Below are 40,783 nucleotides of genomic sequence, written 5' to 3'. Positions count from 1 at the left end.
TGGTGCAATAAATCCGGAAGTGGTGCAATAAATCCGGAAGTGGTGCAATAAATCAGAAAGAGGCTCAATAAATCAGAAAGAACAGTCAACTAATAAAAAGAGAATAAAATAGAAAAATAGTTAAAATAAAGTTTATAATAAAGATATCATCATTAGATTATAAATAATCAGTAAGGGTGAATGTGGTGTCCTATAAAATTATTAAGAGCAAGAAGATCTATGAAGAAGTAGCTGATCAATTGTTGAATATGATTACTACAGGTGTATTAAAGCCAGGTGATAAATTAGATTCTGTTCAAAAATTATCCGAAAAATTTGAAGTTGGGCGTTCAGCAGTAAGGGAGGCTCTCAGTGCATTAAGGGCAATGGGACTTGTAGAAATGAAACAAGGCGAGGGCACATTCATAAAATATTATGATCCTCACTCCTTTTCACAATCATTGACCAATCTACTACTTATGGAGAAAAAAGATTTAGAGGATTTATTGGATGTAAGAAAAATATTAGAATTAGGGGCGGTAGAATCAGCGGCTTTAAAACGAAATGAACAAGATTTAAATGCCATTAAGGCAGTTTTAAACAATATGAAAGTTTCAACCATGGAGAGTACAGATATTGGTGAGAAGGCGGATATCGATTTTCACATTGCCATCGCTAAAGCTGCTCATAATCCTTTATTGGAGAATCTTATGTTAAGTGTATCGGAAGCTATTTCAAAATCAATGAAAGAAACACGACGTATCTGGATTTTTTCTAAAACAACAACACTTGAAAAGCTATTTGAACAGCATCAAAATATTTATGAAGCTATAAAAAGAAAAGATGTAGAAAAATCAAAAACACTTATGGAGTATCATTTAAACAGCGTTCAAAAAACATTATTAACCTATATGCATGAATGATTAAGATTGATTAAATCTTAATCATTGAAATTTAAAAGCTTGATTTTTGAATTAAATGTGTTTTAATTGTGTATATTGGATGACTTTTTATAATCAGGTCATCAGATGACCTGATTATAAAAAGGTGTTATATATTGTGGTACAAAACAATCCAATTCCAATACTAGAGTTATAGAAAGGGTGATTAGATTGAAAGTTTCCTTATTCATTACATGTTTAGGAGAGCTTTTCTATGCAAAAGTCGGGAAAGATGTCACGGAGATTCTAGAAAGACTTGGTTGTGAAGTTGATTTTCCAAAAGGTCAAATTTGTTGCGGACAACCGGCTTTTAATAGTGGGTATCTAAACGATGCGAAAAAAGCAGCTAAACAAATGATCCACGCATTTGAAGATGCTGATTATATTGTCAGTCCTTCTGGTTCCTGTACGACCATGTTTCGTGAATACCCTAAAATGTTTGTTGATGAGCCAGGTTGGAAATTAAAAGCTGAAGCAATGGCCGATAAGACATATGAATTCACTCAATTTATTGTTCATGTTCTTGGTGTTGAAGATCTAGGGGCAGAATACGAAGCAAAAGCAACCGTTCATACATCTTGCCATATGTCACGTTTACTTGGCGAAAAAGAAGCCCCTTTTAGACTATTAAAACACGTTAAAGGTTTAGAAGTTATACCGCTTCCTAACAATTATGATTGTTGCGGTTTTGGTGGAACTTTTTCTGTTAAAATGTCACCAATATCAGAAGAAATGGTTGATGAAAAGGTCAGACACATTGAAGAAACTGAGGCAGAGTTGGTTATAGGCTCTGATTGTAGCTGTCTTATGAATATTGGTGGACGAATCAACCGAAAAGGAAAGAAAATTGAAGTGAAGCATATTGCAGAGATATTAAATCATCATGTTAAGGGAGGCTCTCATCATGCCAATGAAAATAGGGAATCAACCCTTCTTTGATCGTGTTGATGAAGGAATAAACAATGATTTTATGCAAAATGCGGTATCTTCTGCACAAGATGGCTTGCGTGGAAGAAAGTTAAATGCAACAATCTATGATAAATCATTGGTAGATTGGGAAATATGGCGTAGTGCAGGTGAAGAAATTAGACGTCACACATTAGAAAATCTGGATTACTATCTTAAGCAATTAAGTGATAATTGGGCGGCAAAAGGTGGTCACGTCTATTTTGCTGAAACTGTAGAAGACGCACAACATTATATCCAAAAAGTTGTCAAGCAAAAAAACGCAAAAAAAGTCGTTAAAGCTAAATCAATGGTAACAGAGGAAATAAGTCTAAATGAAGCACTTGAAGATATTGGATGTACAGTATTAGAAACGGATCTAGCTGAATACATTCTTCAAGTCGATGATCATGATAGTCCATCGCACATTGTGGTGCCATCATTACATAAAAATAGAGGCCAAATGCGAGATGCGCTAAGAAAAGTTGGTTATAAAAACTCAGATAAACCAGAAGAAATTGCAGCTTTCGCAAGAGAAACACTTAGGCAAGAATTTTTGGATGCTGAAGTCGGTATTACAGGCTGCAACTTTGCCATTGCGAATTCTGGGAGTGTCTCACTTGTTACCAACGAAGGAAATGCCAATATGGTTACCTCATTCCCTGAAACACAGATTACAGTCATGGGGATGGAAAGAATCGTACCTTCATGGGAAGAACTTGATATATTGGTTACGTTACTATGTAGAAGTTCTGTTGGGCAAAAGTTAACAACGTATGTAACAGGTATTACGCCAGGAGAAAATATAGAAGATATTGATAGCCCAAAAGATTTTCACCTCGTGATCGTTGATGCGGGTCGATCAAATGCCTTAGGCACTGAATTTCAAAGTGCTCTGCACTGTATTCGTTGTGCTGCGTGCGTGAATGTTTGTCCAGTTTATCGTCATATTGGTGGGCACGCTTACGGATCAATCTATCCGGGACCTATTGGTGCCGTTTTATCACCCATTCTTGGTGGATATGAAGAATACGGAAAATTACCTTATGCATCAAGCTTATGTGCGGCTTGCACCGAAGCTTGTCCAGTAAAAATTCCTTTACATGAGCTTTTGATCAAACACCGTCAGCATATCGTTAATGGTGAAGGCCATGCTCCATTAGGTGAAAAACTTGCTATGAAAGGTTTTGGAATCGGCGCAAGTTCGCCATCATTATTTAAAATGGCAACCAAATTAGCTCCTAAAGCAATGAAACCTTTGGTTAAGGACGGGAAAATAAGTAAGGGACCAGGACCAATGAAACCATGGACACACGGACGAGATTTCCCAGCTCCAAGTTCTGAAAACTTTAGAGAATGGTTCAAAAATCATAAAAAGGAAACAAAAAAGGGTGAAGAGTGATGCCGGGTACTGTTGAAAATCAAGATACATTTCTAAATAAAATAGCCACAAAATTAGGTAGAGAGCGAAATCAACATGTAAAAAAACCAGAATGGAATTTTCAACCTCAATGGGATGTTTATCAATCCCGTTCTCAAGATGAACTTTTAGATGTTCTCAAGAAGTCTTGTCAACCTCTACATACAAAAGTGTATGAGACTAATCTAAGCAAACTTCCAGATACATTGCAGAGTGTCATCCAAGATTATGATGGCGGCCCCATCATAGCGTGTAAAGATGATCGTTTTGATGAATATGGGCTATCAAAAGTATTAAATAAACTAAATGTATTTACATGGGATTTGACTGAGGGCCAATCAAACATTGAAAAAGCGCAGTCTGCAAATATTGGCCTTGTTTTTAGTGACATAACCCTAGCGGAATCTGGAACTGCTATGCTTATGAATGATGCAGAGAAAGCTCGATCAGTGAGTTTATTGCCGGTTACATCTATTGTGATTATACCCAAGAGTTCGATAGTTCCTCGTTTAAGTCAAGCCACTCGAAAAATTAACGAGTTTGTTAAAGAAGGGAAATTAATACCTAACTATATTAACTTCATTTCAGGTCCAAGTAACAGTGCCGATATCGAGATGAATCTAGTCGTTGGAGTTCACGGTCCAATTAAAGTTGCCTTTATTATTGTAAATGATAAATAATAATTTAAAATTTAGAGAGCTAAGTGTTTAATTAAGATAATAAACCAAAGGATAGTTAGTCCATAATAAGGACTGATTATCCTTTTTTATTCTTAATTATAAATCAAAATTCTCAATTAGCAAATGACGATTTTATGAATTTTTTATATTAATCCTTATTGTTTCTCAAGAAAATGATTAACCGTTTCTACAACAATATTGTTCATTTATAAAGTTATCATGAACGAAACTAGCCCCTTACTCGTATTTCGTAGGTTAATTTGGTTAAACTGAATTACTACAAAAAACAAACCAAATCAGTGCTACATTACGAAAGGAGCTAGTTATATTATGAAGGATAACACAAAATACGTTGGTTTAGACGTGTCAAAAGAAAAAATCGCTGTTGCTATTGCAGATGAAGGTAGAAATGAGCCAAGATATTTTGGAATGATCCCTAATAAACCAGAGGCATTAAAAAAATTAATAAAAAAGTTAGGGTCAATCGAACAACTGAAATTCTGTTATGAAGCAGGTCCTACTGGATATGGTATTTATCGAGTATTACTTAGTATAGGCGTGGAATGTGAAGTGATCGCTCCTTCCCTTATTCCTCAAAAACCTGGTGACCGTGTTAAGACAGATCGTCGTGATGCTATTCGTCTAGCTCAATTATATCGTGCAGGAGAACTAACTCCTATACATGTTCCAACTAAGGAAGATGAAGCACTACGAGACTTAGTCCGAGCTCGGGAAGATGCGAAAGAAGATGAGTTACGTGCGAAACATCGTTTAACTAAATTTTTACTACGATATGATATTCATCCACCAAAAGGTATAAACAAGTGGACTTATGCCTATCGAGAATGGCTAGACAGCCTTTCTTTTGAATCCTCAATGCAAAAGGTCGTATTTCAAGAATATCGTCAACACTTAGTAGAAATTGATCAACGTATTCAACGTTTAGAAAAAGAAATTGAGATTCACGCAGAAGAAGGGTATCATGCACCAATGATCCAAGCACTACGTGTTTTAAGAGGAGTAGCTACTATTACATCTACTGCATTAGTAGCTGAAATTGGATCATTTCAACGCTTTAAGACAGCCAAACAATTCATGTCATATTTAGGATTAGTGCCAAGTGAAAGTTCCAGTGGTGAAGTAAGAAAACAAGGGAAAATCACAAAGACTGGAAACCAACATGCACGTCGTTTATTAATAGAGTCTGCTTGGAGCTACCGTTACAAACCTGTTGTTAAAGGTAAATTAAAAAAGAGACAAGAAGGACAGTCTACGAGTATGACCGCCATTTCATGGAAAGCTCAACATCGTTTGCATAATAAATATTACCGTTTATTATCAAAAGGAAAGGCTGCACCGAAAGCGATAACTGCGGTCGCAAGAGAATTGGCAGGTTTTATCTGGGCTATTGCCAAAGAAGTAGAAACAAATAGGGAGCCTTTTTTAGAAATTGTAAAGTAAAGAGTAAAGTAGACAACCTCTCGAATAGTTTATAAGAATTAAAATGGTTAGAAGCAATGTGAAAGAATTTATATAGAACTTAATGAGTAAGCATAGGGCTCGGAGGCAAAGGTAAAAACCGGAAAGGAGAACCCACGGGTTTCACTTGTGACAATCCTAAATAGGATGGACTCACGTATAAAGTTCGTGGAAGCTCCCGAGACGGAAAGATAAAATGTGAAAACCCACGGATATCAGTATGATCACCGTCGTTGAGTAGTTTTGCCTTCGTGCCGTGTACTTAACCATTTAAGTTCAATGAATAGTCCTTTGAATGGAGTATAAAAAACTTGACACGGAGCCTCTGCGAGCATGATTCATACGTCAAGACGCCAGTTTTTAAAAAGAAATTGACGCCTACCTAAAAAAGGTTATCATGCCCGCCACTCCGTATAAAGTTTTTTGTGAAAATGCAAAAAATGTGCTCCTCTCTTTGGAGTGGCCAAAAATAGCACATTTTAATAAATTTTTGAGTAAGGCTTGAAAGTTTCGTTCATATCAGTGAAACTTCAATCAGTAGGGTTTATTTCATCCCCCACCTAGGAATGCTCGTTTACACTCATTACCTTGAGGTGGGATCTTTACTAGTCGTTAATGTGGGATAAATTGTTAAGTATTTACAATAGATCTTCATTTTGTTTATAAATAATCTAAATTCTAAAATTTCTCTTTACATGTTGTGTCGAATTATGTAGAATACTAACTATTCATGTTGTTTTATTATTGCTTATAGATTTTATATAAAAGATCAATTTTTCAAAAAAAGGCGCCTTGAAGAGGTTGTTCAAAAAGTCACCAAATGATAAGCTACGAATCTCGGCGTTGGCTTGTTTTTCCGGTCCTCATGTAGCAAAAACCTACATTCCGGTCCTCAAAACAGCGCCGCCTTGATCTTCTTACTTCTAATTTGTCACCTTTTTGAACACGCACTTGAAGAGATCTTGAAAAATTTATAAAGCTTTTATGTTTTGAGAATAATTGGGGAAAATAGGCATGTTAATGATTCTAATGCACCCTAAAAATTCATACTATTCATACAGCAGTGAGGAGTCATAAAGTGGAATTATTTAGAAAGAAATCTATACCTTATTTAATCAAACAAGGACAAGGAAAATCACAATTAAGTAAATCGTTAGGTGCTTTTGATTTAACGATGCTAGGGGTAGGCGCAGTTATAGGAACAGGAATATTTGTTTTAACAGGTATTGTAGCTGCGACAGATTCCGGACCAGGAATTATATTATCTTTCATATTATCGGGAATAGCCTGTGTGTTTGCGGCATTATGTTATGCAGAATTTGCCTCAATCGTACCTGTCTCTGGTAGTGCATATACTTACAGCTATGCAGCGTTTGGGGAAGTGATTGCATGGATCTTAGGTTGGGATTTAATTCTAGAATATGGACTTGCTTCTTCTGTAGTTGCTAGCGGTTGGTCAGGATACTTTCAAGGTTTACTAGCTGGGTTTGGAATACATATTCCAAAAGCCATAAGCAGTGCCTATAATCCGGGAGCTGGCACTTATGTAGATGTTTTAGCCATTGTTATCGTTGGAATTATTACACTTGTATTATTAGCAGGTGTGAAGCAATCGACCAAAATTAATAATATTATGGTATTGATTAAAATAGCCGTTGTTCTTTTATTTATCGTTGTCGGGGCTTTCTTTGTAAAACCAGATAACTGGACGCCATTTATGCCGTTTGGTTTTTCCGGAGTTTTAAACGGAGCGGCAACTGCCTTTTTAGCGTATATCGGTTTCGATGCTGTCTCTTCAGCAGCTGAAGAAGTGAAAAATCCACAAAAAAATATGCCAATTGGAATCATTTCGTCATTATTAGTTTGTACAGTTTTGTATGTAGCCGTTTCTGCTATTTTAACGGGCATGGTTCCTTACACAGATCTTAATGTAAAAAACCCTGTTGCTTTTGCTCTTCAAGTTGTTGATCAAAACTGGGTGGCTGGTTTTGTTTCTCTTGGTGCCATTGTTGGTATAACCACGGTACTATTTGTTATGATGTATGGCCAAACGCGATTATTTTTTGCCATTAGTCGAGATGGTTTATTGCCAAAAAGACTATCTAAAGTTCATCCAAAACGTAAAACACCTACATTAACCATTGTTTTAACTTTTATTATGGTTTCAGTATTTTCCGGCTTAGTGCCACTTAATCATTTAGCCGAATTAACGAATATCGGTACAATGTTTGCCTTTATCGTTGTCGCCATTGGCGTGGTTGTTTTAAGATATACACAGCCTAATTTAAAAAGAAACTTTAAAGTGCCGTTCGTTCCTATTATACCTTTACTTGCCGTTCTTTCTTGTGGGTATCTGATGCTCAATTTGAAATCGGTAACGTGGAAAGCGTTTGGCATTTGGTTCATCATTGGAATAGTCATTTATTTCATTTACTCAAGGAAACACAGTGAATTAAACAAAAATGCAAATCAACAGAATAGATAACCATTTTTAAAAAGAAGAGTCAAATACAAATCGTGTTTGGCTCTTCTTCAAGTTTTGATCATTTTACAAAAAAAGGCCGATTAAAACCTTGTCAACTCTTTAAAATTATAAACTAAAAAAGAGACTTAATTTAAAGCCTCAATTAGGTAATAGAAAAAGCCATCAGCTAATTTAAATGATATCTAAAGTGAAGGTTTATACTTTAGAACACATTTAAATTTTTTGGATGGCTTTTTACAATCATTATCTTATTTGCCCCTGTCCATTGACGAGATATTTAATGGTTGTAAGGACGGGAAGCCCCATTGGGCCACGGGCATGGAGTTTTTGCGTACTAATGCCAATTTCTGCACCAAACCCAAATTCTTCACCATCTGTAAAGCGTGTAGAGGCATTATGGTAAAGAGTGGATGCATCAACTTCTTGAAAGAAGCGATCAACATGTTCTTGAGTTTCAGAAACAATAGCCTCTGAATGCTTTGTCGAATAGCGATTAATGTGTTCGATTGCTTCATCTAAATGTTCAACAATTTTTATAGCGACAATATAGTCATTATACTCGGTTTCCCAGTCTTCTTCAGTTGCTACAGGAAAGTCAGGGTATAATCCAGCAACCGTTTGATCAAGTCTGCATTCTACGTTTGCATCAGTTAGTTTCTTAAGGAGACCCTCTCCAAATGAATCAAACCATGATCGATGAATAATAATCGTTTCGACTGAATTACATACAGATGGACGTTGTACTTTGGCATTTAAAGAGATTGAAACGGCCATGTCAAAAGACGCACTATTGTCAATATACAGGTGGCAATTACCGGCACCTGTTTCGATGACAGGTACACTTGCTTGATTCAAAACAGCTTGTATCAAGGATGCACTACCCCTGGGGATCAAAACATCCAAATATTTTTTTAGTTGAAAGAATTGAGTGGCTGTCTCTCTGCTTACATCCTCTAGTAATTGTACGGCAGTAGACGGAATGGCTGTTTTTTCTAAAGCATTTTGGATGATTTCAACGAGGCATTTGTTCGTATTTAAAGCTGATGAACTGCCCCTTAAATAAACGGCATTTCCGGTTTTTAAGCAAAGACCAGTTGCGTCAACCGTAACGTTTGGTCTTGCTTCATACACCATTCCAACGACACCGAGAGGGACCCGAACTTTTCTAATTTGCATATGATTAGGATGAGACCACTCATCGAGAACATCTCCGATTGGATCTGGTAAAGTCACGAGTTTTCGTAAAGCATTTGAAATATCGATGATGCGTTCTTCTGTTAATCTCAAACGATCAAGATAAGAATGATTTGAACCATTTTCTTCAGCAAGTTGAAGATCTTTAAGATTAGCGTTTATTATTTCTGGTATCGAATGTTGAAGAGACTCAGCAATTTGTAACAACGCAGCATTTTTTTCTTCAGTTGATAATTTTGTCATTTGACTAGCGGCACTCTTTACGAGTGCGGCTTTTTGTAATAAATCACTCATACACTTCACACCTCATCTTTTTAATCTGTCCATTTTTTATAAGAAACCCAATTGTCGCGATGAATGACTTCAGGATGCTGTTTAGGGATAAATTCTAATGAATCTTGATTTGAAAGCTGTTTCATGGCTTTTAACGTATCGGATGAATAGTTGACTTGACCTTTTCCAAGGACATGGTTATTTCGATCTAATAATTGAATCACTTCACCAGCAGAAAAATGTCCATTAATATGTTTAATTCCTGCGGGTAAAAGGCTTTTTCCCTGGTCAAGAAGGGCTGTTACGGCTCCATCGTCAATTTCGATATTACCAGACACTGGAGAGTGCAAGGCAATCCACTGTTCTGGTACTTTTAATGAGGGCTTTAGATTGACATCTCCAATATATGTGCCGTCCCCTTCACCATGAAGAATTTGAAGACATTTATTTTCTCCTTCTCCCGTCCCAATGAACGTACGTACGCCAAGTGAAAGGGCTGTTTGCGCAGCGAGTAACTTTGATTTCATCCCGCCGGTACCCACTTTTGAGCGGGAAGTACTTTTAGCAAACCCAAGTAATTCATCCGTAATATCTGGTAAAAAGTCATATCGTTTGGCATTAGGATTGTGATGGGGATTGTCGTTATACAAACCATTTATATCCGTTAATATGATGAGCAGATCTGCATGTACGAGTCCGCTAACAAGAGCAGAAAGCATATCATTGTCCCCGAAAGTTAATTCTTCGAGAGAAACCGAGTCGTTTTCATTAATAATAGGAATGACATTTCTTTTAAGTAATTCTGATAATGCAGAATAGGCATGCGTCATTTGTTCACGTTTTTGAAAATCTTGTCTCGTTAATAAAAGCTGAGCGCAAACAAGATCGTGTTTCATAAATTGGTTAGCATAGGCATTTAAGAGTCTAACTTGGCCAACTGCAGCTGCCGCCTGTTTACCAGCAATGGTGACAGGTCTTGAAGGATAACCAAGACCACTATAACCACTGGCTACAGCACCAGACGATACAATAATGACATCATGCCCGTCTTGTTTTAACCGGCTAATAGCATCCGTATGATCTTTTAATTTAAAATCGCTAACTTCACCTTGACTGTTCGTAAGAGAACTACTACCGATTTTAACGACGATTCTTTTTTTTCTCATCAGTTCCGTTTCCTTTCAATCTCTGTCTCTTAGGCATTCATTAAGGCAATTAAAAAAGCCACTCTTCCATCCTTCATAAGGACGGGAGAGTGACTTACCCGCGGTACCACCTTGATTAGCATTATTATCTAATGCTCACTTTAATCTCTATAACGTAGAGGACGATTAGGTTAATTAGCCTAATGGCTCAAGGGGCAGGTTCAATGGGTGATGGCAATGGAATCTTTCAGCCGGTGAATTCCAATCTCTTTTGCTCTCAAGGTCGCCATTTACTATTCCCTATCAACGCATTCCGATATCTTATTTTCTACATATTATGTTCAATAATCTTATGGTTGTCAAGTCATATTTTTACTAGACGAAGTTAATTAACAGAAAAGAGTAAATATAAAAGGAATTAATCATTGTTAAGCGAAGGCGGGATTGCATTTTACTGTCGGCTGTCCACATATCACTTAAAATATATGTTATAGTATGTAAAAGAAAAAATCCAGTCACCGATTAGACGAATGGGGGAAATGGAATGGTTTACAATTTTGATGAAGTGATTGATCGTTTTGGAACAGGAAGTTCAAAATGGGACAAACTTGAACAATTATTTGGAAGTAAAGAAGTGCTACCAGTTTGGGTGGCCGATATGGACTTCCGAGTACCGGAGCAGGTAGTTAACGCATTAAGAGAACGAGTCGATCATGGCATATTTGGCTATACAAACAACACGGAGCCGTACTTCAATGCAGTAATTAATTGGATGAAAAGAAGACATGATTGGCAGATCAAGAAAGAGTGGATCTGTCATAGTCCTGGTATTGTGACGGCACTAAATCTTATTGTTTCCGGTTTTACTGAACCAGGAGAGCATGTTTTGATTCAGACTCCAGTCTATCATCCATTTAAACATGCGATCGAAAATCATGATCGCGTTTGTGTCACTAATTCTTTAAAAGTTGAAGATGGTAAATATAAAATGGATTTAGAAGACCTCGAAGAAAAGTTTAAAAAATACGATGTTAAATGTATGATTCTTTGTAGTCCTCATAATCCTGTAGGTCGCGTTTGGACAAAAGATGAACTCTTGGCATTAGCAGATCTATGTCTTAAATATGACGTATTAGTTGTAGCAGATGAAATTCATGCTGATTTAGTATTTGAAGGTTCGAAGCACATCTGTTTTGCAAGTCTATCCGATGAGATAAAAAATAAGACCATCGTTTGCACAGCTCCAAGCAAAACATTTAATATTGCAGGTTTGCAGCATTCAAATATTATCATTCCAAATCCTCAATTAAGATCACAATTTAAAAAAGAAGCGAATAAATTCGAGCTGTCACAACCCAACTCTTTTGGCCCTACGGCGACTGAAGTGGCATATAATCAAGGTGAAGAATGGCTTGATGCTTGTATTGATTATATTTATGAAAATTATAAATATGCCAAAGACTATTTTGAAAAAAATATTCCGGAACTTTCTATGTCAGAGTTAGAAGGGACTTATTTAGCCTGGGTTGATTGCCGAAAACTTGGTTTAAATCGAAAAGAACTTGAGCAGTTTATGATTAGAGAAGCTAAAGTCGGTTTTAATCAAGGAGCTATGTTTGGAGGCGAAGGCGAAGGATTTGTTCGGTTTAATTTGGCTTGCCCACGTCAAATTGTTAAAGAAGCTTTAACTAGATTAGAACAAGCGATCAAAGCTAAATGTAGAAACTTGGTATGAATTAATATAAAAGGATCTATCTTAACACATAGATCCTTTTATAAAACATATTATTAGTACCTAATCATAATAACAGATATAATGTATAAGTATAAAATGTGGATGGTGATTGAAACTGAATTCAAAAGCTAAAATAACGGGTTTAGGAACCTATGTCCCGGGTAATATAGTAATGAACCATGATTTAGAAAAGATAGTGGATACCTCAGATAGGACAAATTAAGAAAAATGATAAGATTATTTTGTACGGATTTGGTGGTGGCTTAACCCATTGTGGTCAATTAATCAAATGGCCATATGAATCATAATGATGGATTAATAGTTGAAGAGAAGAGACTAAAAGCTAAAAAAATAATTTTTTTGAAACCTTTATATTAGAGTAACCGTATTAATAGGTGTCATATTTCTTGTGACTAAATAGAGGAGGATAACTATTCATGATGAAAAAAATAGCTGCAGCGTTTCTTGCTTTAACATTGGTATTTACACCTATTGCGAGTTCCTTTGTCTTCTTTGAGCCAAATACGGCAAGTGCCAAAGGCTATCGCTCAGGAGTTAAGTCATTTAAAGGTAACAACAATTCGGGTTCATTCTTTAATAGCAATAAATCTCAAAGAAATAACTCGACCGCAACACGCTCAAATGGATCTGCGTTTAATAGAGGCGGATTTATGAGAGGTATGTTCCTTGGTGGTTTATCTGGATTACTATTTGGAAGTATGTTAGCGAACATGGGAGCATTTGGCCAGATGGCAGGATTATTAATTAATATACTTGCGATTGTAGCCATCATTGCCCTTATTCGTTATATCTTCTTTAATCGCAAGAGAAATCGTAAAAATGAGGATGATCGTCCGTGGGGGAACAGATAATAACAGAGCAAGATATTATCAATGCAATTTGTTTGTTTCAAGCAAATAAGAAAGACGTAAGACCAGAAGCAGTTGAAGCTGAGCTCATGTATGATGACGAATATGGGTTTTCTGCTGAAACTTATGTAAATGGCAGAAAAATGGTTCTGATTGAGTCCAATCTTATTGAAGCGATTCGCTATTGGTTAGACACTGAAATGGGTGTTGATCCATATTCAACTGGTCTAGAATTGGTTTTAGATGATGAACAAGGTATTATTGCTTATATGAAATAAAAAAAAAGCAAGAGAATTTGTCCTGCATTAACGGGCAGTAAGACCCCCACCTCAAGGTAATAAGTGTAAACGAGCATTTCTAGGTGGGGGATAACTGCCCGTAAAAGCCCGATTGGTTCAGGCTTTCAATCAGTGGGGGATGAAGAAAACCCCCACTGATTGAAGTTTCACTTTATCTCTTGCTTTTTACTTTTGGGTGCGCCCGGTATGGGTAATCTACTACTTGATTTATAACTGGTTTTAAAATTATTACTATTCCTTTATAAAGCGCTTGTTTCCGAATAATTAACCCTCTTTCAGTAAAGTATAATATTGAAAGAGGGCGAAAAGTATGAGAGACAAAAAAATGAATCAACCGACCATTGCAGAAGGTATGGATACCGAAGATGAATTAAAAAAACCAGCAACTAAAAGAGAAATAAAAAAGGGTGACTATACAAAAGTCACAACCGCATCATTAGATGAAAATGATCCAAGCTAGAAAAGTACACCGTCATTGAAACGGTGTACTTTTTTAATATGTTTTCATGATCATTGACCGATTTTTATTATCGTTAAGTTCCTATCCGTAAATGGCACGATATAATCGATTGACTCCTTCGTCAATATGTTCCTTAGGCAATTTAGCAAATCCAAGAACAAATGAGGGCCCTTGATTTGATTCTGGATTCGTTAAATAAAAGGGGTTCATGCTATAAAGCTCTATTTTCTCTTCTTTCGCCCGTTTTAAAATATGTTCAGTCGTTCGTTCTGTCTCAAATGTTATCCTAAAGTGTAAACCCGCATTAGCCCCCTCAATCTTCATTTTGTCACCAAAACGTGTTTCCAAAGCGAGCATAAGCATTTCTCTTCGTTCTTGATAAAGTTGTTTCATGCGTTTAATATGCTTTTGATATTCACCAGAATCAATAAATTCTTGCAATGTTAATTGTGTTAACACACTACAGCTTTGAAAAAAATCAGCATACTTTTTGCGGAAAACATATAAGAGATGCTGGGGGAGGATCATATAACTCACTCGAAGCCCAGGCATTAAAGATTTTGAAAAACAACCCATATAGATGACTTTCTCAAAGGTATCCAAACTTTGCAGGGCAGGAATTGTGTCACTTTCGTACTTAAATTCACTATCATAATCATCTTCTAGTATATAGCGAAAATTGGATTCCATCGCCCAATTTAATAGCTGGACGCGCCTTGCAATGGGCATTAATCGCCCAGTAGGGAATTGATGAGAGGGCGTAATATATACGACATTGGGGTTGAGTCGGCGAATATCACTTATCGATGCCCCTTTATCATCAAGACCAAAGGTTTGGACATTAACTTGTTCATTTTTCAGAAAGGTATAGATGCGATTATAACCTGGATCTTCCATAGAGACTGTTGAATTCTCTGGTATTAAGCGAATAAACATTTGCATGAGAAAGTGTGTTCCGGCGCCAAGAACGATTTGTTCTGGAAAGCATTTTACACCTCGGGTTAGAGAGATAAGTCTGCAAATGCTCTCCCGAACAGAATATAGGCCTTGGGGATGCTTAATATTATTCATTTGTTCACGTGAATGTTTAATCACTCTTTGTTCACAATGAACCCAACGATCAAATGGGAATTGCATCGTATCGGTCGCCATATGTGAAAAGGATATCCAATGGTTCAAAGGCTTTTCATCCTTTTCAAGAAGGTCCTGATGAAGCGGCTTTGACATGACTTGTTGATTGAATGAATCAATTTGCTCAATGTAAAATCCACTACGTTCTTTTGAATAAATATAGCCTTCTTCTAATAACTGTTGATAGGCATTATTGACTGAGTTAACACTCACACTCAATTCTTTAGCCAAGTCACGTTTAGATGGTAATTGTTGATGGGGCAAGTAGTGATGTTCTAAAATTTTAGTCTTGATTTGTTCGTAAATTTGACGATATAGAGGTACTTTTTTCTTTGACGTATCCAAACGAATCGTTAGCATATGATCACCCTCTGGTACCTAAAAAAATTGAAAATTGATACTTTTCATCATATCAAAAATAAGGCAATATGAAAATACAGAGAATGATGAAAGGGAGCTGATTTCGAATGACAGAAAATTTAGTAAAAACATCAAAAACAGAAGAACTTCAAGACAAACGTGATCGTTATGTCGCTAGAGGCGTTGGGAATGGGAATCGCCGTTTAGCAGCAAAAGCAAAAGGAGCTATTGTGACAGATTTGGATGGCAAGCGGTATATTGATTTTGCGGGTGCAATTGGAACTTTGAATGTGGGCCACTCTCATCCAAAAGTTGTAGAGGCAGTAAAAAAACAGTTAGATGACTATATTCATCCTGGATTCAATGTCATAATGTATCCATCCTATATTGAACTTGCTGAAAAATTATGTGAATTAGCTCCTGGTGATGATGAAAAACAAGTCATTTTATTAAATTCAGGTGCAGAAGCGGTTGAAAATGCTGTAAAAATAGCTCGCCGGTATACAGGAAGACAAGCGGTGGTCACATTTGACCGTGCCTTTCATGGTCGAACCAATTTAACGATGGGAATGACGGCTAAAGTCAATCCATATAAAACAGGCTTTGGCCCATTCAGCCCAGAAACTTATAAAGCACCGTTCCCTTATTATTACCAAAAACCAAAAGGCATGACAGATGACGAATACGATGAATTTGTGATCGAACAATTTGAAGCCTTTTTTGTGGGTGTTGTATCCCCTGAATCTGTGGCTTGTGTTGTGATGGAGCCTGTTCAAGGTGAAGGTGGTTTCATTATTCCTTCAAAACGGTTTGTTCAATATGTACGAGATTTCTGTACAAAGCATGGTATTTTATTTGTTGCTGATGAAATTCAGACTGGGTTTGCTAGAACAGGAAAAACTTTTGCCATTGAACATTTCGATGTCGTACCTGATTTAATGACGATTTCAAAATCACTTGCAGCAGGATTCCCGCTTAGTGGTGTTATCGGAAAGAAAGAATATGTTGATGCTTGTAATCCAGGTGAACTTGGTGGGACATACTGTGGGAGTCCTCTCGGATGCGTCGCAGCATTAGCCGTACTCGATATTTTAGTAGAAGAAAAGCTAAATGAAAGGTCTGAAGAAATTGGTGCGTTAATTGAAAAACAAGCACTGAAATGGCAAGAGCAATATGAATTTATTGGTGATGTAAGAAGACTCGGCGCGATGGCGGCTATCGAAATCGTTGAAGACCGTGCAACTCGCAAACCTGACAAAGCGAAAACAAGTGCCATCGTTAAGTATGCTAATGAAAATGGACTATTACTTTTAAACGCAGGGATTAAAGGAAATATAATTCGATTCTTGACGCCATTAGTCATAACAAATGACCAACTTAATGAAGGATTTTCAATTATAGAAGATGCGTTAGCAACTCTCTAAATCAATTAGATGATAGTCTATCTTGGTACGAAATTTGATTCAATAGGTTCATCAAATGAATGTATAGTACCTTTGACATATATGCCATTTATGTGATGTAAAATGGCATATATGTCTTTATTTATAATTTCACATTTATTCCGCATAAACGGCGAGTCTTCCCCCACCTCAAGGTAATGAGGTAAACGAGCTTTCCTACGGATATTGAAATAGCTCAACGTATTCTAAAAACCAAAAAGGATATTAATGAAATTATTGCAGAGACATCAGGTCAACCTTTAAATAAAGTTGAACAAGATACAGAACGTGATCATTCTTATCAGCCGAGGAAGCAAACGAATATGCTTATTGGATAAAATTATAACAAATGTATAATTAGAGTTTAAAGATGCTAGGGTATTTTTTTCTAGCATCTTTTTAACTAAATAGCGTTATTTACAGATATTTAGACACTTAATCTTAGTTTGTAATAAGTTCTTCACTAAAAATTCGAAAAATACATATTGTCTTCTGCCTAATTAACATTTATAATTGTACTTGAGAATAATTATCATTTTCATAGCTTGTACGATAGGAGGAACGACATGATCCTAACAGAATTAAAAAAAGGTGAAAAAGCGACCATATTAAATTTATCTAGAACAACAAAACTTGTCCAACGGAGATTGCTTGACTTAGGTGTAACTGAAGGAGAAGAAGTTTGTTATAAATGTGCTCTACCCTTTGGAGGTCCTTGCATGCTTGAAGTATGTGGGCAATGCATTGGCTTAAGACGAAACGAAGCAAAAGAAATACAGGTGGTGCGAACCTAATGGAAGTGGCATTACTTGGAAATCCGAATACAGGAAAAACATCACTCTTCAATGAACTAACAGGTTCATATGAATATGTTGGTAACTGGACTGGGGTTACTGTTGATAAAAAAGTTGGGACATTAAAAAAACAGATGGGCCAATTAATTGATTTGCCTGGAGTTTATGCACTAAATCCGATTTCTAAGGACGAAGGAATTGCAAGTCAGTATTTGTTAGAGAATCGTTTTACATCTGCTTTAAATATTGTTGATGCTTCTCAGCTTTCTAGAAACTTACATCTCACTGTTCAACTTCTTGAATTTGGAAAACCGTTAGTTATTGGTTTAAATATGGTGGATGTGGCAAAATCACGGGGAATCGCCATTGATGTTAATCAATTAAGTGAAGAATTAAATGTCCCTGTGCTTCCCATTGTTGCACGAACGGGCAAAGGATGTCATGACATCCTCAACTATTTCTCACTGAAAAACCAACACGTATCACACTTTACAATTGATTACGGAGAAAAAATTGAAAAAGCAATTGAAAATATAAGTGATTTATTGCATGAAGAACAACTCAATCATCGCTGGTTAGCCTTGCAATTGTTACAAGGAAATCGCGTTGTTCTTGATCATATTAAAATCAATAAAGGGATAGATATAGAAAGAATACAACGAATCATCCAAGAGCTTGATAAACATATTGAAGAAGTCGAAAAGTGTTCTCTAGTTCGCACCATTTATTCGAAAAGAAAACATATTATTGATGATATATTGTCAAAAGTCATTACAAGAGAAAAGAAGAGTGACCTTACATTTACAGATTCTATAGATAGTATCGTAACAAATAAATTTTTAGGGATTCCAATTTTTTTAGGCATTATGTATTTTATTTTTCACATGACGTTCAATTGGATTGGAACACCTGTTTCTGATTGGTTGGATGGTTTCTTTTCTGGGCCTTTAAGTGGGTGGATAGGTCAGGGACTGCAAGTTGTGCATGCAACCCCGTTTATACGAGCCTTAGTTTTAAATGGTCTTGTTGCAGGTGTGGGTGGGGTTATTGTGTTTGTTCCTCAGATGATTGTGCTATTTTTCTTTATTTCTCTCATTGAGGATTCTGGTTACATGGCCCGTGTTGCCCTTGTTATGGATCGAATCATGCAAGCGGCGGGGTTAAATGGGAAATCCTTTATTCCCCTAGTTATCGGTTTTGGGTGTAATATTCCTGGAATCATGGCGGCAAGATCCATTGAGCAACCTAAAGAGCGTCTAATAACCGTTTTAATTACGCCGCTAATGTCATGTTCAGCTAGACTTGCAGTTTATAGTTTATTTGCTGGCGCCTTTTTTGCAAAGTACCAGGCTCTCGTTGTACTCTCGTTGTATGTTCTTGGCATTCTACTTGCTCTTGTTATGGCCAAGATTTTTTCCCTTTTCTTTAAACATGAACATTCTGTTTTTGTTGTCGAGTTGCCTCCATATCGCATTCCTAATGCAAAAACACTGTTCAGAAGTACATGGGATAAGTCGAAAGGGTTTGTAAAAAAAGCAACGACCTTTATTCTTGGTGGGACAGTGGTGATTTGGTTATTATCATATGCAGGGCCACATGGCTTAAATGTCGATATTGATCATAGCTTTCTAGCCCTCGTTTGTGGTTATATTGCTCCTCTTGTTGCACCACTCGGATTTGGTACTTGGCAGGCGGCAACTGCTTTAGTCAGCGGATTTCTTGCTAAAGAAGCCGTTGTATCAACGATGAGTATCGTTTATCATGCTCCTCATAGCGGAACATTAACGGGTGTTATTAGTCAGGCATTTACACCACTTCAAGCCTATACTTTCATGGTGTTTTCTTTATTATATATTCCTTGCTTATCCACGGTTCCTGCAATTTATAAAGAAGTTGGAACTCGAAAGTTAACTTGGTTTACGGTGACGTATTGTGTTGTTTTGGCTTATATAGTTTCTCTTGTGATTTATCAAGGAGGTCGTCTAATGGGATTTTAATTCCATTTTGAACGATTCACAAAAGGAGTGAATGTTGATGCTATTTAGTTATATTTTCGGGATTCTTATTTTTGGTTATGCTGCTTGGACAATATCTCGGTTTATTAAAAAGAGCAAACAAGGTCGATGTGCCACTTGTGCCTTGCAAAAAGCATGTGAACAAAAACCCAGTACTTGCTCAAATGTCGTCCAGATACAGAAAAATGAGCCACAATTAATTAGAAATCAACATATTTGAAGATATGAAAACGTCCATTTCTATGGACGTTTTTTTGATGAGATAGCGATTGAGGCTATTAAATATCCAAGTTATTCCCCAAAAGGAAGCGTTATGAACATGAGGTAATATAGAGATAGGGGAAAAGTATTGAAAATACATTGATATTATCGTTCACATTCGTTAGAATATGTAAACTGATACTTATTTGAAGGACGATAGAAACTGATCATTTCAGAAGATGAATAGGTAGACTCGGATGAGACATATAAAAATCGTCCTAATTTGATCAAAAGGGTACTTGTAGTAATCTTTTTATATAAATTTTGGAGGAAATTTTTTTCTGGAGAGAGAGACATGATGGACGTACAACAGTCAGAATTAAAACAAGATATCGCAAAAGTATGTATGCTTGCAGGTAAAATCATGTTGCAAAATGGAGCGGAAACCTATCGCGTTGAAGATACGATGAATCGGATCGCTGCAAGTTTCCATTATCCCGATGCAAATAGTTTTGTTACACCAACTGGGATTATCTTTTCAATTGAAGGCATTAACACGACAAGACTATATCGGATTAAAGATCGCGGGACTGATTTATACAAAGTGACCTTAGTTAATAGTCTATCTAGAGTAATCTCTGACGGCCAACTATCCGTTAATGAAGCGTACGAAAAATTAAAAAATATTGAAGAAAATACAGACACCTATCCTATATGGCTTCATGTTCTTTCAGCTTCTATCATAAGTGGTTGTTTCCTTATAATGTTTAATGGAACATGGAAGGACTTTATTCCAGCCATGTTGTCAGGAGGCTTCGGGTATGCCATCAACTTATATACTCATGCTATGATAAAAATTCGTTTTCTAAGTGAGATGTTCTCTTCGTTTGTCATCGCTGTTGTCGCTTTTTTCTTAGTCGCTAATCACTATGGCACGGGGCTTGATGTCATTATCATCTCTTCATTAATGCCGCTTGTGCCAGGTGTATTAATCACAAATGCCGTGCGAGATTTGATGGCAGGAGATTTGGTATCTGGTTTGTCAAAGGGCGCTGAATCGATGTTAACGGCACTAGCTATGGGTGTCGGCGTAGCAATAGTCTTTAGTATTTTTTAGTCATAAGGTGAATGGCAAATGCAAACCAATGAGTCAAATAAATGAACAAGAAATATAGCTGACAATTTAGGAAGAGGTGAGAGATTATTATACTTTCGTTCATTCAACAACTTGTGACTAGTCTCATCGCAACGGGTGGTTTTGGAATCTTGTTTAATATCGAGAGGAACCGTTTAATTCATGGTGGCATTGTTGGTATGGTGGGATGGCTACTCTATTATTTTTTGATTGAATATCATGTGAATTCGTTAATCGCAATTGTCACCGCATCCCTTGTTATTGGAGTTATTAGTCATATTTTCGCAAAAAAATTCAAAACACCGATTATTATTTTTAGTGTTTCAGGTATTATTCCACTTGTACCAGGGGGACTTGCCTATGATGCCATGCGCCATTTTGTCGAAAATGATTATAATAACGCGATACAATTTGCCACCCAAACCTTTTTGTTCTCGGGAGCTATTGGTTTAGGACTGATACTAGCTGAAGTGTTCAATCAGTTTTTAGGCAAAACGCATTTAGCGAACCGAATTAAATAGTGTGGTAGCTTCGTAGGATTTAAGTTCCTTTAGGAAAATAGAACATACATTCCCGTGATATTTTGATAGTAATACTGCAATTTTCCCAATTTTTTTTCGCTCATGATATGTTAATATTTATATATAGAGTATTAGATTTTGTGGATTCATGTGCAGGAGTCTTACAATATCAGAAGATTTTTGAGGTCGTCATTGAATGACTCAAAGTTAACAATGCTCTCTACCCCCATATTTAATTATTTTTCTCATCCTTAGATTGTTAAAATGACAAATACAAGGTATATCAGTCTGTTAATACAACTAACGAATTGATATTTCTTGTACCTTTTGACAATGTGATGGATGAGTATTTTTTTGCCTTTGTAAATAAAACCTACCAAAAAAGGATACAAAAACCCAACTAATGTTAGTGACAGGAGAAGCCTTCCTGTCACATTTTATGATGGGATTAATCGATTATTTGAATGTGGTTTTTTAAATTCGTGATCATAGAGACGAGTGAAGTAGTATGAAAAAATTCGAAGTAATGTTTTTCTCCATGAGAAGAAACAATGAGATCTTGAGTGGAGTTTTCAGGCTTGATTCTTAACATACCAAATTCAATGTTTTCAAAATCGATAAATTGATAGTAGGGGGTAACGAGGGATGAGAAAAAAATGATACGCTGATTCGTTAAAGTGAAACTACCATGATAGGGAACATTGTGATTAACAAGGTGCATGTGGTACGAAGAGGCTAACCTTGCTTCAATTGTTTCGTTTTCTCTCAGTTTCAAACTTTTAAATTCAAACTCATTTCTTGCTATAGACATAATTTCAACTCCCATTTTCTTAACCATATCTTAATTATACTAAAGAAAATGAATAACAAACATATTTTATTCATAAACTAGTTATCTTATCTTTTTGAAATAATAAAGCATAAAATTAAATTAGAAAATTATAAATTTATGGTTGACAGGTAAGATTTATAGGTGTAATATTCATACACACAAAAGAAGAACAAAAACACAATGACGAGAAGTAGTAGGAGACAATCATCGTGCTAAGAGAACTGTTGTTTGGTGAAAAACAGTCACATGAAGCTCTGAACTCGCCTTCCGAGTGGTAGCTGATTAACCTAGTCATCTATTGGAAAAAGTTAACCGTCTAACCTGCGTTACAGGGTCGCACGTTATATGTGCCTTGAGGTGGATTCATTTTAGAATCAACAAGAGTGGTAACGCGGTTGTTTAATAGATCGATCGTCTCTTTATTTATAAGAGACGGTCGATCTTTTTATATTTTTATTAAGTTTAATATAGTCAATTCGAGATAAGGGAGATGTGGATCTGTTGTATTCAAATAGTTCCTAATAATTAATAATGGTAATGATTAAATGAGGTATTCTCTAACTTTTGTTTGTAAAAAAATTATATAAATAGAAAAATATGAAGGGTGAAGTTTAATGTCTTATCAATCAAATGAATCGTTTATAGCAGATCGTATGAATCGAATCCCTAAATCAAATTACTTTTTACGACTCGTTGCACGTATATCATTAGGGGGATTTTTTGAGTATTATGATATATTTTTAGTTGGTGTGATTGGAGCAGCCCTTATCCATGAAAAATTATTAACGATGACTGGGTTGGCTTATTTTGTAAGTGCTGGTTTTTTAGGCATGTTTTTTGGCACAACGATATTTGGTCGATTAGGAGATCGTCTTGGAAGAAGACCTGTTTTTGTTTATTCAATGTTAATCTACTCTGTATTTACGATTTTTATGGCTTTCAGCAACTCCGCTATCACGTTAGATATTTTCCGATTATGTGCTGGAATCGGAATTGGCGCTCAGCTTGTTATTGCAGATACGTATGTTAGTGAAATGACACCGAAATCAGCAAGAGGATTTTACATTGCTTTTGGACAATTCATTTCGTTTCTGGCTGTTCCTGTGGTAACTTTTTTAACCTATTTTCTTGTATCTACCCATTTTCTCATCGATGGATGGCGCTGGGTCGTTCTCATTGGTGCATCAGGCTCGATTGTTGTTTGGTGGATTCGTATGGGTTTACCAGAATCGGCCCGTTGGCTAGAAAAGAAAGGCTACATAGACGAGGCTAATCAGGTTATGACTCAAATTGAAGGATTTGTAAAAAAGGAAAATGGAGAACTTCCACCAATTGAGAACAGTACATCAGTTGAAAGTTCAAAAGGAAATTTTAAAGAAATATGGCAAAAACCGTATCGTTCAAGAACCATCATGATGGTTGTTTTTAACTTTTTTCAGACCATTGGTTTTTATGGATTTGCATCATGGGTTCCAACATTTCTTGTCCATGAAGGAATTACACTCGTTCATTCACTCCTTTTCACGTCAATTATCGCATTGGTTAATCCAGTTGGTGCGATTATTGCTATGTATACATCCGACCGGTTTGAAAGAAAGCATCTGATCGTTGTGGTATCACTCAGCGTAGCCATTGCGGGTAGTGTTTTTGCCATGATGCGTATACCGGTTTGGATCATAGTGATGGGAATCCTTGTGACGTTATTAAATAATTGGTTCAGTTCACTTTTCCATTCCTATCAAGCTGAATTATATCCAACACGTTTACGTGCAACAGGTGTTGGGTTTACCGCTAGCTGTGGTCGTTTAAGTTCAGTATTTTCCGGTGTCATGATTGCTTTTCTTTTAGAGCACGCAGGTATTACGGGGGTCTTTACGTTTATGTCTGGGTCAATGCTCATTGTGGCCTGTTCAATCGGTTTCTTTGGACCGAAAACAAAGAACCTAAACTTAGAGGACATCGGTAAGAGGACGACTTCTACTTATAAAGCCAAATCTGTTCATGCCCAGGCATCAAGATAATCGTGTTCTACAACAAAAGTATCGGCATCAACTCCAGTTATGAACGATAAAGTTTAAGAAACGATACGTTAGGGAAATTCTTAATATATTGTTTTAGGAGGTTGGATAATGCCTTGGACGATGAATAATTACCCTAATTCATTTAAAAATTTTGATACCCCTGTTCGAAAAAAAGCGATTGAAATAGCCAATGCCATGCTAGACGAGGGTTATGAGGAGGCGAGAGCCATTCCAATAGCGACCAGCCAAGCGAAAAAATGGTATCGACGAGCGAATGATGATGAAGTGAAAGAATATATGAAGGAATGAATTGAATAGAATCATATTAAAAAGCCACAAGAATCTTATATGATGATCCTTGTGGCTTTCAAAAATCCTAATTTTTATCCTCTAAAGCTTGTTTTAAAGCATCAGCGAGACTATTACCAACGGGGGTGTTGTTTTTCTGACTGTATTTGTTTAAAAGTTGTCGTTCTTCACGCTTAGAAACTTTCTTTTTCTTTTCGTCGGCTTTTTGAACGATATTACATGGTTTGCATTGAAAATAGGCACCGGCTTTACCTTTATGAAATTCCATTTTTTTATGACAATGTGGGCAGCGCCGATTAGATAATTTCGGGCCTTTATGCTTTCTATGCCCGCATTCATGATTTGCGCAAACAAGGATCTTACCATTTTTTCCTTTGATTTCTTTCATGAGCGAACCACATTCAGGACATTTTGACCCGGTCAAATTGTGTAATTTATACTTTTGATCACTTTGTTTAATATCGTGGATCAGTTGTTTTGTTTGATTAACGATACCATTTAAGAAACTATCTGGATTTTCTTTTCCTTGGGCAATGCTTTCTAATTTTCTCTCCCATTCGGCTGTCAAATCAGGTGATTTTAATGATGGGTGTACGAGGTCAATCAATTGTTTTCCTTTTGGTGTCACAAACAATCGGCCATTTGTTCTTTCAATTGTCTCTTGAGAGAGCAATCTTTCGATAATTTCAGCCCGTGTGGCGGGTGTTCCCAAATTATATTTCTCCATTTTGGTTAAGAGATCAGCTTCTGAAAATCGAAGGGGAGGTTCGGTCATTTTTCTTTCTGCATGGACCTCTTTAACAGAAAGTGTTTTTCCTATAATCCATTGATCAAATGAAGGAGATAAACTTTCTTGTCTTGTGTTTTCTATTTTTTTGAAGCCGTCGTCTATAACCTGCTTTTCTTGAAGTTGAAATGGTTCTCCTGCGATTTCTAAATGAACCTGTATAACCTCATATTTATAAGATGGATAGAAGAGAGCTAAAAAGCGTAAAGCAATGATCCGATAGAGTTTTTGTTCGTCTGAATTTAAATCATTGAAATATACCGGTTGTTCGGTCGGAATGATCGCGTGGTGATCCGTTACCTTTGCATCATTAAAAACAGATTTCGCAAAGACTTTTCCTTTGTTTTTCAAAACCGGTTGCACTTCTTGTTGGAATGCACTTGAAATGGCTTTTAAGCGATCCAGCATCGTTTGTTTCATATCCTGTGATAAGTACCGTGAATCGGTACGTGGATAAGTAACAAGCTTATGGCGTTCGTATAAGTTTTGTAAAACATTCGACGTTTTTTTAGCGGAAAATCCAAATCGCCTATTTGCGTCTCTCTGTAATTCAGTTAAATCATACGGAAGCGGTTGGTGATCTGTTTTTGTTTTTCTCGTAATGTCCTTTATTATTGCAGACTGGTTTTTTGTTTTTGAAAGGATATTTTTAACGTCTTGCTCTTTAAAGATACGTTGATTTTGATTCTTTTTATAAACGGGTTTAGTCTCACCAATTTTAGCGTAAATAGTCCAATAAGGTTCAGGTTTAAACGATTTAATGTCCTTTTCACGCTCGTGTATAAGGGATAGAGTGGGTGTTTGAACACGTCCTGCAGATAAGGAATCATGATACTTTGTTGTCAATGCTCTAGAGACATTTAATCCAATGAGCCAGTCTGCCTTTGCTCGGCAAACGGCAGATTGATAGAGATGGTGATAATCTTTTGATGGTTTTAGATGACGAAAACCATCGCGAATGGCACGGTCTGTTTGCGATGAGATCCAAAGACGCTGAATGGGTTTCTTCCATTTTATTTTTTCAAGGATCCATCTGGCTACAAGTTCTCCTTCTCGCCCTGCATCTGTCGCGATAATGAAGTCTTTAATATCCGAACGGTTGGCTAGTTGTTGAATAGCATGAAACTGATGTCTTGTATTTTTTATAGGTTTGATACCCATGTGATTCGGGATAATGGGTAGGTCTTCCATCTTCCAGGTTTTATACCCGCTATCGTAGTCTTCTGGCATTTTTAATTCCATTAGATGCCCAAGAGCCCACGTGACAATATAACGATCACCTTCTATATAGTGTTTACTTTTTTTAGTTGATCCAAGTACCCTTGCAATTTCCCGGGCAACACTTGGTTTTTCGGCTAAAATAAGTGATTTCATAAAAATCTCCTTTCGTTACTTCTCCTATTATACCGAAATAAAGGCGTAAAAAAAGTTTTTAACTCAAAGTGTAAAGTGTAGAACGGGATACTTCAATCAGTGAGGTCTTTATCCCCCACTGATTGAAAGGCTGAACTTCGGGATCATGCGAACAGTTATTTCTCAGCTAGGAATCCTTGTTTACACTCATTAGCTTGAGGTGGGGCTCAGTACTTGCCATTAATTCGGATTAAAATTAGAAAAAAATAAAAGTTTCATATTTTTTTGGAAATGAACTTTACTAATTTTAGAAATATTTGTATACTTGAATCATGCTAAAAACGAAGGAGGTGTGTATCATGATTAAAGGTTTTCCAATCTTTACCAAGGAACATATATACATGTTACATGATACGCATCTCCTACAGCGGATGAATTAACAGATTTAGTCTGTATTAAACACAGACTGGATTTTATTGCCATGGGGGGTTGCTCCTATGGCTTTTTTGCGTTAAGCCTTCAAGGGGGGAGTTATTTTGCGAATTTTTTTGGATTTGTGGTGGTTTTTTAAGAAAGAAAAATGGCGATATATTGGCGGGATTATCACTTTATGCCTGTCGAGTTTACTTGCCATGATTCCACCTTACCTCATCGGTGTCATCGTTGATGATATAAGAACGAGAACACTAACACCTATTCAGCTTATCAAATGGTTAGTTTTACTCGCGGTAATTGGTGTCATGTATTATATTGTCAGTTTTATATGGCGACAGTTTATATTTGGGGCATCGCTTAGGTTATCAAAATTAATGAGAGATCGTCTCTATGCTCATTTTACAAAATTGTCACCTAATTTCTATCATAATAGTAGAATTGGAGATTTAATGGCACATGCAACAAATGATGTAACAGCAGTCGAGGATGCAGCTGGAGATGGCGTTTTTACGTTAGTTGATTCGCTAGTGATGGGTGCTCTGGTCATTATCTCCATGGCATCTTTAATTAGTTGGAAATTGACGATTATTGCTCTTATTCCGATGCCGATTATTGGAATTATGACCCGTTATTATGGTTCCTTGCTTCATAAACGATTTCATAAGGCTCAGGAAGCTTTTTCAAATTTAAATGATAAAGTTCAAGAAAGCATTTCTGGTACCCGTGTCATTAAAGCGTTTGGACAGCAAGAGGTTCAAAAGGATATTTTTAAACTAGAATCAGATGACGTAGTAAAGAAAAACTTTGCCGTAGCGAAGGTGGATGCGTTGTTTGATCCAACCATTACGTTTGTTGTTGTCATTTGTTACTTTCTTGCTCTAACGTTTGGTTCCATGTTTGTGGTTCATGGTTCTATGACCATTGGGGGGTTAACAAGTTTCACGTTGTATTTAGGACAATTAGTTTGGCCCATGCTGGCTTTTGGATTTCTATTTAATATTGTGGAACGGGGAAGTGCGTCATATGACCGTATCGTTAAGCTTCTTGCCATTCAACCTGATATAGTCGACCGAGCGGGTGCATCAAAAAATGTTCCTTCAGGTGAAGTTACATACCATATTCATCAATTCGTATATCAAGAAAGTGAGTCACCTGCTCTTAAAGATATCCGATTTACGATTAAACAAGGTCAAACGTTAGGTGTAGTAGGGAAAACAGGCAGCGGAAAAACAACCCTTCTGAAAGCGATGATTCGCGAATTCGATTGTCGTGAGGGAGACATTACGATAGGCGGGAGATCCATTTATGACATGACATTGTCGGCTCTTCGAGGGGCAATCGGTTATGTCCCACAGGATCATTTCTTATTTTCGGCTACAATTGGAGAAAATATAGCTTTTGCTAAACCAGGTGCCTCCAAAGAAGAAATTGAACACGCAGCTAAATTGGCCCATATCCATGCTGATATTATACGTTTTGAAGAAGGGTATGACACCTTAGTTGGCGAGCGTGGAGTCACTTTGTCTGGAGGTCAAAAACAGAGAATATCGATCGCGCGGGCACTCATCATTGATCCAGAAATTCTGATTTTAGATGATTCGTTATCGGCAGTTGATGCTCAGACAGAAGAAGCTATTCTAACCAATCTTAAAGAAAATCGTAAAAATAAGACGACGTTCATTTCTGCCCACAGGTTAAGTGCTATAGAGCATGCGGATTTAATTCTTGTACTCGAAGATGGAAAAATAGTTGAACGAGGGACACATGAAGAACTTATGAAAGATAAGGGATGGTATGCGGAGATGTATCAGAATCAGCAACTAGAATCTCTTGTAGAGGAAGGAGGGAAAATCTCATGAGTACGCCTTATACAAAAGAGAATTTATCAAAGAAAAAAGTGGTTTCCAGGTTAGCAAGTTATATGAAACCACATAAAAAAGCCCTGACGTATGCTTTTATTATGCTTTGTATCGCCACGGCATCTGATGTACTTGGTCCTATTTTAATGAAAATTTTTATCGATAATTATTTAACGCCACGTAACTTTTCTTGGCAGCCCTTAACCGTACTTGCCGTTTCATTTATTTTGGTTTATATGATTTCAGTCGTATTAAACTATTTTCAACTTATTTCATTTCAAGGAATCGCACTTAAGATCATCCAAAAGCTAAGAATGGATGTTTTTGGGAAAGTTCAGCAGCTTGGTTTGGAATTTTTCGATCAAACACCAGGAGGAAGTATTGTATCAAGAATAACCAATGATACAGAAGGAATAAAGGATTTATATGTGAGTGTTCTTTCGACTTTTATCCAAAGTACGATTTCTCTAATAGGTATCTTTATTGGGATGTTTATCTTAGATGTAAGATTAGCTAGTTTTTGTTTGCTTCTCATGCCGTTAATATTCTTATTAATGCAAACATATCGTCACTTTAGTGCGAAAGTTTTTCGGGTTACACGGGAGAAAGTGAGTCAAATGAATGCTAAATTAAGCGAATCACTTCAAGGCATGAACATGATTCAAGCAATGCGTCAGCAAAAACGTTTAAGAAATGAATTCGGTACGATCAGTTCACAGTACTTAAGATCACAGATGAAAAATATTCGTTTAATCAGTTTCTTAGTTCGCCCTGCTGTTTATTCGTTTTACTTAATTGCCGTCATGATAATGCTTAGTTTCTTTGGAATTCAATCCTTTGACAGCGTAGTGAAAATCGGAGTGCTGTATGCTTTTGTAAATTATTTAGATCGTTTTTTTGATCCGATTAACTCTGTCATGTTTCAACTTACACGCTTTCAACAAGCAGTGGTTTCTGCTGAGAGGGTATTCGGCTTATTAGATGACAAGCGTTTGGCACCAGTGAAAGAAGGCACGAGTGATCCGAAAATTACTGAAGGTCTTGTTGAATTTCGCGATGTTACTTTTTCATATGATGGCAAGAAGGATGTTTTAAAAAATATATCCTTTGAAGCAAAACCTGGTGAAACGGTTGCCTTAGTTGGGCATACGGGGAGCGGGAAAAGCTCTATCATTAATTTATTAATGCGTTTTTATTCGATTGAACATGGCGGAATTTATATTGATGGGGAGCCGTTAAAAACTTTTTCAGATGAAGAGTTACGTGCCAAATGCGGTCTTGTCTTGCAGGATTCTTTTCTTTTCGCCAGTGATGTAATGGAAAACATCAGGCTAGGCAAAACAAGTATATCTGAAGAGCAAGTGATGGAAGCGGCCAAATTTGTTCAAGCGGATCAATTCATTGATAAACTTCCAGGAAAATATCATGAACCTATTGGGGAGCGAGGGGCTACATTTTCTAGTGGTCAAAGACAACTCCTATCTTTTGCAAGAACGATGGCGATTGACCCTAAAATTCTTGTTCTTGATGAAGCAACAGCCAGTGTTGATACGGAGACTGAAGAAGCGATTCAAGAAGCCTTGCGAAAAATGCGTAAAGGGAGAACGACCATCGCCATCGCTCACCGCCTGTCTACCATACAAGATGCAGATCAAATTCTTGTCTTACACCAAGGCGAAATCGTGGAACGCGGAACACATCAAGAATTATTAAAACTAGAAGGTTTGTATCACAAAATGTATCAACTCCAATTAGGTGATGTGCAAAGTAAATCTGGATCAGCAGTAAGTTGATTGAGTCAACTTGGATTATGGATATTAGTATAGCATCATCTTCAAAAATGGTTAAAACAGGTAGCTAATATTTCGTTTGGTTAAATGGTTGTGAATATGAAAGTAAAAGGCCCCCTTTTTGGAGAGGGGCCTTTCAGTTTGTTCAGATTTTTAATATGGAAAAGAGAGGGCTTTTTTAGCAAGGTTCATATCATTTTGAAGTAACCGATTTAAATCATAGGAAGGATAGAAGCCTCTTTCGTACATATATTTATATACTTTGGCATGTGTTTCGATGGCTCCGAGTAACTGGCGTGTGAGAACATTTCTTAATGATGGCGTTGCCGTTTCTGTAATGGCAATAGCATAATTTCGTACAGAGGTTTTTGCTAAAGCAAGCAAATCTCCTGAATAAAAAGCCAAATCGTCTGGAAGGGCTCTCTCTTCACGTTGTGGGTGGGGTGCCATGGGATAAAAACGAAGAAGCTCGTTAATGTTTTTACTCATGCTGCCTATAGTTTGTTTATATAAGCTTTTTAGCACAGGATCTCTTATGTCTGAATACGTTCTCTTTAATTTCATTAGACCAACTGATTGAAAAGCCACTAATTCATGTATTTCCATTGTCTCATGCCATCCAAGGCGTTGTTGTCTTTCATATGGTTCAGAATACATCTCTTTTCCTCCCGTTTGATAAAATAGTCATTATACATTATTCAAGCGAAAAGATGTGGGACTTTGTCCCGCTTTATTTGGGCACTAGAATCAGTTAGTTCCATTATAAATAAAATAGTCGTTATATTTTTGACGCTTTCTAAACATATTAAAGAAGACGCTAGGAATCGAAATAAAGGGGCAGGATTGAAATGACAATGAATGAGCAAGTTCCAGAGGACAAAACCCTGGATAATACAGTCGCATTAATGCGAGAGGGCTATCTATTTATTAGAAATCGGATTGAAGAATATCAATCTGATATATTTGAAACACATGTATTGGGCCAAAAGGTCATTTGTATGGGTGGGAGTGAAGCTGCTAAACTATTTTATGATACTGATAAATTCCAAAGACAGGGAGCCGTGTTAAAAAGAATACAAAAAACACTATTTGGAGTGAATGCCATCCAAACAACAGATGGTCGTGTACACCACCATCGAAAACAGGTGTTTTTGTCATTGATGACACCTTTCCATCAAAAACGCTTAGCTGAACTTGTTATGAACCAGTGGATCGAATCGTCGAAAAAATGGGTTAATCTAGATAAGATCGTTCTCTTTGAAGAAGCTAAAAAGACGCTGTGCCGTGTAGCCTGTCATTGGGCTGGAGTTAAGCTTCATGAATCAGAAGTAAAGGAAAGAGCCGATGACTTTATATCCATGGTTTATGCTTTAGGTGCAGTGGGACCGCAGCACTGGAAAGGAAGAATGGCAAGAAATCGAGCTGAAAATTGGATACAATCTATGATAGAAGATGTTCGAAAGGGCACTGAGAAGGTAGAGGAAGATTCTGCACTCTATACCATGGCGACGTATCAAGATGAAGAAGGAAACAAGTTTGATCCCCATATGGCAGCCATCGAATTGATTAATGTGATACGACCCATTGTTGCTATTTCAACTTTCATTACGTTTACAGCTTTAGCATTAAAAGACCACCCCGAATATAAAGAAATCTTGAAGTCAGGAAATCCTCAAGATCTTGACATGTTCATACAGGAAGTGAGGCGTTATTACCCATTCGCCCCTTTTTTAGGTGCAAAAGTAAAAAAAGATTTTATTTGGAAGGACTGTGCTTTCAAAGAAGGCATGTTAGTCTTTCTCGATATATATGGAACAAATCATGATCCAAGATTATGGGACAACCCAAATGAGTTTCACCCAGAACGGTTTAAAGATAGGAATGTGGGACCATTTGATTTTATCCCCCAAGGCGGAGGAGATCCATCCACTGGACATCGTTGTCCTGGAGAAGGGACTACCATAGAAGTGATGAAAGCAAGTCTTGATTTTCTCGTCAACAAGATCGAGTTTGACATACCTGCTCAGGATCTAAGTTTTAGCCTAGTAAAAATACCAACCTTACCAGAAAGCGGTTTTGTCATGCAGAATATTTCCCTAAAAGTATGACCGTTATAAAAAATCAGACCGATCATTGTGATCGTGTCTGATTTCTTTTTTGTTCACTTGTCCGGCTATTCATTGGATCCTCTATCCTAAGAGGATCACCATTATTCATGATTCGTTGCAAAGGAATGCTAAGTTTTACATTTTCCGATTCTAAAATATCGAGAATGGCTATATTACAGGCTTCTCGTATTCGTGAAGCTTCATTTACATCAGTTGTTAATGTAAAGAATGTGACGTTTAGTTTATAACCGTGTGTTGTGAATTCGGTAAAATATACGGCATTACTGGCTTTATCAAGGTCGTCTCGATGATCTAGCATGTCTCTAATTAGATCAATTGCCCTTGTCACTTTTTCAAGAGGGGTATCAATCGCAATGAGCACATCAAATTGATTGCGTTTTTTCTCCATTCTTGATGTATTAATAATAGCTTGGGAAGCAAGTGTTGAATTTGGTACAGTAACCAATGCTTGTTCTGGCGTTCGTATTTTTGTTGATCTAAAGTTGATGTCTTCAACGGTCCCTATGATTGTTCCTGATTGAATGGTATCTCCTAAAGTAAAAGGACTTTCCGTGATAATGACGAGTCCACCAAATAAATTGCTCAAGGTGTCTTTTGCAGCTAATGCCACCGCTAATCCACCTATTCCGAGTCCCGTAATTAATCCACCAAGTTGATATCCCCAAAGACCTAGTATGGCTGCGGCTGTTAAAACAATCACTAGAAATTTAATGATTTTGGCGAAGAAAGGAATTACAATTTCATTAAATTTTAAATCTAATCGATTGCCCATTTCTCCAAATAGATAACTAAGCATATTCGAAAAAACATAAAATCCCCATCCAATACAAAAAATAATGGTGGATCTATATAGAAGTGAAAAGACGTGTTTCCACTCTCTTGGTAATGGTAAGTACATTAAAGCAAAATAGAGACCAGTTACTGCCAAGAAAAATTGGATGGGCCTTTGGAAAGATATGATAAATGTTCTATCTACTTTATGATTCATGTGTCCAATAATTTTTGTTAATAGTTTCAAGAAATATTTTGAAAATAGTTTTCTCAATATAAAAAATAACACAAAAATAATAAGAGCGATCGCCCCATCGTAAAACGTGATGTTTTTTACCCACTCAAATGCTTTAATAATAGTCATTGTATCACTCCGAAAAAAGGATATATATATTTTTTGATACCCAACATCTTATCATGTTTAACCTTTCCATGCATAACTAAACAATAACTTCAATCTATATAGCTATGATTTGTAAGTTAATTAAAAATAAGCTAAAATGGGTTAAGAAGTTTTTAACACGAGATCATGAAATTTTTAATCTAAAATATGGTTTCAAGGCTTAGACGTAAATACATATACGAATAAAATACTATATTATAGTATTAGCATTCTCTTTTGAGATAGGAGTGTTCTATTTTTATGGCCAAAAATTATGACCTGGTCCTATTAGGAGGCGGTACTGGTGGGTATGTTGCTGCCATCCGTGCAAGCCAATTAGGATTAAAGACGGCGATTATCGAAGCTGAAGAACTTGGCGGTACGTGTTTACATCGAGGCTGTATACCAACGAAAGCATTGTTACGAAGTGCAGAAGTATACGCAACGATTAAAAATGGCGAAGAATATGGAATACAGGGACATGAAAGTGTCTCATTTGATTACTTAAAAGTGTATGAGAGAAAGAATAAAATTGTAGATAAATTGCATCAGGGCGTCAAAAGTTTAATAAAAAAGGGGAAAATTGATTTTTATAATGGCTATGGACGAATATTAGGTCCATCCATCTTTTCTCCAATAGCGGGAGCAATATCTGTGGAATATACCGATGAACGGGACAATGAAATTCTTATTCCACAAAATGTCATTATAGCAACCGGTTCAAGGCCAAAAACTTTGCCAGGTCTCGTCCCAGACGGAAAGAACATTCTTACATCGGACGATGCTGTCCACCTCAAAAGTTGTCCTAAAAGCATCATTATTGTTGGAGGCGGCGTCATTGGAGTCGAATGGGCCTCGTTATTCTCAGATTTTGGATCTGAAGTAACAATATTAGAATATGCAGATGGCCTTGTTCCAACAGAAGATCGCGACATTTCGAAGGAACTTGAGCATCAACTAAAGAAAAAAGGTGTAAAGATTATCACATCTGCAAAAGTAAAAGCCGACACGTTAAACGTGAGTGATGGGGTTTCTATAGATGCAGAAGTTAACCATCAAGTTGTCACCTACCAGGCAGATAAAATTCTGCTATCAGTTGGTCGCTCGCCAAATACTGAAGATATTGGGTTGAGTAATACATCGATTGAACTTGATCATGGTTATATCCAAACTAACCATCATTATCAAACAAAAGAGGGCCATATTTATGCCATTGGCGATGTGATTGGTGGACTCCAACTTGCTCATGTTGCCTCCCATGAAGGTATTAAGGCCGTTGAACATATTGCAGGCCAAGATGTAAATGAACTCGATCATTTACTCGTTCCAAAATGCATTTATACACGTCCAGAGATTGCATCCATTGGTTTAACTGAGAGTGAAGCCGAAAGTCAATTCAACATTAAAATCGGAAAAATTCCTTTTGCAGCGATCGGTAAAGCTCTAGTCTACGGGGAATCAGACGGGTTTGTGAAAATGATTGCAGATAAAGAGACAGATGATATTTTGGGTGTCCATATGATTGGGCCTCATGTCACGGACTTGATTTCGGAAGCAGCACTCGCGAAAATTTTAGATGCCTCGCCGTGGGAAATATCTGAAACGATTCATCCACATCCCACATTATCAGAGATATTCGGTGAGGCAGGGCTTGCTGTTGATGGGAAAGCCATTCACTTTTAACGATTGTAAAAAGATCTAAAAATATAATTTGTTTTTCAAGTTTATATAAAGTGAAATAATTTCTGGTAGGGGAAATGATCCCAAAAGTGATTACTTATTTTTAAATTTTTACTTGAAACTTATTTGATTGACATACTTTATGGGAGGTTCAATATTTATGGTAACTCGGCATCAAAAATTAGGTTTAGACGACACCACAGTATTAAAAATGTATGAAACGATGCTTTTAGCACGACGAATTGATGAACGGATGTGGCTTTTAAATCGATCAGGTAAAATTCCATTTGTTGTTTCATGTCAAGGACAAGAAGCTGCACAAGTTGGAGCGGCTTTTGCCTTAGATAGAGAAAAAGATTACATAGGGGCTTATTATCGAGATTTGGCATTGGTTTTAGCATTCGGTATGACCTCGAGAGAAGTCATGCTTAATGTTTTTGCTAAATCTGAGGATCCAAGTTCTGGTGGAAGGCAAATGCCAGGGCATTACGGTCAGAAAAAAAATCGAATATTAACACATTCATCGCCTGTAACCACACAGGTGGCTCATGCAGTTGGAATTACTCTTGGTGCTAGAATGAAAGGCGATTCAGCGATTAGTCTTGTGACTTTTGGCGAAGGAAGTTCAAACCAAGGAGACTTTCATGAGGCAGCGAATTTCGCGGGAGTTCAAAAGCTTCCTGTCATCTTTTTTTGTGAAAATAATAAATATGCCATTTCCGTACCTACTTCAAAACAACTTGCTTGTGAAAAGGTATCTGATCGGGCTATCGGTTATGGCATGTACGGAAAAACGGTCGATGGTAATGATCCACTTAGTGTCTATGAGGCAGTTAAATACGCGGCTGATCGAGGACGAAAAGGTGAAGGACCTTCGTTAATTGAGGCAATCTGTTATCGTTTAACTCCACATTCTAGTGATGACGACGATACGACCTATCGGACAAAAGATGAAGTATCTGAAGCAAAGAAAAAAGATGGAGTTCTAACTTTCGCTGCTTACTTACGTGAGGCAAATATCCTTACAGAAGATATTGAAGCCGCTTTAGAAGAAAAAATAAAACATCTTGTTGATGATGCAACAGATTATGCTGATGCAGCACCTTTTGCTGAACCTGAATCAACTCTTCAATATGTTTACGATGAAAAAGGAGAGATATAATATGGCTGTTATGTCTTATATCGATGCTATTAATCTTGCTCTTCATGAAGAAATGGAACGAGATGAGAATGTTTTTGTATTGGGAGAAGATGTCGGAGTAAAAGGCGGAGTATTTCTTGCGACAAAAGGATTATATGATAAATTTGGTGAAAATCGTGTGATCGATACCCCTTTAGCTGAGTCTGCTATTGTTGGTGTAGGTATTGGGGCAGCGATGTATGGAACTCGACCCGTAGCTGAAATTCAGTTTGTAGATTTTATTTTACCTGCTGTAAATCAAATTGTATCGGAAGCAGCGAAGACACGCTATCGTTCTAATAATGATTGGTCGGTCCCAATGACGATACGAGCACCATATGGTGGAGGCGTACACGGTGCCCTTTATCATTCTCAATCATTAGAAGGGCTTTTTTCAGGAACACCTGGTCTAAAAATTGTGATGCCTTCAACTCCTTATGATGCAAAAGGTTTATTAAAGGCAGCAATCCGTGACAACGATCCTGTGCTTTTCTTAGAACATAAACGTGCCTACCGATTAATAAAAGGTGAAGTTCCAGAAGAAGACTATACACTTCCTATCGGTAAAGCAGAAGTGAAACGTCAAGGTGAAGATGTAACAGTGATCACCTATGGCCTAGCTGTTCACTTTGCCATAGAAGCAGCAGACAAATTAGAAAAAGAAGGAATAACAACCCATATTCTTGATTTAAGAACGGTATACCCTTTAGATCAACAAGCCATTATCGATGCAGCTTCTAAAACAGGGAAAGTTTTACTCGTAACAGAAGATAATAAAGAAGGTAGTGTGATTGGAGAAGTCGCGGCTATCATCGGTGAACATTGCTTATTTGAACTTGACGCCCCAATAGCTCGATTGGCAGGTCCTGATGTTCCTTCTATGCCATATGCGCCACCAATGGAGAAGTTCTTCATGATTAACCCTGATAAAATAGAAAAAGCAATTCGTGAGTTAGCGGAATACTAGAAAGAGGTGATGAAGGTGAGTGAACAGCAAATTACGATGCCTCAACTCGGTGAAAGTGTCACAGAGGGGACGATAAGCAAATGGCTCGTTAATATTGGCGATAAAATCAAAAAATATGATCCCATTGCAGAAGTGATGACTGATAAAGTGAACACAGAAATACCATCCTCTTTTTCTGGGAAAATAAAGAATATAGCAGCAAGTGAAGGAGACACCTTGGCTGTTGGAGCACTCATGTGTACTGTAGAGTTAGATGTACCAACGGATTCGATTAAACCGGCACAACCAGAACAACAGAAATCAAATCAGGCAGAGGGAGAAGTTGACTCACAAAGATCGATGAAGAAACGTTATTCACCCGCTGTTCTCAAACTGTCACAAGAACATGATATTGACTTATCTCGTGTGAATGGTTCTGGAAAAGGCGGTAGAATTACACGAAAAGATATCTTGAATCTTATTGAAAAAGGACAAGAACCACCGGCCCCAACAAGTCAAGATTCTTTAGTAAATATACAATCGAATACTCAAACATTGAGTGAGGAAACTCAAGCAAAAAAAGAGGATCAAGAGGCAAATCCCGGAGATCATGTCATTCCTATTTCAGGGGTCCGCAAGGCCATCGCACATAATATGTTAAGAAGTAAGCATGAAATCCCACATGCTTGGACGATGATTGAAGTAGACGTAACCAACTTGGTCAACTACCGTAATACTTTAAAAAATGAATTTAAGAAAAAAGAGGGATATAATCTCACGTACTTACCATTCTTCATCAAAGCCGTTGTAGAATCACTAAAGGAATTCCCTCGAATGAATGCGACATGGACAGGAGATAACATCATTGAAAAGAAAGATATCAATATATCACTAGCTGTTGCTTCTGAAGATGCTTTATATGTTCCGGTTATTCAACATGCGGATGAAAAAAGTATTAAAGGTATTGCAAGGGAAGTGGTAGGCCTAGCCCATAAAGCAAGAGAAAATAAACTAACCAATCAAGATATGCAAGGTGGTACCTTTACGATTAATAATACAGGTTCATTTGGTTCTATCCAATCTCAACCGATTATTAACTATCCACAAGCTGCGATTCTTTCTGTTGAATCGATTGTAAAACGACCAGTTGTTATAGATAATATGATTGGTATTCGTGATATGGTGAATCTTTGTCTATCGATTGATCACCGCGTACTCGATGGTCTCGTAGCAGGGCACTTCCTTGCTAGAGTAAAAGAACGTTTAGAAAATATAAGTGCTAATAACACACCTATTTATTAAGAAGAAAGATATGTCGTTGTTTCTTTTCGACATATCTTTTTTACTGATAGTATACTTTTATCTAAAGTAGGTAAACGATGAATGTTGATGGAGGGACATATAAGATGAGAGTTTTTAACATGGCATTAGATCATGATCAAAAAATCTTAACCTGTTACTTATTAGATAACTCAAATGAGTTTAAAGTCAATGAAAAACGACCCGCTATCATTATTTGTCCAGGAGGGGGGTACGATTTTACTTCAGACCGCGAAGCAGAGCCTATTGCGATACGCTTTGCAGCAGAAGGTTACCATACTTTTGTTTTGCGATATACCTGTATTAGAGACAAATCGCCTCTATTTCCACAACCACTTATCGAACTGGCGAAAGTTACCCGTCTTCTTTATAAAAACGCGGATGATTGGTTTATTGATAAGAATAAAATCATTTTATGTGGTTTCTCTGCAGGAGGTCATCTTGTAGCAACATACGGAACAAAGTGGCATGAAGATTGGTTGTCTGAAAAAGTATTCAGTCCATCTGAAGAAAGAAAACCTAGCGCTCTTCTTTTATGCTATCCCGTGATAAACTTAACAAGTGGATGGCCGGGTGACGAAGTAAAAGGGAATAAATACATTCAATTGTTTGGACAGGAAATAAGTTTAGAACAGAAATTAGATGAATATGATGCAAGTAAACATGTTTCCATACATACACCACCAACATTTATTTGGCATACTTCAAATGATCGAGTTGTCCCAGTATCAAATTCAATACAATTTATTTCTTCATTAGATAAAAATAATATTCCATTTGAAAGTCATATCTTTGAAAAAGGCGTACACGGCCTCTCTTTAGCTAATGAGCTAACAGCTAAAGATGATCGTCATATCAATGAGGCTGTTAAAGACTGGGTGACATTGTCTCTTACTTGGTTAAAACAACAGGGACTTTAAATAGTAAGGTTAGTTAAAGACCTTACGTTTATTTCACGAAAAAAAGTATTGACTCATATAAAATAACATGGTATATTATTAAACGTCGCTTCATTGAACAATTAAAAACACTGAAAAGATGTTGACATGATTGTTTAATAGAGTTATACTTTAAAAGTTGCTGTTGTGAAACGGTAATAAGAATTTAAAAAACATATTGACAATGACTTTTGAGTTTGATATAATTTGAAAGTTGCTGTTAAAAGTCAGTGATATAAAATTTTAAAAAAGTATTGACAATAACTTTTGGATTTGATATAATTTAATAGTTGCTGTTGAGAAACAATGATACGAAATTAAAAAAAAGTATTGACAACAGTTTTTAAACATGATATAATATGAAGGTTGCTGTCATAAAAAAACAGTAGATTAAGAGATTGTTCTTTGAAAACTAAACAAAAGCCAAGCGTAATATCAAACGGGTAATACCGATTGATTTCTTTGAAAAAAAGAGCGATGGATCAAATGAAACGATTTAATTATTTTTGTTCATTATAAATGAACTATAAAGCAGGTTAAGGAACTTT

Annotated in this window: 34 protein-coding genes, 1 pseudogene and 2 other annotated features; of the genes and pseudogenes, 27 read left to right on the top strand and 8 right to left on the bottom strand. The window is 36.8% G+C overall.

Translation table 11 applies throughout. The annotated features are described in order from the left end of the window. Window positions 1-185: 185 nt before the first annotated feature. The 5 genes from GMB86_RS13860 (at window position 186) to GMB86_RS13840 (ending at window position 5,426) form a co-directional block, all read left to right on the top strand. Window positions 186-902: a FadR/GntR family transcriptional regulator gene (locus GMB86_RS13860; RefSeq protein WP_329602945.1), complete on the top strand. Its 717-nt coding sequence runs from the start codon at window positions 186-188 to the stop codon at window positions 900-902. A 189-nt stretch (window positions 903-1,091) separates the two neighbouring features. Then, on the top strand, window positions 1,092-1,859 hold the full coding sequence (locus tag GMB86_RS13855; protein ID WP_155220902.1) for a (Fe-S)-binding protein: 768 nt from the start codon (window positions 1,092-1,094) through the stop codon (window positions 1,857-1,859). Further along, a complete protein-coding gene (locus GMB86_RS13850) occupies window positions 1,825-3,267 on the top strand; it encodes a LutB/LldF family L-lactate oxidation iron-sulfur protein (RefSeq protein ID WP_155220900.1) in 1,443 nt (480 codons plus the stop codon). Before GMB86_RS13855 ends, GMB86_RS13850 begins: the two co-directional genes overlap by 35 nt. After that, on the top strand, window positions 3,267-3,965 hold the full coding sequence (locus tag GMB86_RS13845) for a LutC/YkgG family protein (protein WP_155220898.1): 699 nt from the start codon (window positions 3,267-3,269) through the stop codon (window positions 3,963-3,965). The genes GMB86_RS13850 and GMB86_RS13845 overlap by 1 nt, the downstream gene beginning before the upstream one ends. Before the next feature lie 330 nt (window positions 3,966-4,295). Further along, window positions 4,296-5,426 (top strand): IS110 family RNA-guided transposase, encoded by a 1,131-nt coding sequence (locus GMB86_RS13840; RefSeq protein WP_155220895.1) that lies wholly within the window; start codon window positions 4,296-4,298, stop codon window positions 5,424-5,426. 846 nt (window positions 5,427-6,272) lie between these two features. Here the strand turns inward: GMB86_RS13840 and GMB86_RS16045 are convergent. Further along, window positions 6,273-6,395 carry a hypothetical protein gene (locus tag GMB86_RS16045; RefSeq protein WP_268987321.1) on the bottom strand — a complete coding sequence of 41 codons (123 nt, stop codon included), beginning with the start codon at window positions 6,393-6,395 and terminating at the stop codon, window positions 6,273-6,275. A gap of 127 nt (window positions 6,396-6,522) precedes the next feature. Here GMB86_RS16045 and GMB86_RS13835 point away from each other — a divergent pair, with 127 nt between their 5' ends. Continuing rightward, window positions 6,523-7,929: an amino acid permease gene (locus GMB86_RS13835; RefSeq protein ID WP_329602944.1), complete on the top strand. Its 1,407-nt coding sequence runs from the start codon at window positions 6,523-6,525 to the stop codon at window positions 7,927-7,929. 243 nt (window positions 7,930-8,172) lie between these two features. Here the strand turns inward: GMB86_RS13835 and GMB86_RS13830 are convergent, their stop codons facing one another. Next, on the bottom strand, window positions 8,173-9,417 hold the full coding sequence (locus tag GMB86_RS13830) for a glutamate-5-semialdehyde dehydrogenase (RefSeq protein WP_155220891.1): 1,245 nt from the start codon (window positions 9,415-9,417) through the stop codon (window positions 8,173-8,175). A gap of 20 nt (window positions 9,418-9,437) precedes the next feature. Then, a complete protein-coding gene (gene proB / locus GMB86_RS13825; protein WP_155220890.1) occupies window positions 9,438-10,562 on the bottom strand; it encodes a glutamate 5-kinase in 1,125 nt (374 codons plus the stop codon). A 74-nt stretch (window positions 10,563-10,636) separates the two neighbouring features. Then, window positions 10,637-10,857, bottom strand: a binding site (T-box leader). A 228-nt stretch (window positions 10,858-11,085) separates the two neighbouring features. Here proB and GMB86_RS13820 point away from each other — a divergent pair. From GMB86_RS13820 to GMB86_RS15600, 4 genes are all read left to right on the top strand, one after another. Then, complete coding sequence (locus GMB86_RS13820) at window positions 11,086-12,276, top strand: MalY/PatB family protein (RefSeq protein WP_155220888.1); 1,191 nt, start codon at window positions 11,086-11,088, stop codon at window positions 12,274-12,276. 437 nt (window positions 12,277-12,713) lie between these two features. Continuing rightward, the gene (locus tag GMB86_RS13810) at window positions 12,714-13,148 is read left to right on the top strand and encodes a hypothetical protein (RefSeq protein ID WP_155220886.1); all 435 of its coding nucleotides are present in this window, start codon (window positions 12,714-12,716) and stop codon (window positions 13,146-13,148) included. After that, the gene (locus GMB86_RS13805) at window positions 13,133-13,423 is read left to right on the top strand and encodes a YxcD family protein (protein ID WP_329602943.1); all 291 of its coding nucleotides are present in this window, start codon (window positions 13,133-13,135) and stop codon (window positions 13,421-13,423) included. The genes GMB86_RS13810 and GMB86_RS13805 overlap by 16 nt, the downstream gene beginning before the upstream one ends. Window positions 13,424-13,754: 331 nt before the next feature. Next, complete coding sequence (locus GMB86_RS15600) at window positions 13,755-13,904, top strand: hypothetical protein (protein ID WP_196220240.1); 150 nt, start codon at window positions 13,755-13,757, stop codon at window positions 13,902-13,904. Between the two features lie 81 nt (window positions 13,905-13,985). Here the strand turns inward: GMB86_RS15600 and gabR are convergent, their stop codons facing one another. Next, complete coding sequence (gene gabR, locus GMB86_RS13800) at window positions 13,986-15,395, bottom strand: MocR-like transcriptional regulator GabR (RefSeq protein WP_155220885.1); 1,410 nt, start codon at window positions 15,393-15,395, stop codon at window positions 13,986-13,988. Between the two features lie 107 nt (window positions 15,396-15,502). On the opposite strand from gabR, the gene gabT reads away from it, so the two are divergent. The 7 genes from gabT to GMB86_RS13765 all read left to right on the top strand — a co-directional run bounded on the left by gabT (window position 15,503) and on the right by GMB86_RS13765 (window position 21,503). Next, window positions 15,503-16,819, top strand: coding sequence for a 4-aminobutyrate--2-oxoglutarate transaminase (gabT, locus tag GMB86_RS13795; RefSeq protein ID WP_155220883.1), 1,317 nt, complete (start codon window positions 15,503-15,505; stop codon window positions 16,817-16,819). 203 nt (window positions 16,820-17,022) lie between these two features. Continuing rightward, a complete protein-coding gene (locus GMB86_RS16120) occupies window positions 17,023-17,175 on the top strand; it encodes an ATP-dependent Clp protease proteolytic subunit (protein ID WP_408033843.1) in 153 nt (50 codons plus the stop codon). A 228-nt stretch (window positions 17,176-17,403) separates the two neighbouring features. Beyond that, window positions 17,404-17,631: a FeoA family protein gene (locus GMB86_RS13785; protein ID WP_155220880.1), complete on the top strand. Its 228-nt coding sequence runs from the start codon at window positions 17,404-17,406 to the stop codon at window positions 17,629-17,631. Beyond that, complete coding sequence (feoB, locus tag GMB86_RS13780) at window positions 17,631-19,628, top strand: ferrous iron transport protein B (protein WP_155220876.1); 1,998 nt, start codon at window positions 17,631-17,633, stop codon at window positions 19,626-19,628. Before GMB86_RS13785 ends, feoB begins: the two co-directional genes overlap by 1 nt. Before the next feature lie 37 nt (window positions 19,629-19,665). Continuing rightward, window positions 19,666-19,866, top strand: coding sequence for a FeoB-associated Cys-rich membrane protein (locus GMB86_RS13775; RefSeq protein WP_196220239.1), 201 nt, complete (start codon window positions 19,666-19,668; stop codon window positions 19,864-19,866). 339 nt (window positions 19,867-20,205) lie between these two features. Beyond that, the gene (locus tag GMB86_RS13770; protein WP_155220905.1) at window positions 20,206-20,964 is read left to right on the top strand and encodes a threonine/serine exporter family protein; all 759 of its coding nucleotides are present in this window, start codon (window positions 20,206-20,208) and stop codon (window positions 20,962-20,964) included. A gap of 83 nt (window positions 20,965-21,047) precedes the next feature. Beyond that, a complete protein-coding gene (locus tag GMB86_RS13765) occupies window positions 21,048-21,503 on the top strand; it encodes a threonine/serine exporter family protein (RefSeq protein WP_329602946.1) in 456 nt (151 codons plus the stop codon). A 448-nt stretch (window positions 21,504-21,951) separates the two neighbouring features. On the opposite strand, the gene GMB86_RS13760 is transcribed toward GMB86_RS13765, so the two are convergent. Next, the gene (locus GMB86_RS13760; protein WP_196220238.1) at window positions 21,952-22,314 is read right to left on the bottom strand and encodes a GRAM domain-containing protein; all 363 of its coding nucleotides are present in this window, start codon (window positions 22,312-22,314) and stop codon (window positions 21,952-21,954) included. A 192-nt stretch (window positions 22,315-22,506) separates the two neighbouring features. Beyond that, window positions 22,507-22,757, top strand: a binding site (T-box leader). Window positions 22,758-22,949: 192 nt separating this feature from the next. On the opposite strand from GMB86_RS13760, the gene GMB86_RS13755 reads away from it, so the two are divergent. Together GMB86_RS13755 and GMB86_RS13750 are read left to right on the top strand one after the other, a co-directional pair. Further along, a complete protein-coding gene (locus GMB86_RS13755; RefSeq protein WP_155220867.1) occupies window positions 22,950-24,356 on the top strand; it encodes an MFS transporter in 1,407 nt (468 codons plus the stop codon). Window positions 24,357-24,464: 108 nt separating this feature from the next. Beyond that, window positions 24,465-24,656: pseudogene (locus GMB86_RS13750) on the top strand (DUF2188 domain-containing protein); the annotation flags it as partial. A gap of 76 nt (window positions 24,657-24,732) precedes the next feature. Here GMB86_RS13750 and GMB86_RS13745 read toward each other — a convergent pair. After that, window positions 24,733-26,826: a DNA topoisomerase III gene (locus GMB86_RS13745; RefSeq protein WP_155220865.1), complete on the bottom strand. Its 2,094-nt coding sequence runs from the start codon at window positions 26,824-26,826 to the stop codon at window positions 24,733-24,735. 515 nt (window positions 26,827-27,341) lie between these two features. On the opposite strand from GMB86_RS13745, the gene GMB86_RS13740 reads away from it, so the two are divergent. Continuing rightward, the gene (locus tag GMB86_RS13740; RefSeq protein WP_155220863.1) at window positions 27,342-29,099 is read left to right on the top strand and encodes an ABC transporter transmembrane domain-containing protein; all 1,758 of its coding nucleotides are present in this window, start codon (window positions 27,342-27,344) and stop codon (window positions 29,097-29,099) included. Beyond that, a complete protein-coding gene (locus GMB86_RS13735) occupies window positions 29,096-30,892 on the top strand; it encodes an ABC transporter ATP-binding protein (RefSeq protein WP_155220862.1) in 1,797 nt (598 codons plus the stop codon). The genes GMB86_RS13740 and GMB86_RS13735 overlap by 4 nt, the downstream gene beginning before the upstream one ends. A gap of 150 nt (window positions 30,893-31,042) precedes the next feature. Here GMB86_RS13735 and GMB86_RS13730 read toward each other — a convergent pair whose 3' ends face one another. Next, the gene (locus GMB86_RS13730; protein ID WP_155220861.1) at window positions 31,043-31,546 is read right to left on the bottom strand and encodes a spore coat protein; all 504 of its coding nucleotides are present in this window, start codon (window positions 31,544-31,546) and stop codon (window positions 31,043-31,045) included. A gap of 197 nt (window positions 31,547-31,743) precedes the next feature. Between GMB86_RS13730 and GMB86_RS13725 the strand changes: the two genes are divergently transcribed. Continuing rightward, complete coding sequence (locus GMB86_RS13725; protein ID WP_155220904.1) at window positions 31,744-32,997, top strand: cytochrome P450; 1,254 nt, start codon at window positions 31,744-31,746, stop codon at window positions 32,995-32,997. A 22-nt stretch (window positions 32,998-33,019) separates the two neighbouring features. Here the strand turns inward: GMB86_RS13725 and GMB86_RS13720 are convergent, their stop codons facing one another. Continuing rightward, window positions 33,020-34,153, bottom strand: a complete 1,134-nt coding sequence (locus GMB86_RS13720; RefSeq protein ID WP_155220860.1) for a mechanosensitive ion channel family protein — start codon at window positions 34,151-34,153, stop codon at window positions 33,020-33,022. A gap of 279 nt (window positions 34,154-34,432) precedes the next feature. Here GMB86_RS13720 and lpdA point away from each other — a divergent pair, with 279 nt between their 5' ends. The 5 genes from lpdA to GMB86_RS13695 all read left to right on the top strand — a co-directional run bounded on the left by lpdA (window position 34,433) and on the right by GMB86_RS13695 (window position 40,217). Continuing rightward, window positions 34,433-35,854, top strand: a complete 1,422-nt coding sequence (gene lpdA, locus GMB86_RS13715; RefSeq protein WP_155220859.1) for a dihydrolipoyl dehydrogenase — start codon at window positions 34,433-34,435, stop codon at window positions 35,852-35,854. 157 nt (window positions 35,855-36,011) lie between these two features. Further along, window positions 36,012-37,013 carry a thiamine pyrophosphate-dependent dehydrogenase E1 component subunit alpha gene (locus GMB86_RS13710; protein WP_155220857.1) on the top strand — a complete coding sequence of 334 codons (1,002 nt, stop codon included), beginning with the start codon at window positions 36,012-36,014 and terminating at the stop codon, window positions 37,011-37,013. A 1-nt stretch (window position 37,014) separates the two neighbouring features. Next, complete coding sequence (locus tag GMB86_RS13705; protein WP_155220855.1) at window positions 37,015-37,998, top strand: alpha-ketoacid dehydrogenase subunit beta; 984 nt, start codon at window positions 37,015-37,017, stop codon at window positions 37,996-37,998. Window positions 37,999-38,013: 15 nt separating this feature from the next. Continuing rightward, window positions 38,014-39,279, top strand: coding sequence for a dihydrolipoamide acetyltransferase family protein (locus GMB86_RS13700; RefSeq protein ID WP_329602941.1), 1,266 nt, complete (start codon window positions 38,014-38,016; stop codon window positions 39,277-39,279). A 104-nt stretch (window positions 39,280-39,383) separates the two neighbouring features. Continuing rightward, window positions 39,384-40,217, top strand: coding sequence for an alpha/beta hydrolase (locus GMB86_RS13695; RefSeq protein ID WP_196220237.1), 834 nt, complete (start codon window positions 39,384-39,386; stop codon window positions 40,215-40,217). Window positions 40,218-40,783: the final 566 nt, after the last annotated feature.

Source organism: Terrilactibacillus tamarindi, from assembly GCF_009718825.1.
GTDB lineage: Bacteria > Bacillota > Bacilli > Bacillales > Sporolactobacillaceae > Terrilactibacillus > Terrilactibacillus tamarindi.
The sequence above is the reverse complement of the archived record's forward strand: the minus strand, read 5'-3'. Positions and strand labels throughout refer to the sequence as shown.

What these genes read in the sequence shown, in the direction of transcription:
- GMB86_RS13775 (WP_196220239.1), top strand. Translation starts at nt 19,666, where the DNA reads ATGCTATTTAGTTATATTTTCGGGATTCTTATTTTTGGTTATGCTGCT.
- gabR (WP_155220885.1), bottom strand. Translation starts at nt 15,395, where the DNA reads ATGCTAACGATTCGTTTGGATACGTCAAAGAAAAAAGTACCTCTATAT.
- GMB86_RS13845 (WP_155220898.1), top strand. Translation starts at nt 3,267, where the DNA reads ATGCCGGGTACTGTTGAAAATCAAGATACATTTCTAAATAAAATAGCC.
- GMB86_RS13760 (WP_196220238.1), bottom strand. Translation starts at nt 22,314, where the DNA reads ATGTCTATAGCAAGAAATGAGTTTGAATTTAAAAGTTTGAAACTGAGA.
- GMB86_RS13755 (WP_155220867.1), top strand. Translation starts at nt 22,950, where the DNA reads ATGTCTTATCAATCAAATGAATCGTTTATAGCAGATCGTATGAATCGA.
- GMB86_RS13770 (WP_155220905.1), top strand. Translation starts at nt 20,206, where the DNA reads ATGGACGTACAACAGTCAGAATTAAAACAAGATATCGCAAAAGTATGT.
- GMB86_RS13735 (WP_155220862.1), top strand. Translation starts at nt 29,096, where the DNA reads ATGAGTACGCCTTATACAAAAGAGAATTTATCAAAGAAAAAAGTGGTT.
- GMB86_RS13720 (WP_155220860.1), bottom strand. Translation starts at nt 34,153, where the DNA reads ATGACTATTATTAAAGCATTTGAGTGGGTAAAAAACATCACGTTTTAC.
- GMB86_RS13695 (WP_196220237.1), top strand. Translation starts at nt 39,384, where the DNA reads ATGAGAGTTTTTAACATGGCATTAGATCATGATCAAAAAATCTTAACC.
- GMB86_RS13710 (WP_155220857.1), top strand. Translation starts at nt 36,012, where the DNA reads ATGGTAACTCGGCATCAAAAATTAGGTTTAGACGACACCACAGTATTA.
- GMB86_RS15600 (WP_196220240.1), top strand. Translation starts at nt 13,755, where the DNA reads ATGAGAGACAAAAAAATGAATCAACCGACCATTGCAGAAGGTATGGAT.
- feoB (WP_155220876.1), top strand. Translation starts at nt 17,631, where the DNA reads ATGGAAGTGGCATTACTTGGAAATCCGAATACAGGAAAAACATCACTC.
- lpdA (WP_155220859.1), top strand. Translation starts at nt 34,433, where the DNA reads ATGGCCAAAAATTATGACCTGGTCCTATTAGGAGGCGGTACTGGTGGG.
- GMB86_RS13730 (WP_155220861.1), bottom strand. Translation starts at nt 31,546, where the DNA reads ATGTATTCTGAACCATATGAAAGACAACAACGCCTTGGATGGCATGAG.
- GMB86_RS13745 (WP_155220865.1), bottom strand. Translation starts at nt 26,826, where the DNA reads ATGAAATCACTTATTTTAGCCGAAAAACCAAGTGTTGCCCGGGAAATT.
- GMB86_RS13705 (WP_155220855.1), top strand. Translation starts at nt 37,015, where the DNA reads ATGGCTGTTATGTCTTATATCGATGCTATTAATCTTGCTCTTCATGAA.
- GMB86_RS13850 (WP_155220900.1), top strand. Translation starts at nt 1,825, where the DNA reads ATGCCAATGAAAATAGGGAATCAACCCTTCTTTGATCGTGTTGATGAA.
- GMB86_RS13810 (WP_155220886.1), top strand. Translation starts at nt 12,714, where the DNA reads ATGATGAAAAAAATAGCTGCAGCGTTTCTTGCTTTAACATTGGTATTT.
- gabT (WP_155220883.1), top strand. Translation starts at nt 15,503, where the DNA reads ATGACAGAAAATTTAGTAAAAACATCAAAAACAGAAGAACTTCAAGAC.
- GMB86_RS13830 (WP_155220891.1), bottom strand. Translation starts at nt 9,417, where the DNA reads ATGAGTGATTTATTACAAAAAGCCGCACTCGTAAAGAGTGCCGCTAGT.
- GMB86_RS13840 (WP_155220895.1), top strand. Translation starts at nt 4,296, where the DNA reads ATGAAGGATAACACAAAATACGTTGGTTTAGACGTGTCAAAAGAAAAA.
- GMB86_RS13725 (WP_155220904.1), top strand. Translation starts at nt 31,744, where the DNA reads ATGAATGAGCAAGTTCCAGAGGACAAAACCCTGGATAATACAGTCGCA.
- proB (WP_155220890.1), bottom strand. Translation starts at nt 10,562, where the DNA reads ATGAGAAAAAAAAGAATCGTCGTTAAAATCGGTAGTAGTTCTCTTACG.
- GMB86_RS13820 (WP_155220888.1), top strand. Translation starts at nt 11,086, where the DNA reads ATGGTTTACAATTTTGATGAAGTGATTGATCGTTTTGGAACAGGAAGT.
- GMB86_RS13785 (WP_155220880.1), top strand. Translation starts at nt 17,404, where the DNA reads ATGATCCTAACAGAATTAAAAAAAGGTGAAAAAGCGACCATATTAAAT.